The organism is Microtetraspora fusca (assembly GCF_001570365.1).
Lineage (GTDB): Bacteria > Actinomycetota > Actinomycetes > Streptosporangiales > Streptosporangiaceae > Microtetraspora > Microtetraspora fusca.
Genome location: NZ_BBYK01000040.1, coordinates 227,915 through 283,633, shown reverse-complemented (window position 1 = coordinate 283,633; position 55,719 = coordinate 227,915). Strand labels below are relative to the sequence as shown.

General features: G+C 70.8%; 54 protein-coding genes. 26 read left to right on the top strand and 28 right to left on the bottom strand.

All coding sequences use genetic code 11. The features are described from left to right. Positions 1-534: 534 nt before the first annotated feature. On the bottom strand, positions 535-1,203 hold the full coding sequence (locus AWQ68_RS06700; protein ID WP_066936685.1) for a hypothetical protein: 669 nt from the start codon (positions 1,201-1,203) through the stop codon (positions 535-537). 318 nt (positions 1,204-1,521) lie between these two features. On the opposite strand from AWQ68_RS06700, the gene istA reads away from it, so the two are divergent. Together istA and istB are read left to right on the top strand one after the other, a co-directional pair. Next, positions 1,522-2,751: an IS21 family transposase gene (istA, locus tag AWQ68_RS06695; RefSeq protein ID WP_066936278.1), complete on the top strand. Its 1,230-nt coding sequence runs from the start codon at positions 1,522-1,524 to the stop codon at positions 2,749-2,751. Further along, positions 2,751-3,563: an IS21-like element helper ATPase IstB gene (gene istB / locus AWQ68_RS06690; protein WP_066936276.1), complete on the top strand. Its 813-nt coding sequence runs from the start codon at positions 2,751-2,753 to the stop codon at positions 3,561-3,563. Before istA ends, istB begins: the two co-directional genes overlap by 1 nt. A gap of 88 nt (positions 3,564-3,651) precedes the next feature. On the opposite strand, the gene AWQ68_RS06685 is transcribed toward istB, so the two are convergent. Beyond that, positions 3,652-3,999 carry a hypothetical protein gene (locus tag AWQ68_RS06685; RefSeq protein WP_066936274.1) on the bottom strand — a complete coding sequence of 116 codons (348 nt, stop codon included), beginning with the start codon at positions 3,997-3,999 and terminating at the stop codon, positions 3,652-3,654. Between the two features lie 908 nt (positions 4,000-4,907). Here AWQ68_RS06685 and AWQ68_RS42125 point away from each other — a divergent pair. Together AWQ68_RS42125 and AWQ68_RS06680 are read left to right on the top strand one after the other, a co-directional pair. After that, positions 4,908-5,927, top strand: coding sequence for a hypothetical protein (locus tag AWQ68_RS42125; protein ID WP_157544977.1), 1,020 nt, complete (start codon positions 4,908-4,910; stop codon positions 5,925-5,927). A 522-nt stretch (positions 5,928-6,449) separates the two neighbouring features. After that, a complete protein-coding gene (locus AWQ68_RS06680) occupies positions 6,450-6,749 on the top strand; it encodes a tyrosine-type recombinase/integrase (RefSeq protein WP_373281502.1) in 300 nt (99 codons plus the stop codon). A 27-nt stretch (positions 6,750-6,776) separates the two neighbouring features. Here the strand turns inward: AWQ68_RS06680 and glnA are convergent, their stop codons facing one another. Beyond that, positions 6,777-8,201, bottom strand: a complete 1,425-nt coding sequence (glnA, locus tag AWQ68_RS06675) for a type I glutamate--ammonia ligase (protein WP_066936268.1) — start codon at positions 8,199-8,201, stop codon at positions 6,777-6,779. A 431-nt stretch (positions 8,202-8,632) separates the two neighbouring features. Beyond that, positions 8,633-8,998 (bottom strand): hypothetical protein, encoded by a 366-nt coding sequence (locus tag AWQ68_RS06670; protein WP_066936266.1) that lies wholly within the window; start codon positions 8,996-8,998, stop codon positions 8,633-8,635. Between the two features lie 103 nt (positions 8,999-9,101). On the opposite strand from AWQ68_RS06670, the gene AWQ68_RS06665 reads away from it, so the two are divergent. From AWQ68_RS06665 to AWQ68_RS06655, 3 genes are all read left to right on the top strand, one after another. Next, positions 9,102-9,563, top strand: coding sequence for an RDD family protein (locus AWQ68_RS06665; protein ID WP_066936263.1), 462 nt, complete (start codon positions 9,102-9,104; stop codon positions 9,561-9,563). A gap of 72 nt (positions 9,564-9,635) precedes the next feature. Then, positions 9,636-10,361: a TetR family transcriptional regulator gene (locus tag AWQ68_RS06660; protein ID WP_066936260.1), complete on the top strand. Its 726-nt coding sequence runs from the start codon at positions 9,636-9,638 to the stop codon at positions 10,359-10,361. Next, positions 10,358-11,302 carry a glycoside hydrolase family 113 protein gene (locus AWQ68_RS06655; RefSeq protein WP_066936258.1) on the top strand — a complete coding sequence of 315 codons (945 nt, stop codon included), beginning with the start codon at positions 10,358-10,360 and terminating at the stop codon, positions 11,300-11,302. Before AWQ68_RS06660 ends, AWQ68_RS06655 begins: the two co-directional genes overlap by 4 nt. Here AWQ68_RS06655 and AWQ68_RS06650 read toward each other — a convergent pair. The 9 genes from AWQ68_RS06650 to AWQ68_RS06610 form a co-directional block, all read right to left on the bottom strand. Continuing rightward, positions 11,283-12,071, bottom strand: coding sequence for a class I SAM-dependent methyltransferase (locus tag AWQ68_RS06650; RefSeq protein ID WP_066936255.1), 789 nt, complete (start codon positions 12,069-12,071; stop codon positions 11,283-11,285). The two genes, AWQ68_RS06655 and AWQ68_RS06650, sit on opposite strands and share 20 nt — an antisense overlap. A gap of 16 nt (positions 12,072-12,087) precedes the next feature. After that, positions 12,088-12,759, bottom strand: coding sequence for a DUF4191 domain-containing protein (locus tag AWQ68_RS06645; RefSeq protein ID WP_066936252.1), 672 nt, complete (start codon positions 12,757-12,759; stop codon positions 12,088-12,090). Positions 12,760-12,855: 96 nt separating this feature from the next. Continuing rightward, positions 12,856-13,785 (bottom strand): lipoyl synthase, encoded by a 930-nt coding sequence (lipA, locus tag AWQ68_RS06640; protein ID WP_066936249.1) that lies wholly within the window; start codon positions 13,783-13,785, stop codon positions 12,856-12,858. A 35-nt stretch (positions 13,786-13,820) separates the two neighbouring features. Next, on the bottom strand, positions 13,821-14,474 hold the full coding sequence (gene lipB / locus AWQ68_RS06635; protein WP_066936245.1) for a lipoyl(octanoyl) transferase LipB: 654 nt from the start codon (positions 14,472-14,474) through the stop codon (positions 13,821-13,823). Positions 14,475-14,526: 52 nt separating this feature from the next. Continuing rightward, positions 14,527-15,276, bottom strand: a complete 750-nt coding sequence (locus AWQ68_RS06630; RefSeq protein ID WP_066936242.1) for a Type 1 glutamine amidotransferase-like domain-containing protein — start codon at positions 15,274-15,276, stop codon at positions 14,527-14,529. A gap of 29 nt (positions 15,277-15,305) precedes the next feature. Beyond that, positions 15,306-16,202, bottom strand: a complete 897-nt coding sequence (locus tag AWQ68_RS06625) for a TIGR01777 family oxidoreductase (RefSeq protein WP_066936239.1) — start codon at positions 16,200-16,202, stop codon at positions 15,306-15,308. A gap of 81 nt (positions 16,203-16,283) precedes the next feature. Beyond that, positions 16,284-17,717, bottom strand: coding sequence for a 2-oxoglutarate dehydrogenase, E2 component, dihydrolipoamide succinyltransferase (gene sucB / locus AWQ68_RS06620; protein ID WP_066936236.1), 1,434 nt, complete (start codon positions 17,715-17,717; stop codon positions 16,284-16,286). Between the two features lie 32 nt (positions 17,718-17,749). Then, complete coding sequence (lpdA, locus tag AWQ68_RS06615; protein ID WP_066936234.1) at positions 17,750-19,129, bottom strand: dihydrolipoyl dehydrogenase; 1,380 nt, start codon at positions 19,127-19,129, stop codon at positions 17,750-17,752. Positions 19,130-19,219: 90 nt separating this feature from the next. Continuing rightward, entirely contained in the window at positions 19,220-20,749 is a 1,530-nt protein-coding gene (locus AWQ68_RS06610; RefSeq protein ID WP_066936231.1) for a leucyl aminopeptidase, read from the bottom strand. 92 nt (positions 20,750-20,841) lie between these two features. Here AWQ68_RS06610 and AWQ68_RS06605 point away from each other — a divergent pair, with 92 nt between their 5' ends. Genes AWQ68_RS06605 through AWQ68_RS06595 form a run of 3 tightly spaced genes read left to right on the top strand, consistent with a single transcriptional unit; the run spans position 20,842 to position 23,147 of the window. Continuing rightward, a complete protein-coding gene (locus tag AWQ68_RS06605; protein ID WP_066936229.1) occupies positions 20,842-21,189 on the top strand; it encodes a GntR family transcriptional regulator in 348 nt (115 codons plus the stop codon). Next, positions 21,186-22,181, top strand: coding sequence for a DUF1648 domain-containing protein (locus AWQ68_RS06600; protein ID WP_084463702.1), 996 nt, complete (start codon positions 21,186-21,188; stop codon positions 22,179-22,181). The genes AWQ68_RS06605 and AWQ68_RS06600 overlap by 4 nt, the downstream gene beginning before the upstream one ends. Before the next feature lie 12 nt (positions 22,182-22,193). Further along, positions 22,194-23,147, top strand: coding sequence for a CPBP family intramembrane glutamic endopeptidase (locus AWQ68_RS06595; RefSeq protein WP_066936226.1), 954 nt, complete (start codon positions 22,194-22,196; stop codon positions 23,145-23,147). Between the two features lie 41 nt (positions 23,148-23,188). Here AWQ68_RS06595 and AWQ68_RS06590 read toward each other — a convergent pair whose 3' ends face one another. Together AWQ68_RS06590 and AWQ68_RS06585 are read right to left on the bottom strand one after the other, a co-directional pair. Then, positions 23,189-24,151: an adenosylcobinamide-GDP ribazoletransferase gene (locus AWQ68_RS06590; RefSeq protein WP_066936223.1), complete on the bottom strand. Its 963-nt coding sequence runs from the start codon at positions 24,149-24,151 to the stop codon at positions 23,189-23,191. A gap of 140 nt (positions 24,152-24,291) precedes the next feature. After that, a complete protein-coding gene (locus AWQ68_RS06585; RefSeq protein ID WP_084463701.1) occupies positions 24,292-25,572 on the bottom strand; it encodes a bifunctional adenosylcobinamide kinase/adenosylcobinamide-phosphate guanylyltransferase in 1,281 nt (426 codons plus the stop codon). A 280-nt stretch (positions 25,573-25,852) separates the two neighbouring features. Between AWQ68_RS06585 and AWQ68_RS06580 the strand changes: the two genes are divergently transcribed. From AWQ68_RS06580 to AWQ68_RS06575, 3 genes are all read left to right on the top strand, one after another. After that, positions 25,853-26,059 carry a hypothetical protein gene (locus AWQ68_RS06580; protein WP_066936221.1) on the top strand — a complete coding sequence of 69 codons (207 nt, stop codon included), beginning with the start codon at positions 25,853-25,855 and terminating at the stop codon, positions 26,057-26,059. A 414-nt stretch (positions 26,060-26,473) separates the two neighbouring features. Further along, on the top strand, positions 26,474-26,602 hold the full coding sequence (locus tag AWQ68_RS45630) for a hypothetical protein (RefSeq protein WP_281217595.1): 129 nt from the start codon (positions 26,474-26,476) through the stop codon (positions 26,600-26,602). Positions 26,603-26,758: 156 nt separating this feature from the next. Then, complete coding sequence (locus tag AWQ68_RS06575) at positions 26,759-27,835, top strand: TauD/TfdA family dioxygenase (protein WP_066936218.1); 1,077 nt, start codon at positions 26,759-26,761, stop codon at positions 27,833-27,835. Between the two features lie 120 nt (positions 27,836-27,955). Here AWQ68_RS06575 and AWQ68_RS06570 read toward each other — a convergent pair whose 3' ends face one another. The 9 genes from AWQ68_RS06570 to AWQ68_RS06530 all read right to left on the bottom strand — a co-directional run bounded on the left by AWQ68_RS06570 (position 27,956) and on the right by AWQ68_RS06530 (position 37,981). Further along, positions 27,956-28,375 carry a nuclear transport factor 2 family protein gene (locus AWQ68_RS06570; RefSeq protein WP_245655774.1) on the bottom strand — a complete coding sequence of 140 codons (420 nt, stop codon included), beginning with the start codon at positions 28,373-28,375 and terminating at the stop codon, positions 27,956-27,958. Further along, complete coding sequence (locus AWQ68_RS06565; protein ID WP_066936216.1) at positions 28,357-28,809, bottom strand: VOC family protein; 453 nt, start codon at positions 28,807-28,809, stop codon at positions 28,357-28,359. Before AWQ68_RS06565 ends, AWQ68_RS06570 begins: the two co-directional genes overlap by 19 nt. Positions 28,810-28,861: 52 nt before the next feature. Then, on the bottom strand, positions 28,862-29,776 hold the full coding sequence (locus AWQ68_RS06560) for an ABC transporter permease (RefSeq protein ID WP_066936213.1): 915 nt from the start codon (positions 29,774-29,776) through the stop codon (positions 28,862-28,864). Continuing rightward, positions 29,773-30,951, bottom strand: a complete 1,179-nt coding sequence (locus tag AWQ68_RS06555) for an ABC transporter permease (RefSeq protein WP_218006780.1) — start codon at positions 30,949-30,951, stop codon at positions 29,773-29,775. The genes AWQ68_RS06560 and AWQ68_RS06555 overlap by 4 nt, the downstream gene beginning before the upstream one ends. Further along, entirely contained in the window at positions 30,948-32,615 is a 1,668-nt protein-coding gene (locus tag AWQ68_RS06550; RefSeq protein WP_066936210.1) for an ABC transporter ATP-binding protein, read from the bottom strand. The genes AWQ68_RS06555 and AWQ68_RS06550 overlap by 4 nt, the downstream gene beginning before the upstream one ends. Position 32,616: 1 nt before the next feature. Beyond that, a complete protein-coding gene (locus tag AWQ68_RS06545) occupies positions 32,617-33,714 on the bottom strand; it encodes a BMP family ABC transporter substrate-binding protein (protein ID WP_066936206.1) in 1,098 nt (365 codons plus the stop codon). A gap of 115 nt (positions 33,715-33,829) precedes the next feature. Further along, a complete protein-coding gene (locus tag AWQ68_RS06540; RefSeq protein ID WP_066936203.1) occupies positions 33,830-35,254 on the bottom strand; it encodes an amidohydrolase family protein in 1,425 nt (474 codons plus the stop codon). Then, the gene (locus AWQ68_RS06535) at positions 35,251-36,279 is read right to left on the bottom strand and encodes a zinc-binding dehydrogenase (RefSeq protein WP_066936200.1); all 1,029 of its coding nucleotides are present in this window, start codon (positions 36,277-36,279) and stop codon (positions 35,251-35,253) included. The genes AWQ68_RS06540 and AWQ68_RS06535 overlap by 4 nt, the downstream gene beginning before the upstream one ends. A 220-nt stretch (positions 36,280-36,499) precedes the next feature. Continuing rightward, positions 36,500-37,981 (bottom strand): aldehyde dehydrogenase family protein, encoded by a 1,482-nt coding sequence (locus tag AWQ68_RS06530; protein ID WP_066936198.1) that lies wholly within the window; start codon positions 37,979-37,981, stop codon positions 36,500-36,502. A gap of 77 nt (positions 37,982-38,058) precedes the next feature. Between AWQ68_RS06530 and AWQ68_RS06525 the strand changes: the two genes are divergently transcribed. Continuing rightward, positions 38,059-39,141, top strand: coding sequence for an NAD(P)-dependent alcohol dehydrogenase (locus tag AWQ68_RS06525; RefSeq protein ID WP_066936195.1), 1,083 nt, complete (start codon positions 38,059-38,061; stop codon positions 39,139-39,141). Between the two features lie 168 nt (positions 39,142-39,309). Continuing rightward, positions 39,310-41,523 (top strand): cytochrome P450/oxidoreductase, encoded by a 2,214-nt coding sequence (locus tag AWQ68_RS06520; RefSeq protein ID WP_157544973.1) that lies wholly within the window; start codon positions 39,310-39,312, stop codon positions 41,521-41,523. Positions 41,524-41,715: 192 nt separating this feature from the next. Here the strand turns inward: AWQ68_RS06520 and AWQ68_RS06515 are convergent, their stop codons facing one another. Beyond that, the gene (locus AWQ68_RS06515) at positions 41,716-42,513 is read right to left on the bottom strand and encodes an IclR family transcriptional regulator (protein ID WP_066936189.1); all 798 of its coding nucleotides are present in this window, start codon (positions 42,511-42,513) and stop codon (positions 41,716-41,718) included. Between the two features lie 122 nt (positions 42,514-42,635). Then, a complete protein-coding gene (locus tag AWQ68_RS06510; protein ID WP_066936186.1) occupies positions 42,636-44,024 on the bottom strand; it encodes a M20/M25/M40 family metallo-hydrolase in 1,389 nt (462 codons plus the stop codon). A 220-nt stretch (positions 44,025-44,244) separates the two neighbouring features. On the opposite strand from AWQ68_RS06510, the gene fdxA reads away from it, so the two are divergent. From fdxA to AWQ68_RS06455, 11 genes are all read left to right on the top strand, one after another. Beyond that, positions 44,245-44,556 (top strand): ferredoxin, encoded by a 312-nt coding sequence (gene fdxA, locus AWQ68_RS06505; protein WP_066936183.1) that lies wholly within the window; start codon positions 44,245-44,247, stop codon positions 44,554-44,556. Then, positions 44,553-45,584, top strand: a complete 1,032-nt coding sequence (locus tag AWQ68_RS06500) for an NAD(P)/FAD-dependent oxidoreductase (RefSeq protein WP_218006779.1) — start codon at positions 44,553-44,555, stop codon at positions 45,582-45,584. The genes fdxA and AWQ68_RS06500 overlap by 4 nt, the downstream gene beginning before the upstream one ends. Positions 45,585-45,687: 103 nt before the next feature. Further along, on the top strand, positions 45,688-46,491 hold the full coding sequence (locus tag AWQ68_RS06495) for an IclR family transcriptional regulator (protein ID WP_066936180.1): 804 nt from the start codon (positions 45,688-45,690) through the stop codon (positions 46,489-46,491). A 490-nt stretch (positions 46,492-46,981) separates the two neighbouring features. Beyond that, entirely contained in the window at positions 46,982-47,827 is an 846-nt protein-coding gene (locus AWQ68_RS06490) for a fumarylacetoacetate hydrolase family protein (RefSeq protein WP_066936178.1), read from the top strand. 120 nt (positions 47,828-47,947) lie between these two features. Further along, the gene (locus AWQ68_RS06485) at positions 47,948-49,135 is read left to right on the top strand and encodes an amidohydrolase family protein (protein ID WP_066936175.1); all 1,188 of its coding nucleotides are present in this window, start codon (positions 47,948-47,950) and stop codon (positions 49,133-49,135) included. Further along, complete coding sequence (locus AWQ68_RS06480) at positions 49,132-49,950, top strand: aldolase/citrate lyase family protein (protein WP_169808867.1); 819 nt, start codon at positions 49,132-49,134, stop codon at positions 49,948-49,950. The genes AWQ68_RS06485 and AWQ68_RS06480 overlap by 4 nt, the downstream gene beginning before the upstream one ends. A gap of 23 nt (positions 49,951-49,973) precedes the next feature. Further along, on the top strand, positions 49,974-50,348 hold the full coding sequence (locus AWQ68_RS06475) for an AraC family ligand binding domain-containing protein (protein WP_066936170.1): 375 nt from the start codon (positions 49,974-49,976) through the stop codon (positions 50,346-50,348). Between the two features lie 375 nt (positions 50,349-50,723). Beyond that, positions 50,724-52,046, top strand: a complete 1,323-nt coding sequence (locus tag AWQ68_RS06470; RefSeq protein ID WP_066936167.1) for an aromatic ring-hydroxylating oxygenase subunit alpha — start codon at positions 50,724-50,726, stop codon at positions 52,044-52,046. A gap of 22 nt (positions 52,047-52,068) precedes the next feature. Continuing rightward, positions 52,069-52,581: an aromatic-ring-hydroxylating dioxygenase subunit beta gene (locus AWQ68_RS06465; protein ID WP_066936164.1), complete on the top strand. Its 513-nt coding sequence runs from the start codon at positions 52,069-52,071 to the stop codon at positions 52,579-52,581. A gap of 10 nt (positions 52,582-52,591) precedes the next feature. Beyond that, entirely contained in the window at positions 52,592-52,885 is a 294-nt protein-coding gene (locus AWQ68_RS06460) for a Dabb family protein (RefSeq protein ID WP_066936161.1), read from the top strand. Positions 52,886-52,924: 39 nt separating this feature from the next. Further along, positions 52,925-53,815 carry a VOC family protein gene (locus AWQ68_RS06455; protein WP_066936159.1) on the top strand — a complete coding sequence of 297 codons (891 nt, stop codon included), beginning with the start codon at positions 52,925-52,927 and terminating at the stop codon, positions 53,813-53,815. A 110-nt stretch (positions 53,816-53,925) separates the two neighbouring features. Here AWQ68_RS06455 and AWQ68_RS06450 read toward each other — a convergent pair whose 3' ends face one another. Together AWQ68_RS06450 and AWQ68_RS06445 are read right to left on the bottom strand one after the other, a co-directional pair. Continuing rightward, the gene (locus tag AWQ68_RS06450) at positions 53,926-54,924 is read right to left on the bottom strand and encodes an aldo/keto reductase family protein (protein WP_066936156.1); all 999 of its coding nucleotides are present in this window, start codon (positions 54,922-54,924) and stop codon (positions 53,926-53,928) included. A 27-nt stretch (positions 54,925-54,951) separates the two neighbouring features. Next, positions 54,952-55,719: multicopper oxidase domain-containing protein (locus tag AWQ68_RS06445; RefSeq protein WP_169808866.1), on the bottom strand; the 768-nt coding region annotated here is incomplete at its 5' end.

Here is a 55,719-nt window from a genome sequence, read left to right as displayed (position 1 = left end):
ACCGGTCGGGAACATTCATGGCGTTATGAAGAGAGACAGAGCCTTTGGTTCGGCAGATCCCATTGCGAAAGCCCGTGGCAAGGTACAGGACCTTCCCCGAGCTTCCGATTTCACGACTTGGGGTGCTACCTCGCGTTTCTGCTGATCGCCTCCGACGTCAAGGTCGTCCAGGCTCGCCTCCGTCATGCAAGCGCCGCCCTCGACACGAGCGGCCACCTGTGGCCGGACTGCGACGAGTCGACGCAGGCCCCGATGGATGTGGCTGTCGTCGCCCGGACGGAATTGCGGCAGAGTCAGACGGAAACCGCGCGGTGACCACCCAGATCACCGCGCGGCCAGCGGTCAGCAGTCGTAGATCTGACCGCTGCCGCGGGCTGACCTGGGCAGGTGGATTGGCCCCCGCTCTCGACCAGCGGCTTCGCCTTCCGCTGGTTGTCGCTGTCTTGCAGCCGTTCGCGTCCTCGTGTGCCCTGGGTGTGCCCTGATCTCTCCATCACGAGCGATGCAGGAGAGGCCCGCCAGCCCATCTGCATCTCACTCTCCGGAAGACGGGTACCGACACGCCGCAAGGTCTTGGGCAAGGTCCTGCAAGGTGAGGTCGGGATTCAGCGCATAGACCACCGCCTGCGTCAGCGGACGAAGGGCATAGACATGCCGTACCGCATCGATGTCCAGGGGGACTCCGTAGTAGTCCTCGGCAAACCGCGTGAACGCCTCCGACGAGGAATCGACGAGCAGCCCGAAAAGGTGCGCGGAACCGTCCGGGTCGCTCTCGTCGTCCGGGTACTCGATCTCTCCTACCCGCCAGCGGCCGTCGCCGGACTCACGCCACAGGCAGGCAGTTACGACCGGCGTGCCGTCCTCGTCGCAGAACGCGGGCTCCTCCACACAGTGGCGGAAGGCGTCAGGGACCGAATCGAGCACCCCCGGCCACGGCCCGTCGTTCTCGTACGGGCTCATCACCGCCTCGTGATCGAAGCCGCGAATATACGCGCCTCCAGCCGAGAAGACGATGGAATATTCGTCCCCCGAGCCGTTCCGCATAGAGGCCATCTCTTCTCCCGGCCCCCAGCTCGTGTCGAAGGAGTGGTAGCGGCTCTCCCAATCCGGGCTCAGCACCGCTTCCAGTACCGCCAGAGAGCGGCACAGGTCGCGAAGCACCGGGACATCCGGCAATAGCCGGGCCACATCATGAGCAGTCATGAGTCCCATCCAATCGGACGCCAGTGACATCCTCCGGTTCGTCCTCTCGCAGGAACCCGGTGTGACAGTCACGGCAGCGGGACTGCCTGCTTGCAAACGGGAGCCAGTCACAGGGGAGAGGGCCCCTCGCCCCTGCTCAAGTGGTAGGTGCGGTGCGGTGCGGTGTGGTCGTGTGCGGCGACGTTGCTGTATCCGGCTGCTGTACAGAAGTCGCGTCCTCAAGCCTCGGCGTTCTGGGCAGCCATCTGTCGACGACACGTGAAAACTGACCCCCAGGCGACGACTGAAATCTGACCCCTTCTGCTGTCACCGTGGAGGGTGATCAAGGTGGAGGACTGGGCGGAGATCCGCCGCTTGCGCCGGGCCGAAGGGATGCCGATCAAGGCGATCGCTCGGCGGATGGGCATCTCGAAGAACACCGTGAAGCGTGCGTTGGCGGCCGAGGAACCGCCGAAGTACCGGCGGGCGAGCAAGGGATCGATCGTGGACGTGGTGGAGCCGCAGATCCGGCAACTGCTGCAGGACTTCCCCGACATGCCCGCGACCGTGATCGCCGAACGGATCGGCTGGACGAACTCGATCACGGTGCTCAAGGACCGGATCCGGACCCTGCGCCCGCAGTACAAGCCCACCGATCCGGCATCACGAACGACGTATCAGCCGGGCGAACTGGCCCAGTGCGATCTGTGGTTCCCGCCGGTCAAGGTGCCGGTGGGCGCCGGACAGGCGGCCAGCCTGCCGGTGCTGGTGATGGTCTGCGGGTACTCGCGGTGGCTGATGGCACGGATGCTGCCCTCACGAGCGGCCGGTGATCTGTTCGCCGGAATGTGGGCGCTGCTGCGCATGCTGGGCGCCGTGCCCAAGACACTGGTCTGGGACAACGAGAGCGCGATCGGGCAGTGGAGGGGCGGACGGCCGCAGCTGACCGGTGAGGCGAACGCGTTCCGCGGAACCCTGGGAGTGCGCATCCTGCAGTGCAAACCAGGCGACCCGGAGGCCAAAGGGCTGGTCGAGCGGGCCAACGGCTACCTGGAGACCTCGTTCCTGCCGGGCCGCTCGTTCACCGACCCGCATGACTTCAACGCGCAGCTGGATGGCTGGCTGGCGCATCGGGCCAACACCCGCCATCACCGGCGGATCGAGTGCAGGCCCGCGGACCGGATCGTCACCGACCTTGCCGCGATGGTGCCGCTGCCGCCGGTTGCGCCGGTGGTCGGCTGGCGCACCGCGACCCGGTTGGCCCGCGACCACTACGTGCGGGTCGCGTCCAATGACTACTCGGTGCACCCGTCGGTGGTCGGCCGGCTGGTCGAGGTGATGGCCGACCCGCAGCAGGTGACTGTCACCTGCGCGGGACAGGTAGTGGCCCGCCACGAGCGGTGCTGGGCCACCCACCAGACCGTCACCGACCCCGACCACGCCCAGGCCGCGGCCGCGATGCGACACTCACGCCTCCCGCTCGCCGTCTGCGCTCCGGCTGATGTCCAGGTCGAGCAGCGCCAGCTCGGCGATTACGACGCTGCGCTGGGTATCGAGGGGGTGGCGTGATGGCCACCCCCACCACCACGACCGCGGGTGCCGGCAGGAACGTTGCGGCCGAACTGGCCTACCTCACCCGGGTGCTGAAGGCCCCGTCGCTGCACGCGGCCGTCGAACGGCTCGGTGAGCGGGCCAGGGCCGAGTCCTGGACGCATGAGGAGTTCCTGGCCGCCTGCCTGCAGCGGGAGGTCGCCGCCCGCGAGTCTCACGGCGGTGAGGCCCGCATCCGCTCAGCCCGCTTCCCCGCGCGAAAGGCGCTGGAGGACTTCGACTTCGACCATCAGCGGTCCCTGAAACGGGAGGTCATCGCCCATCTGGGCACTCTCGACTTCGTCACCGCCAAAGAGAACGTCGTCTTCCTCGGCCCGCCCGGTACTGGCAAGACCCACCTGTCGATCGGCCTGGGCATCCGGGCCTGCCAGGCCGGGCACCGGGTCGCCTTCGCCACCGCCGCCGCGTGGGTCGCCCGCCTTGCCGACGCCCATGCCACTGGGCGGCTCCACGACGAGCTCACCAAGCTCGCCCGCACTCCCGTCCTCATCGTCGACGAGGTCGGCTACATCCCCTTCGAGCCCGAGGCCGCGAACTTGTTCTTTCAGCTGGTCTCCAGCCGATACGAACGCACCTCGCTGATCGTCACCTCCAACAAGCCGTTCGGCCGTTGGGGTGAGGTCTTCGGTGACGATGTCGTCGCTGCTGCGATGATCGACCGCCTCGTCCATCATGCCGAGGTCATCAGCTTGAAGGGAGACAGCTACCGGCTGAAGAACCGAGACCTCGGTCGTGTTCCCGCTGCCGAGACCAGAAACGACCATCAGTAACAAGCCGTGCAAACATCAACGTCAGGGGGTCAACTTTCAGACGTCGATAGGGGGTCCGTTTTCGAGCGTCGTTGACACCATCAAAGCTTCAAAAAAGGTGCCACCCATCGATTTCCCTGGTGCCGGACCCCACGGGCAGCTCTCCGCGCGCCGCTGCAATCTGAAGAAGGCGCCGCACCGTCTTAGGCTCGTAGAGGTTCAACCAGTCCCGTTCGGGGAGCACTACCACGGTGCCGGCCTCGAAGTAGGTGTTGGAAATGACCCTGTCCGGGCCGGGCCGGAAGACGATCGACAGGCGGGAACGTGAGCCCTCCCGCCAGAGCGACAGGGTTATACGGCAATTCTCATACCGGTCCCGGTCGAGCTTCTGGCGCACCGACCAGAGCCATATGGTGTCGCCATCGACGAGGCGACGCAGCCTGTGATCGTTCTTCATACATTCGTTCTACAGTAATGGTGCCGGCCCTTCGATCGGTGCTGCCTGTCTTGGAGGCGCTCACCGTCATCGCCGAACATGACCGTCGCGACGTGACGCGCGCCATGCGAGCCGAGCGCCGCGGAAGTGGAACCATCTGGTGAGCAGCGCATGCGGAAGGCCATCAATCGTGCCCTCGGTGGAGTGCCGGCCGATGGCCTTCCGCTGAACGCGAGTGCCCTGGATGTGCCCTGAGCTGGTGGCATGTGCCCATCTGCTCAGGTCAACGTCTTACGGGCTCACACGTCGTAGTAGAGCTCGAACTCTCGCCTGCCATCTTTCGACCTGCACCTATGGCGTCGATTAGTGCTCTGAACAGGCAATACGGCTCTCAACGTCTCCCACCGACTTCCGGCGTTTTGCGGTCTCGGACGGAACCAGAACGGAACTGAGGGCGTCAGCTACCCACAACGGGGCCCCTCGGGCAGGTGTAACCATGCCGGGTCGGTTGTCCGGGTCATTTCGTCCGCTCACCTCCGCTGGAAGTAAGTGGCCGCCGTTCTGGCCTGCGGTAGTCCTGAGGACCACCCTGATGGCCTGCAATGGCTGTCTCGGTGGTTCTCAGTGTTTCACGGATGATCTTGATGTCATGTGCCCTCGTTGTGCCCTCCCAGGTCGGGGGGACGAGCACGGCACGTCTCAGCCTGTAGGCCGGGTTCTTCTCGCGAGGGCGAGTTTGTGTTTCAGCAGCCGCAACGGCTTCGGACATTTTTCGCGTTGCGGTTGAACAGAGACGAAACAGGTCGTGTTTGCGGCCTGTGAGGTGTGAGAGGCTGACTCGTGATAGTAGATCCATAGTGGAGGGCCATGTCGAGCATTAAGATCCAACTGACATATGATTGGCATGGAAGTGCAGTAGGGATAGCCTCATGCTGAATGAACTATTGCCCGGCGTCCGAGAGGTGAGGACGCCGTTGGCTACGGGATATATTTGGATTTTCTTCATTTGGCTGATCTGGGGAAGAAGTCTGCCCGATGCTGTTACGGCTACAGGCTTACTCAAGGACCTTTACGGAGCAGTTCATGCGCTCAATCCTGTTGCTATCGGTATAGCGGCAAGTTTTATGGCTTACCTAGTCGGATGTTTATCAACCACCTTAAGTGATATTTCAGTCGATCGGCTGAATTCCTATACATCCCTTGAAGCTCGACTAAAAAGAGCCATGCGAAGGCGTCGCAACTCACAAGATCCGGATAGGCTCAATGGCAAAATAAGAGCCCTGTATCAAAAACGCGAAAAAAGCCCTGTCCAAAATCGACTTCGCGAAGCTTTGCATATTCGATTAGAGCCCCACCGTGAAGCTATCGCTAAACACGTCTATGAAAATACGAGTAGTTATCGAATTAGCAAGCTGCGTAGCAGATTTCGACACCCAAGCCGATCTCACTACTTGCGGAACTTGTCGGGTGATTTTGACGCAGACTTCGTCGAAGCCATAGAGCAATTGATCGTTGACGATTATGTCGAGGATCTTAATCGTGATTTGACTCTTGTTCCGGCTCGCCTTCTCGGCAACGATCCTGAATTGTATAGCGCCTATGATCGCCTACAGGCGGAAGCGCAATTTAGGATAGCCATATCCCTGCCAATTTCTTTCGTAATCACCGCTCTCGCAATCATCAATCACCCAATATGGCTCGCCCTATTAGTCTTACCAGTGGCCCTTTTTCTCACTGGCATGCAGCGCCGAAGTGAAAGTGCGGGGATCCTGGCAGAGGCTATTCTCGTTGGAAGGGTTGAATCGCCTGTCTTCGCTCGCTTTGAGAAGCTGACGCAAGAGAGTTTGCTGGACTTGGCGACAAACGATGACGGTAGTAATAGCGATGATGCTTACGTGCCATTTAAGGATTCACTGGGTTTTATGGTGGACTCTAGAGATTCTGATTGAATCAGTGTTGATAAGCGTGGCCGCTTGGAAATGGCTTCTAGGATCAGCTAACACGCCAGCTTGCAGCACCCTATGACCGTCCATCCCGTCTGCCGTCGACCCCACCGCGGAGCGGCAGCGGGCCGACGACGGAGGTGCAAGCCCGGCTTGACGTGTCCCTTCGCGTGGGCACCTTCCACGGCCATCGGATGCCAACGGTCACAGCCGGGCTTGCGGCGGCGGAGGCGGGCTGCTGGGCTTGCCTGGGGTCGATGGCTGGCGGGATGGCTCCCACATCAGCCACCCCACAACCCGCACATGCGTTCGAGGTCATCCCGGAGCCGGAGCGCCCCCCGCCGGAGGCACCACCCCGCGCCGCGCTGCACTGGCGGCTGTTCCAGCCCGGCCCTGCCGCCCTGTGAACAGACCGGTACTGTCGCCCGGCGGCCCGCTCCACTCGTCCGCGCCAGCCGTCCGGCGTTGCTCTTTCGCCGGCCGCCGGGAGCGCCAGCGGGAGGCGGCGGCGTGCCGTGACGGCGGCGCGTGCGGCCCGGTCAGGGCCGCCTTGAGCGTGCAATGCGGAAAGCCCGCAGCAAGGTGCAGGACCTTCCCGCGGGCTTTCGATTCCATGACTTGCGGCACTACCTCGCGTCGCTCCTGATCGCCTCGGGTGCGGACGTCAAGATCGTCCAGGCCCGACTACGGCGCGCGAGCGCCAAGACGACCCTCGATACCTACAGCCACTTGTGGCCCCACTCCGACGAGTCGACGCGGGCCGCCATCGATGCGGTTCTCGTTGCCCGAACGGAACTGCGGCAGAACCAGGCGGGAGCCGCGCGATGAACATGCAGGTCACCGCGCGGTAGCCCGTCAGCAGTCGTAGTAGAGCTCGAACTCGTGCGGGTGCGGGCGGAGGCGGATCGGGTCGATCTCGTTCTCCCGCTTGTACGAGATCCAGGTCTGGATCAGGTCGGGCGTGAAGACGCCGCCTTCGAGCAGGTAGTCGTGGTCGTCCTCAAGGGCGTCGAGCACCTCTTCCAGCGAGCCCGGCACCTGCGGGACCTGGCGGGCCTCCTCCGGAGGAAGCTCGTAGAGGTCCTTGTCGATCGGCTCCGGCGGCTCGATCTTGTTGCGGATGCCGTCGATGCCCGCCATCAACTGCGCCGCGAAGGCGAAGTACGGGTTGCAGGACGGGTCCGGTACGCGGAACTCCAGGCGCTTGGCCTTGGGGTTCGAGCCAGTGATCGGGATGCGCACGCAGGCCGACCGGTTGCGCTGCGAGTACACCAGGTTGACCGGGGCCTCGTAGCCCGGGACCAGGCGGTGGTAGGAGTTCACCGTCGGATTGGTGAACGCGAGCAGCGACGGGGCGTGCCTGAGGAGGCCGCCGATGTAGTAACGCGCGATGTCGGACAGGCCCGCGTAGCCGACCTCGTCGTAGAAGAGCGGCGCGCCGTCCTTCCACAGCGACTGGTGGCAGTGCATGCCGGAGCCGTTGTCACCGAAGAGCGGCTTGGGCATGAACGTGACGGTGTGCCCGTGCTGGAGCGCCGTGCTCTTGATGATGTACTTGTACAGCATCAGGTTGTCGGCGCTCTTGAGCAGCGTGCCGAACTTGAAGTCGATCTCGGCCTGGCCCGCGGTGCCCACCTCGTGGTGCTGCATCTCGGTCTCGATGCCCGCCTCGATGAGGTTGCGGACCATCTGCGAGCGCAGGTCGGTGAAGTGGTCCATCGGCGGGACGGGGAAGTAGCCGCCCTTGTAACGGGGCTTGTAGCCCAGATTCCCGCCCTCGGCGGCCTTGCCGGTGTTCCAGGCGCCCTCGACGGAGTCGATGAAGTAGTACCCGGCGTTCGCCTTGGTCTCGAACCGGACGTCGTCGAAGATGTAGAACTCTGCCTCCGGGCCGAAGTAGGCCGTATCGGCGATGCCCGTGCCCTTGAGGTACTCCTCGGCCTTGCGGGCGACGTTGCGCGGGTCGCGGCTGTAGGCCTCACCCGTCAGCGGGTCGTGCACGAAGAAGTTCATGTTCAGCGTCTTGTGGACGCGGAACGGGTCGAGCACGGCGGTGGACGGGTCGGGCAGCAGCAGCATGTCCGACTCGTGAATGGCCTGGAAACCGCGGATCGACGAGCCGTCGAACATGAGGCCGTCGCTGAATACATTTGGGCCGAAGTTCTCAACGGGAAAGGTGAAGTGGTGCGTCGTCCCCGGCAGGTCCGTGAACCTGACGTCGACGAACTGCACACCCTCGTCCCGGATGAACTTCAGGACGTCATCGGCAGAGTTGAACACTCTTGAACCTCCCAGGGGAATGGGCCAGCACCCCGAAAATATGTCCCGGCCGTTTCCACCCCATGTCTCGTTTGTTTCGCCCGTGTTAATGGGAACGTGCTCGGGCGGTAACCGCGAACCGGCGGCCGATCATGCGTACGCGCAGGTCAAAGCGGTGAACCTGTCTCGGTCGTCAACGCGTGGCGGGATCCGCTCGTGGCGCCGCCAGGTCGTGGCAGAGAGCGCCGCCGCGCGATGGGCGTCTCGTTCCCGACCGCTCGTACGCGCCGGACCGATTTCCATCATGGGGCCGGCGAGGTGCCGGGACGGCATTTCCTGTAAAGAAATTGCCCGTTCACCGAATATCTTTGCGATGCGCCCGGCATATCAAAACGGTCATGATGTGCCTGTGAAAATACGAGACCGCTGGGAGCTCAGGTGCGAAGGTGGTTTCAGGGGCGTGAGGATGGCACGACATCCGGCGCGGGCGAGGCGCCCCGGGTAGCGGCGTCGGTCGGCGGATCGGTGACCGGCGGGTCGGTCGCCTCCCTCGCCGGGCGCAGGATGGCGGGCGTGGGCGGGCGCGGTGTCGGTACCGGATCGGTGTCCCCGGCCAGCAGGTCCGGCCGGAGGCTGATGATCGCACCCGCAAGGGCGACCACTCCCAGGATGGCCAGCATCACCACCGGCGTACGGCGCCGCCCCGAGCGGGGGAGGCGCGCCGCCGCCGCCTCCATCCGCCTGATCTCGTCCTCGTCGAACTGCGCGACCAGCGCCTCGAAACGCGCGTCGATGTCGTCAGGGTCCGCCGAGCGCACAGTTCACTCCAATACTGAAATTTGCGGAAACGGTGGGATTAATCATGGTCGTCTTGACCTCCAAGCGGAAGACCGGTGACAGGCGCGGATACGCTGTGGAGTCATGAGCAAGCAGCAGCCCCGGTGGACCCAGACCTGGATGGGGGGAGTCCGGTCGGCCGGCTACGACCTTGGCTATCCGGGCGAGCGTCTCGGCCTTCCTGCCGAAGGCAGCGGTTCCGTCACCGGCTGGGGGCGCCGCCTCGGCGCCATCCTCGTCGACTGGCTGCTGTGCACCTGGGCCATCGCCGGAGGTATCTTCCGCGCCCAGGGCCAGGACGTCGGCTGGGTCGGCCTCGCCGTGTTCGCGGTGGTGAACGTCCTCCTCGTCGGCACCCTCGGCATGACGCTCGGCATGCGGCTGTTCGGCCTGCGCGTCGCCACGCTCGACGGCGGTCGGCCTCCCTTCGTGGCCGTGTTGATCCGGACCTTCCTGCTCTGCCTCGCCGTACCCGCGCTGATCTGGGACCGGGACCGCCGCGGCCTGCACGACCGGGCCTCCAACACGGTCGTCGTCCGCCTCTGAGTGGGTCCGCGGACGTCGGATTAAAAGATGAACCGGGTTTGCATCTGAACCCGGTTCATTTATTGTGCCGGTATGGCCGGTCTCAGAGAGGACAAGAAGCGGCGGACGCGGCAGGCGATCGCCGACGTGGCGATGCGGTTGTTCGCCGAGCGCGGGTTCGAGGCGGTCACGGTCAACGAGATCGCCGAGGCGGCGGGCGTCGTGAAGGTGACGCTGTTCAAGTACTTCCCGTCCAAGGAGTCCCTCGTCCTGCACGCGGTCGAGGAGAACCTCGCCGGAGTGGTGACCGCCCGTCCGCCTGGCCGATCTCCGCTGCGCGCCCTGCGTGAGCACCTGCTGGCCTTCGCCGCCGCGCCAGGTGTCGTCGGCGACGCGGACGAGCTGATCACCCGGATGAAGGTGATCGTGGACAGCCCCACGCTCACCGCAGCCGTCAACCGCCTGCAGTACGGCAGCCGACGTGCCCTGGCCCGCGCCCTGCTGCCCGGCGGGGGACCGCCCACGCCGTGCGAGGCCCGCGGCGGGACATCCCCGCGGAGCGACGCGGGCCAGGGGACGCCGGGACCTCGCCCGCGGCCCGCAGGCGTCCCCGGCGGCGACGCGGACGCGCTGGCGGCAGAACTGGCGGCCGCGCAGATCAGCGCCGCCGTCCTGACACTCCAGGAGACCTTCTTCCAGCGCGTCGCGGCCGGAATGCCGCCCGCCGAGGCCGGGCGGCTGCTGCGCGGCGACGTCGATCTCGCCTTCGACCTGCTGGAGAACGGGCTGGCCTGGCTCGGAGAGAGAGGAACGACATGAGAGCCGTGGGCGTCAACTACGACACCGGCTTCCTGCCCGGAGTCGCCTCCCGGCGGCACTTCGATCCCGAGGTCGTCCGCCGCGAGATGCGGGTCATCGCGGACGAGCTGCACTGCACCGCCGTACGCGTGTCCGGAGGGGATCCGGAGCGGCTCAGCGTGGCCGCCGAGCACGCCGCCGACGCGGGCCTGGAGGTCTGGTTCGCGCCGTTCCCCTGCGAGCTCACCACCGACGAGATGCGGCCCTTCTTCGCCGACTGCGCCGCCCGCGCCGAGCGGCTGCGTACGGCGGGCGCCGAGGTCGTCTACGTCATGGGATGCGAGATCAGCGGCTTCGCGCCCGGCTTCCTGCCGGGGGAGACGCTGTACGACCGACTGGCCGCCCTCGGGGCCTTCACCGAGGAGGACTGGATGTCGATCGGGCCGATGCTCGCCCGGCTGAACGCCTTCCTGGCCGAGGCAGCGGAGGGCGCCCGCGCGCGGTTCGGTGGCCGCGTGACCTACGCGTCGGCGCCCTGGGAGTTCATCGACTGGACGCCGTTCGACGTCGTCGCCGTCGACGCGTACCGGGCCGCCTACAACGCGGCGGGCTTCCCCGAGGAGATCCGCGGACATCTCCGGCACGGCAAGCCGGTCGCGGTCACCGAGTTCGGCACCTGCCCCTACAAGGGGGCCGGTGACCGAGGCGGCATGGCGTGGGCGATCGAGCAGGTGGACGACCTGGAGCCGGACGAGTCCGAGCAGGTGCGGTACTTCACCGAGCTGCTCGACGTCTTCGAGGCGGAGGGCGTGGACAGCGCGTTCTGGTTCACCTTCGCCGGTTATGAGCGGCGCGGCGACGCCGACCTCGGCTCGTACGGCGTGGTCAGCATGATCGACGAGGCGCGGTGGAGGCCGAGGGAGGTCTTCCACGCCATGGCGGCTAGATATTCAGACAGGTGAAGATCGCGGTGCCGGGGAAGTGGCGGCCGCGCAGCGGGCTCCAGCCGCCCCACACGCCCTCGTGGCCGTCCGGCCACTCCGGTTCCACCAATCCGGCCAGGACGAACCCCGACCCGGCGATGAGGCCCACCCAGTCGCCCAGCGTCCGGTGGTGCTCGACATAGGACGGCACATCGTCGTCGTCCAGCTCCACGTACGGCGAGCGGTCGAAGTAGGACCGGTCCGCCGTCAGCCCACGCGGGCCGGGATCGTCGGGGAACGCCCATCGGATCGGGTGGCTGACCGAGAACACGAACCGCCCGCCGGGACGGAGCACCCGGCGTACCTCGGCGAGCACGGCGCTCGCGTCCGCGACGAACGGCAGTGCCCCGAACGCCGAGCACGCCAGATCGAAGGAACCGTCCCGGAACGGCAGGACCTCCGCGTCCGCCTGAGCGACCGGCAGCGAGAGGCCGGTCGCCTCGTCGATGCGGCGGGAGTGCTGTAGCTGCTGATGCGACAGGTCCACGGCCGCGACGGTGGCGCCCTGCGTGAGCAGCCACCGGCCGCACTGCCCGGCGCCGCAGCCCACCTCAAGGACCCGGCGGCCGGACACGTCGCCGAGCAACCGGGCGTCCGCCTCGTCCAGGCCCTCCGGGCACCAGATGAACCCGTCGTCCCGCAGGAAGCCGCCGTGCTCGGCCTGGTACTCGTCCGCCGCGCCGTCCCACCAGCCCCGGTTGGCCCGGGAGGTCTCCGCCCGGGTGACCGGGCGCTTCACGACGCTCACCTCGAATCCCGGCGGCTCAGCGGGCCTTGGGGCCGCGCGGCATCCGGACGTTCTTCGGCATGGGCCCCTTGGGCATCGGCATCGCCGGGGTCAGCGCGCGCATCCGGTTGTTCACCTCGGAGACGACCGGCTTCCTGAGGTTGCGCGGCAGCTTCATCAGGTGGCGCTGCAGCTTGGCCAGCGGCACCTGTCCCTCGCCGTCGCCGCACTGGACGTCGTACACCGGGACGTCGATCGCGACCCGCTGCACCCGCTTCTTCTCTGCGACCAGCATCCGCTGCACGCGGCTGCCCGGCCCCTCTGAGACGAGAATCACACCCGGGTGGCCGACCACGCGGAACACGAGGTCCTGCTCGCGGTTGACCGCCACCGGCTTCTCCTCGACGTACCAGTTGCCGCGCATGCCCTGGAGGATCGCGTACGTCGCGCCGGGCTGGCCGTGGAGCATGCTGTACTGCGCGCTCTGCGCCAGCCGGCTGAACACGATCAGGCCCACCAGGATGGCGGCCAGCACGCCGAAGACGTACCAGGTCCAGCCGAAGAAGACACCGAGGACGACGAAGACGGCGAGGGTGCCCAGCGCCGACCCGTAGACGATCGGCATGCCCTTGGGGTTGGCCTGTTTAACGAACTGGGCGACCATCCGGATCTGCTTGAGCCGTCCCGGAGTCGCAGGGTCTTTCGCCATGCTCTGCAGGATACAAATCCCAGGGTGAATTAATGAAAACGAGACCCGCCCGCACGGCTCGTGGCGGAGCCGTAGGGGCGGGTCGTGACGGTGCGTCTAGAGCGTCTGCCGGGCCGCGATCGCCTGCTGGTAGAGGCGACCGGCACGGTAGGAGGAGCGGACGAGCGGCCCGGACATGACGCCGGCGAAGCCGATCTCCTCGGCTTCCTTCTGCAGCTCGACGAACTCCTCGGGCTTGACCCAGCGCTCCACGGGGTGGTGGCGAGGGCTCGGGCGGAGGTACTGGGTGATCGTCACCAGGTCGCAGCCCGCCTCGTGGAGGTCGCGCAGCGCCTGGGTGATCTCCTCGCGTTCCTCGCCCATGCCGAGGATGAGGTTGGACTTGGTGACCATCCCGGCCTCACGGGCCGTCGTGATCACTCCGAGGGAGCGCTCATAACGGAACGCGGGGCGGATCCGCTTGAAGATCCGCGGGACGGTCTCGATGTTGTGCGCGAACACCTCGGGCTTGGCGGAGAAGACCTCCTCGAGCTGCTCCTGGTTCCCGTTGAAGTCGGGCACCAGCAGCTCGACACCGCAGCCGGGGAGCAGCGCGTGGATCTGGCGGGCGGTCTCGGCGTACAGCCAGGCGCCGCCGTCGGGCAGGTCGTCACGGGCGACACCGGTGACGGTGGCGTAGCGCAGGCCCATCTGCTGGACCGACTCGGCCACACGGCGTGGCTCGTCCCGGTCGTACTCGGCGGGCTTGCCGGTGTCGATCTGGCAGAAATCGCAGCGCCGGGTGCACTGGTCGCCACCGATGAGGAACGTGGCCTCCCGGTCCTCCCAGCACTCATAGATGTTGGGACAGCCGGCCTCTTCACAGACCGTGTGCAGTCCCTCGCGCCGCACCAGCGATTTGAGCTCGGTGTACTCCGGCCCGGTCTTCAACCGGGTCCTGATCCACGGCGGCTTCTTCTCGATCGGGGTCTGGCTGTTGCGCACCTCCAGGCGGAGGAGCTTACGGCCATCAGGGGCAACGGACACGCTGTCCAGCTTATTACCAGACGTCGCATGTGCCGTCAGGCGAGGTCCTCCTCGTACATGTCGTACGGCTCGGTGCCGAGCGCCTCGGCGAGGCGCTTCTCGGCGAACGGCATGACCTCGTCCACCGTGATGCGGCGGCCGGTCTCGGCGGACAGGGAGGTGACGCCCGCGTCGCCTTCGACGATGCGGTTGTACCAGCTCAGGTCGTTGACGCAGTTGAGCGAGAACCCGTGCATGCTGACGCCGCTCGCGACCCTGATGCCGATCGCGGCGATCCTGCGGTCGGGCAGGCCGCTCGCGGCGTCTCCGGGGACCCACACCCCGCCCTGGCCCGCGATCCGCCGCGCGGCCACCCCGAAGTCCGCGCAGATCTGGATCAGCACGTCTTCGAGCAGCCGGACGTACCCGGCGACGTCGGCGATCCGCAGGATGGGGTAGCACACGAGCTGCCCGGGACCGTGCCAGGCGAGCTTCCCGCCACGGTCCACGTCGATGACGGGGGTGCCGTCGGCGGGCCGCTCGCGCGGAAGGGTGCGGCTGCCCGCCGTGTAGACCGGGGCGTGCTCCAGCATCAGGCACAGGTCGGAGAGCTCGTTCGCCGCCCGGCGCCGGTGTGCCCGGCGCTGGAGGCCCCACACCTGCTCGTACGGAACGTCGACGCCCAGCCGGACGACCGCGAGCCCGGTCATGCGGCGCTCCCGGCTTCCCGTCCGGCCGACCTCGGGATCATGCTCGCCTCGTTCACTCGTCCAGGGTAGAGGTGAGCAGTCGCGGCTCGATACGGAACTCCTTGACACCGCCTGCACCGTCCCTTTCGATCCGGTACGCGTAGCCGCCGGGGTCGACCGTCACGGCCTGGATGAACTCGGTGCCCACATAGTGCAGCCCGACGCCCTCGTCGGCGGCGTACCCGTCGGGCAGCTCGCCCGACGCCACCGACGCATGCAGCAGCTCTCTGCGCTGCGGGTCGGAGTTGTAGTGGACGCCGCACGAGTACGGCAGGAAGCCCAGCCCCTCGGCCCACGGCCGGAGTTTCGGCCCGAACGAATCGGTGTTGCCGCCGACGTGCCAGCACAGCGCTCCCGCGCTCTGGCCGGACAGGACGATCCCGGACCGCCACGCCTCGGCGAACGCCTCGTCCAGGCCGTGCAGGCGCCACAGCGCGGCAAGATTGGCCACGCTGCCGCCGCTCACGTAGATCGCGTCCTGTTCCAGGATCCACTCGCCAGGCTCGGCGACGTTCGGCATGGGGAACACCGTCAGGTGGCTGACCTCGACGTCCCACTCGCGGAACGCCCCGTACATCTTCAGCAGCCAGTCGGCGTCGTCCCCGGTCGCGGTGGCCAGGAGCCCCAGCTTGGGCCGGTCCTGGCCGGTCAGGTCCAGGACGTAACGCAGCAGCCCGGTCGGCTCGATGAAGCCGTACCGCTCGGTCTGCCGGAAAGATCCGCCACCGATGGCGACGATGTGCGACTGTCCCATACGGTTCATCGGACACTCCCAAAAACGGAAACAGGGAGTCACCAGAGTACGGCGGCCAGCGCCTCTTTGAGGGTGGGATGCGAGAACCGGTGGCCGGCGCCCAGCAGGCGGCGGGGGACGGCACGCTGCCCCTTCAGTAGACCCTCGTCCGCGAACTCGCCCAGCGCCAGGCGCAGCGCGAACGCGGGCGTGCCGAGCGGCATGACCGGCCGGCGCAGGGCACGCGCGATCGCCTTCGTGTACTCGGCGTTGGTGACCGGTTCTGGAGCGGTGAGGTTGACCGAACCGGAGACCTCGGGATGGGTAAGGAGGAACCGCACCGCGTCCAGCCAGTCGGGCAGCGAGATCCACGGGACGTACTGCCGGCCGCCGCCCAGGGCGGCGCCCGCGCCCACCTTGAAGAGCGGCAGGACCTTGGCCAGCGCGCCGCCGTGGCGGCTCAGCACCACGCCCGTGCGGAGCCGTACGAGCCGGATGCCCTCCTGCTCGGCCGGGGCCGCCGCCTCCTCCCAATCCCGCACCATGTCGGCGAGGAAGCCGTCTCCCGGCGGGGCGGACTCGTCCACCTCGTGTGACCCGGTGTCGCCGTAGTAGCCGACCGCCGAGCCGGACAGCAGCACCCGCGGCCTGTTCTTGAGCACGCCGAGCGCCTCGACGAGCGTGTGCGTGCCGACCACACGGCTGTCGACCAGCTCCCGCTTGTACGGCTCCGTCCACCTGCGGTCGGCGATGCCCGCTCCGGCGAGGTGGACGACCGCCTCCGCGCCCTCGAGGACGGAGGGGTCGAGCAGGTCGCGCTCCGGGTCCCAGAACGCCTCGTCCGCCGCCGTGGGGTCCCGCCGTACGAGCCGCAGGACCCGGGCGCCGTCCGCGCGCAGGGCCCGGACGAGGGCCGAGCCGAGGAAACCCGACGAGCCGGTCACAACGATCGTCATGACCTCCACGGTAGGCGGAGGCCCCGGAAACGGCGAAGGCCGCCCCGCGCGCACGCGGGACGGCCTCCTGCGCGGGTCGCGTCAGGCGAGCCCGAGCTGGTTCTCGAAGCGGCCCTCCTCCAGACGGCGCTTGACCGTCGTGAGGAAGCGGGCGGCGTCGGCGCCGTCGACCAGGCGGTGGTCGTAGGTCAGCGCGAGGTAGACCATCGAGCGGACCGCGATGACCTCGCCCTCGGGCGTGTCGAGCACGACCGGACGCTTGACGACCGCGCCGGTGCCCAGCATGCCGACCTGCGGCTGGTTGAGGATCGGCGTGTCGAACAGCGCGCCGCGGCTGCCGGTGTTGGTCAGCGTGAACGTGGCCCCGGTGATCTCGTCCGGCGTGACCTTGTTGGCGCGGGTGCGCTCGGCGAGGTCGGCCGTCTTACGGGCGAGGCCGGCCAGGTTGAGGTCACCGGCGTTCTTGATCGTCGCCGCGATCAGGCCGCGCTCGGTGTCGACCGCGATGCCCAGGTGCTCGACGTCGAAGTACGTGACCTCCATGGTCTCGTTGTTGATCGTCGCGTTGAGCTTGGGGTGCTGCTTGAGGGCCTCGATCGCCGCCATCTCGAAGAACGGCATGAACGACAGCTTGACGCCCTCGCGGCGGAAGAACTCGTCCTTGGCCCGCGCGCGCAGCCGCGCGATCTTGGTGACGTCGACCTCGACCACCGTGGTGAGCTGGGCCGCGGTCTGCAGCGACTCGACCAGGCGCTTGGACATCGTCTGCCGCAGGCGGGACATCTTCTCGGTGGTGCCACGCAGCGTGGTGTCCACCTGGACCTGCTCGGGCGCGGCGGCCGGGGCGGCGGGAGCCACCGCGGCGGGGGCCGCCGGAGCGGCCGGAGCGGCGGCCTGGGCCGCGGCCTGCTCGCGCTGGACGCGGGCGGCCTCGATGACGTCCTGCTTGCGGATGCGGCCGCCGACGCCGGTGCCGGTCAGCGCGTCGAGGTCCACGCCGTGCTCGGCGGCGAGCTTGCGGACCAGCGGCGTGACGTACGGGGTCTCGCCGGCCGGGGCGACCTCGGCCGCGGGGGCCACCGGAGCCACCGGAGCGGGCGCCGGAGCCGGAGCGGGCGCCGGAGCCGGAGCGGGCGCCGGGGCCGGGGCGGGCTGCGGGATCGAGGAGATCGGCGGAGCCGGAGCCGGAGCCGGGGCCGGAGCGGGCTCAGGCTCGGGCTCGGGAGCCGGTGCCGGGGCGGGCGCCTCGGCGGCGGGCGCCGGAGCCGCGGCGGCGGCGCTCTCGTCGATGACGGCGAGCTCGGCGCCGACCTCGACCGTCTCGTCCTCGGCGACGAGGATCTTGGTCAGGTAACCCGCGGACGGCGACGGGATCTCGGTGTCGACCTTGTCGGTCGACACCTCGAGCAGCGGCTCGTCGGCCTCGACGCGCTCGCCTTCCTTCTTCAGCCAACGGGTGACGGTGCCCTCGGTAACGCTCTCTCCGAGCTGGGGCATGGTTACGGAGACCGGCATGGTTCTCTTCTCTCGCGTTTCCTGTGAGGGCCTTAGTTGTGTACGTGAAGCGGCTTGCCCGCCAGGGCCAGCATCGCCTCACCGAGGGCCTCGGACTGGGTCGGGTGCGGGTGGATCAGCTGGGCGACGTCACCCGGCGTGGCCTCCCAGTTGTAGATCAGCTGGGCCTCGGCGACGAGCTCGCCGACGCGGCTGCCCACCATGTGCACGCCCAGGACCCGGCCGTCGCGCTCGGCGACGACCTTGACCTCGCCCTGGGTCTGCAGGATCTTGCTCTTGCCGTTTCCGGCGAGGTTGTAGCTCAGCTCCACCACGTCGTGGCCGCGCTCGCGCGCCACCGCGGTGCTGATGCCCACCGACGCCACCTCGGGCTCGGAGTAGGTGATGCGCGGCACGCCGTCGTAGTCGATCGCGACCGGGTTCAGCCCGGCGATGTGCTCCGCGACGAGGATGCCCTCGGCGAAACCGACGTGCGCGAGCTGGAGGGTCGGGATCAGGTCGCCCACCGCGTACACGCCGGGGACGCCGGTCTGGCAGTACTCGTCGACCTTGACGTAGCCGCGGTCGACGGTGACGCCCGCCTCCTCGAAGCCGAGCCCGGCGGAGACCGGGCCGCGCCCCACGGCGACGAGCATCAGCTCGGCGTCGAGGGTCTTGCCGTTCTCCAGGGTGACGACGACACCGGTGTCGGTGGTCTTGACGCTCTCGAACCGGACGCCCAGCTCGTACTTGATGCCGCGGCGGCGGAAGGCGCGCTCAAGGAGCTTGGAGTTCGACTCGTCCTCGAGGGGCAGGAGGTGGGGGAGCGCCTCGACGATGGTGACCTCGGCGCCGAACGACCGCCACACGCTGGCGAACTCGACGCCGATCACGCCGCCGCCCAGGATGACCACGGAGCTGGGGACGCGGTCGAGGACCAGGGCGTGGTCGCTGGAGATGACCTTGTCGCCGTCGATCTCCAGGCCGGGCAGCGACTTGGGCACGGAACCGGTGGCCAGGACGACGTTGCGGCCCTCGATGACCTGGTCGCCCACCACGACGCGGCCGGGACCGGCCAGCCGGCCCTCGCCCTCGACAACGGTGATCTTCTTGCTCTTGATGAGGCCGGCGAGCCCCTTGTAGAGCCCGCTGATCACCTTGTCCTTGTACGCGTGCACCCCAGGGACGTCGATGCCGTCGAGCCGCGCGCGGACGCCGAACGCCTCGCTCTCACGGGTCTGGTCCGCCAGCTCGGCCGCGTGCAGAAGGGCCTTGGTGGGGATGCAGCCGCGGTGCAGGCAGGTGCCGCCGACCTTGTCCTTCTCGATGAGGACGACGTTCATGCCGAGCTCGGCCGCCCGCAGGGCGCAGGCGTATCCGCCGCTGCCGCCGCCTAGGACGACGATGTCATAGGGGCCGCTGCCATCTGCCACAGGAATGCTCCTCGTTGGATTGCCACAGTTGATTGCCACGCCGCCGGGTGGACCGACAGCATCTTTTCACTTGTCCGTGTAGTTCGTGGGTCAGTCGGCGGCGCGCAGGGCGTAGCGCTCGGCCAGGGCGACCAGCGTGCGGGTGATCGCGCCGGTCCCGCCCTTCGGCGTGTAGCCGTACGGCTCCGCCTTGTTGAAGGCGGGGCCGGCCATGTCGATGTGCGCCCAGCGGACGCCGTCCGGGACGAACTCGCGCAGGAAGATGCCCGCCGCGAGCATTCCGCCCCACCGGTCGGGGTTGAGGTTGGCGATGTCGGCGACGGGCGAGTCGAGGCCCTTGCGCAGCTCGGCGGGGAGCGGCATGCCCCACGCGGCCTCGCCCTGACCGACGGCGACCTCGACGACCTCGTCGCGGAGCGCGTCGTCGTTCGTCATCACGCCGCTGGTGCGCCATCCGAGCGCGACGATCTGCGCGCCGGTGAGGGTGGCGACGTCGACGATCAGCTCGGGGTTGTCCTGTCCGGCGCGGGCGATGCCGTCGACCAGCACCAGCCGGCCCTCGGCGTCGGTGTTGAGCACCTCGACGGTCTTGCCGCTGAAGGTGTGCAGCACGTCGGAGGGGCGCATCGCGGTGCCGGACGGCATGTTCTCGGCGAGGCACAGGTAGCCGACGGCGTTGATCGGGAGGCCGAGCCTGGCGATGGTGATCAGCGCGCCCAGGACGGCGCCCGCGCCGCCCATGTCGGACTTCATCCAGTCCATCGAGTTGGCGGGCTTGAGCGACAGGCCACCGGAGTCGAAGGTGATGCCCTTGCCCACGAAGGCGACGGTGCGCGAGGCGTCCGGGTGCGTGTGGGCGAGACGGACCAGCCGGGGCGGGTTGACCGAGCCCTGGCCGACGCCGGTGATGCCGCCGTATCCGCCCTCCTTGAGCGCGGTCTCGTCGAGCACCTCGACGGTCAGGCCCGCCTTGGTGGCGACGTCCTCGGCGATGTCGGCGAACTTGGCCGGCCACAGGTCCGACGGCGGCATGTTGACGAGGTCGCGCACCAGGGCGACCGCGTCGGCGACGGTGGACGCCCGCTCGACGGCGGCGTCCGCGCCCTCGGCGCGGGACAGCACGGAGACGTCGGCCACCGGGTCCTTGCGCTCGCCCGTGCGATAGCGGCTGAAGTCGTAGGCGCCGAGCAGCGCGCCGAGCGCGACGGCTTCCGCCTGCTCGGCGGTTGAGGCGGGGAGGGCGAAGACGGCGGAGGCCGTGCCGGCGAGGGCGCGGGCGGCGGCGCCGGCCGCGCGCCGGAGCGACTCCAGGTCGTATCCGTCTTCGGGGCGGTCGCCGAGGCCGACGGCGAGGACGAGCGGCGCGGGAACGGCGCCGAGGCTGGGGATCTTGGCGATCTCCTCGGGTTTTCCGGTGAATCCGACCGCGCCGAGCGCCGTGGCGAGGGTCGCTCCCAGGGTCGTGTCGAAGTCGTCGGCGCCTGCGGCGACCTGTGGGCCGTCGGGCGAGGCATGGAAGCCGACTACGAGAGCACCGGTCTCGATGGAGACCGTGTCAGATGCGAGAACGCGCACTGTGGTCACGTGAGCCGATGCTAGCTCTGCTTTGAGCGTACGCATAAACGAGGGTTCGTCCTACCAATCATGTGACTGAATGGTGCTGATGACGACAGCACCATTCGCTGCGAAGTGGTGCTAATGTCGCTATCACCATGTTGCTGAAGCTCGATCTCAACGATCCGCGGCCGCTCCACGAGCAGGTCGCCGACGCCATCCGGCGGGCGATCGTCCAGGGCGACGTCGCGCCGGGGGACCGGCTGCCCCCGGCGCGCGATCTCGCCGACGCCCTGGGCGTCAACGCCAACACGGTTCTGCGGTCGCTGCGCGACCTGAGGGACGAGGGACTGCTGGAGTTCCGCCGCGGCCGGGGCGTCTCGGTCCTGCGCCGGCCCGACCCCCGCGAGGCGCTCAGGTCCCTGGCGCGCGACCTGCTCGACGAGGCCGGCCGGTACGGCTACGGCCCCCACGACGTCATCGAACTGATCAAGGAAGTGTCATGAACGACTCGTCCGCACGGGACGCGGTCTTCCGCAGCCGATTCCTCCTGGCGACCGGTGCGTGGGCCGTTCTCGTCGCCGCCGTGTTGGTCGCCGTGCCGCTCGGGTTCGAGAGCCGCCTGCCCGACCCGCTGGCCGCGCACTGGGGGCCGTCCGGAGAGCCCGACGGTTCGATGCCGTTCGCCGTGTTCGTCCTCACCGCCCTGCTGTGGGTCCTCGTCGCGGGCGCGGGCCTGGGCGCGACGGCGGCCGGACGCGTCGCGATGAGGCGGGCGGCGCGCCGGGGGCTCACCGCCGCACTCGGCTGGAGCGGCGTACTCCTGATCGGCCTGCAGGCCACCACCGTCGCAGCCAACCTGGACCGGCGGCGCTGGGAGGACGCGGCGTCGCTCGGCTGGCAGGCGGTCGTCGTGATCTTCGCGGCGTTCGCGGCCGGCGGGCTCGGCTGGCTCGCGGGCCGTCCAGGTCCCGACGAGCGGCCGGTCGCCGCCGGACCCGCTCCGGAGAGCCTCGTGCTCAACCAGGGGGAGCGGCCCGTGTGGGTCTCCGCCGCGGCCTCCCCGGTGGGCACGGGCGTGGCCCTCGCGCTGCTCGCCGCCGCCGTGTCGCTCGCCGTCTGCGCGCTCGTCGGCCTCCCGCCCCAGCTGTGGATCGGGGCGGCGCTGCTCGCGCTCGTCGGGCTGAGCGGTCTCTGGCTCACCTCGATCAGGGTGAAGGTGAGCCCCGAAGCCTTCACCGTGTCGTACGGCCCGCTGCGCTGGCCGACCAGGTCGGTGCCGATCGGCGGGCTCGACCGCGCCTGGACGGAGGAGCGCCACCCGGCCGACGTGGGCGGCTGGGGATACCGGGGGCTGCCCGGCCGGACCACGATCATGATCCGCGGTGGGGAGTGCCTCGTCGTCCGCTACACCTCCGGCGGAGAGCTCGGGATCAGCGTCGACGACGCCGCCCGGGGCGCCGCACTGATCAACGCCCTCGTCGCCGGGAAGAACTGAGGAGTCCGTCCGATGCGCCGTGTCAACGATCTCGCCGTGTTTCTCGCCGTCGCCTTCGGAGGCGCGTGGCTGGTGGCGCTGCCGCTGTGGCTGGGCGGATCCGGCCTCGCCACGCCGAGCTTGATGCCCGTCGCGGCCGCGATGATGTTCACCCCCTCCCTCGGCGTGCTCGCCGTGTGGCTGATCTGCCGTCGCGGGACGCCGTTCCGCGAGTGGGCCGGCCGTACCGGCCTGGGCTTGGGGCCGGCCCGCGGCCGGACCTTCGGGGTCCTCGCCGCGACCTGGGTCGGGACGCCGCTGGTCGTGCTGGTCACACTGGCCGTGAGCGCCCTGGTCGGCGCGGTCCGCCTCGACCTCGACGGGCTCAGCCTCTTCCGGGCCCAGTTGGAGGCGGCCGGTGGGGCGGCGCCGCTTCCCCCGGAGACGCTGGCCGTGGCCCAGCTCGTCTCCGCGGTCGTCGTCGCGCCGCTGCTGAACGCGATCCCGTCGCTCGGCGAGGAGTGGGGGTGGCGCGGGTACCTCCTGCCGCGGCTCCTCGGCGGAGCCGCCCTCGACGCCGCGCCGCGGCCGACCCGGATCGTGTGGCGCGCGATGCTCGTCTCCGGCGTGATCTGGGGGCTCTGGCACGCGCCGCTGACGCTGCTCGGGTACAACTACCCGAATCTCGGGCCCTGGGCCGCGCTGATGTTCGTGGGCGCCTGCGTCCTGCTCGGCGCGATCTTCGGCTGGCTGCGCCTGCGCACCGGCAGCGTGTGGCCCGCGGTGGTGGGACACGGCGCCTTCAACGCCTCGGCCGGACTGATCCTGCTCGTCGGCGACGTCGCCTACCCGCCCAACCTCGCGCTCGCGGGCGCCACCGGTGTCGTCGGCTGGGTTGTCCTCGCCGTCGTCGTGGCCGTCCTGGGTTCGCCGTACCGGTCGCGTGGGCGTGCCTCGGCGGACGCCGCGTCGCCGGTCTCCGGCTGACCCGGCGCGTACGGCGGCTCGCGTGCGGCTGTCGTGGGGCCTCAAAGGAGGAGGGCGCAGAGCAGGAGCGTCGTGGTGGTCGCGCACTCGACCAGCGCGCCGAGCACGTCCCCGGTGATCCCGCCGAGCCTGCGCACCGCCCGCCGCCGCAGCAGCGCCGCGGCGCCGAGCCCGGCCAGCACGGCCAGCGGGAACGTCACCGCCGCCCACGAGATCGACGACCGGAACGGCGTCTCCACCACTCGTACCCCTACCAGGGGAGTGACCACGTGATAGGGGGCGACGTCGCCCCCGGAGGAGTACGAGGGCGGCATCCCGGCCGGTGCGTGCACCTGGCCGGCGACCGATCTCGGCGCGTCGGTGAGGTGAGGCAGGAGCGCCGAGCCGAGGGCGGGCAGGAGGACGGCCGCGCAGACGAGCACGGCGGCCGTCACGGCGAGGGCGGGACCGCGCCGCACGGTGCCCGCGACGAAGGCGCCCAGGCCTCCGGGGCGCGCCGCCGGGACCCCGTCCCGGCACGACCAGGTGATCGCGAGCCGCCCCGCCGCGCAGGCCGCGATCAGCGCGGGCGGTCCGAGGCCCTCCAGCCGGGTCAGCGCGGCCACCTGGGCGAGCAGCGTGAACACGAGCGTGACCACGCCGAACGGCCCGATGTCGGAACGCTTCATGATGTCCAGCGCCTGATCGGCGGGCTTGCCGCTGCCCAGGCCGTCGGCCAGGTCCGCGAGGCCGTCGAGATGCAGGCACCGGGTGAGCCAGGCGAGCGTTCCGACCGCCAGCACCGAGGCGAGCAGCGCCGAGCCGCTCAGCCAGGTCGCCGCGCCCGACACCGCGGCGGCGGTCGCCCCGAGGAGCAGCCCGGCGAACGGCGCGAGGACCATCCCGCGCCCGGCGATCCGGCGGTTCACCTCGATGGCGCGTACGGGGAAGACGGTCAGCGTTCCCAGCGCGAACAGCCACGCCTCCGCGGTCGAGGCGGTCTCTCGCTCTGGCGTTCCCGGCACAAACCGTGATCGTAGCCGCAGGCCGGAGCCCGAAATATCCCGCCCGGCCCCTCGGCGTGGGTCGCGAGGCTTTGGCCGTTCGAGCGTGTTCGGGAAGCCGAGCCGTTCGGCCGCCCGGTCTTCAGGACTCCGGGCGCGGCTCAGATCGGGAGGGAGAGCACGCGGCCGGCCACGACCAGGGCGACGTCCTCGGACTCGCGGGCGAGGCGCTGGTTCAGGCTGCCGAGCGTGTCCCGGAAGAGGCGGCCGCTCGCGGTGGCCGGGATCACGCCGAGCCCCACTTCGTCGCTCACGGCCACCACCCGGGCCGCCGTCGTCCGCCACGCCTCGACCAGTTCGTCGCACCGCAGGGCCACCCGGTCGAGCGGCGACGGCTCCGCCCCGGCCCGGCCCGTCTTCTGCTCGGCCTCATCCGGTACGGCACTCTGTGCGTGCGTGTCGTCCTGCCCGTACCCCGGCCAGGCGCCGCATTCGTCGAAGACGGCGGCGATCCAGGTGCCGAGACCGTCGATGAGCAGGGTCCCCGAGGACGTACGGAGCAACTCGGCGAGGTCGGTCGTCTCCACCGTGCCCCAGTGCGCCGGTCGGCGGTCGCGATGCGCCTTCACGCGCGCGAGCCAGGAGGGATCGTCGCCGCCGGAGGGACCTGTCGCGACATACGTGACGTGAGGCTCCGCGGCGAGGCGCAGCTCGGCCTCCTCGGACTTGCCGGAACGGGCGCCGCCGAGCAGCAGCGTGCGCCGCGGCGCCGTACGGGCGGGGAGCGGCCGGTCCCGCGTGTCCACCACGGTGCCGTCGGACACGGCCTCCGCTCCCCAGAACGCGAGCCTGCGGGCCAGCTCTCCCTCCGAGGGGACCCGATGGTCGAGACCGACGGCGACGACGCGGGTCCGAGGCGTCACCAGACCACGCCGGCGCAGGTCGCCGAGACGCTCGGGACGGTCGAGCGGGTCGATGAGCACGACGTCGTACGGCCTCGACGGCTCCTCCCGTCGCTCCGGGCCGCTCCGCTGATCTCTGTCCGGCCGTTCGTCTCCTTGCCGGTCCCCACGGGTCTCCGGCGGCAGGGAGGCGGTCGCGGTCAGGTGAAACCCGGCGTAGAGCAGCCGCCCCCCGTCGGGGCCGGTCACCGCGAGGCCGTCCGGGGTGTGCGCCACCAGGTAGCCCTCCGGCCACGACCGCGGGCCTCCGGTGGAGTGGTCGGCCCGGACGCCGTCTCCGGCGCGTTCGGGTCGCTCGGGTATCCGGTGGTGCCGCGCGTCATCCGGGTGCCCGGGGCCATCGGGCGCGAGCCGTATCCGGCCGTCGATGACGATCGACAGCCGCCGGCGTACGGTGGTCACCCGCCCGCAGGAGGCGCAACGGCAGCCGGGGGAGGGCCACCCCTCGGGTCCGGCTGTGCCCTCCAGAATGATCCGCATCCCGTCCCTCCTGCTGCCTGATCCCGTCCGGCCTGCCTGATCCCGTCCGGCGCCGGGCGGTTCCGTATGCGGCCCGGGTTGTCGGGACGCCATCTTTTCGTGGCGTGTGTTTCCGTCCGATGCCGGGCCTTCCGAGCGCGGAATTCGATCGCGGGCTCGGGGCGTACTGGAAAGATCGACGCTTTTGGCGGTTGTATGGTCGGCGGGACCTGCTCGGAGTCGCGGACCGTCGGATCGCGGCCGGGCGGGGGTCGGCCGCACCGGAAAGGGAGCGTGAGTCATGACGTGGCGATGGCGGTACGAGGACGCGAACGGCGGCGAAGTGACCGGTCGGGAGCTGCCGACGGAGATCTTCACCAGCCAGGCCGACGCCGAGTCCTGGATCGGGGAGAACTGGCGCGAGCTGCTGGACTCGGGTGTCGAGCAGGTGTCCCTGCTCGATGACGACCGTGTCGAGTACAGCGCGATGTCGCTGCGCGCGGATTGACGCGCCGGGCACATCCAACGTGCCGTCCACATCCACGCGCCGTGCACATCCACGCGCCGGGCACGTCGACGTGCGGGCGACCGGGACGGGCGGATCGACGGGGCCTGTGTCGAACGCCGACCGCGCCGCCCGCCCATCGCGGCGGTGATCGATCGACGACCTCGTCCGCCCGTCGCTGAGGTGATCGGTCGGGGCGGCCCTCGGTGACGTCCACCGGTGGGCCGACCGGCTGAGCGCCGCACGGTGGCGGCTTGCGCGGCGATCCACGGGCTGGGACCGGCGCCGGGGTCCACCCATGTCGGGACGACGGGGATGGCCGGAGATCTGTAACGGATGGCGAGACGATGTCTCTATTGACGGAACCATCTGTGCCGGTCTAGCGTGGCGGAAAGTCGACCACCGCAGGAGAGCGCCATGATCCACGTAGCCGTACCCGGCTTCGCGGCGACCCTGTCCGGCTGGGAGGACCCGATGCGAGTGAGCCCGCCGCGGAAGGGCATGCGCCCCGGCACCGCCGCGGGAGATCCGCAGACTCCTTTCTGAGCTCTCCATCGAAGGCGAGCGGCGCCGCATCGAGCGGTCCCGCGGCGTCGTTTGCCGTCCTCGCCTGTTCGGACCTTCGCATCCCGGCTGTAACGGCCCTTCCGAGCTGTCACCGCCTTCTGAGACGCGACCCCCAAGTACTCGGAGTGCATCATCATGACCACAGAAGTCTCCCTGTCCCCGATCACCGGTCCTTCCGCATGGCGCGGTGACGAGCTGGCCGGCTCCACCGAATGGATCTACGTTCTCAGCGACGCCGAGCGCGAGGAGCTGGAGGTGGTCGGCCGCAAGTTCGTCGCCGCCGACCCCGACCTGCGGACCGTGGTCGCCGCGGACTACCCGCTGGACGCGGCGCGCGGTCTGATCGACGAGTGCGCGCGGCAGATGGACGCCGGGCGCGGCTTCGTGCTGGTGCGCGGCCTGCGCACGGAGGAGTACGGCGACGCCGTCGCCGGCGCGATCTTCTTCGTGATGGGCCTGCACCTCGGCACGCCGATGGAGCAGAACCAGCTCGGCGACGTGCTCGACCACGTCATCGCCACGTCCAACAAGACGCTGGACGACCCCGGCGCCCTGCCGTCCCGGGTCCGCGACCGGCTGCCGTTCCACTCCGACAGCTCGGACGTCGTGGCGCTCATGTGCCTGCGCGCCGCGAAGGAGGGCGGCGCCAGCAGCCTGGTGAGCGGCACGGCGATCTACAACGAGATCCTGCGCCGGCGGCCCGACCTCGCCCCGCTGCTGTTCGAGCCCTGGCACTGGGACTGGCGGGGCCAGGACCCGGACGCGCCCGCCGACACCTACGTGTCCCCGATCTGCAGCTACGTGAACGGCATCTTCAGCACGTACGCGGGCAGCTCGATGATCTTCTCGGCGCAGAAGTACGACGGCGTGCCGCCGCTGACCGACGCCCAGATCGAGCTGCTGCACCTCTACGACGAGATCAGCCAGGAGCAGGGGCTCGCGCTCGACATGGACTTCCAGCCGGGTGACGTGCAGTGGCTGCTGAACTACGCCGCCCTGCACTCGCGCACCGAGTACGTCGACTGGCCGGAGCCCGAGCGCCGCCGCCACCTGCTCCGCCTGTGGCTCAAGCGCGACGTGGGCCGTCCGCTGGTGGAGGGCTTCGGCAAGAACGTCGTCAAGGCGCGCGACGCCGAGGAGAAGAAGCCGGTGGAGGGCGGCGCCTTCCGCATCGCCAAGGCGGTCGTCCCGAACCAGGAGTGGGGCAACTGACCTCGGCACGGCACACGGCCTGACATCTGAACACGACGATGCCCTGGGGACTCGGTCCCCAGGGCATCGTCCGTTCGTGACACCGTCACGGCATGGGCAGGGAAACGCGTGGTTTCGCGGTCACGGCGCCGGGTCGGCGAGCTGGCGCCGCACCTCGCCGCTGTCCCAGTAGTCCGTACGGTGCGTGATCAGGCCGTGCGCGCCGACCTGCAAGCGGAACACACCGCGCACCGCGACCGGCTTGCCCCCCGCGGAGAGCAGCCGGAACGACATGCGGTAGGCGAGCGCCGCGCGGCAGTCCTCCACGATCAGGTCCTCGACCGCGTAGTGCAGGTCGGCGAAGTCGGCCAGGAAACCGGTGAGGTTGGCCCGGTAGCCGTCCCGCCCGGTGACGCTCCGGCCGAGCGGGGAGGTGTGCTCGTTGACGAAGTCCGGGCTCACGCAGGCCGCGATCGCGTCGGCGTCGTGCGCGTTGAGCGCGTCGACGTACCGCGCGACCGCGGCCCGGGTGAGCTCGGCGCTCAGGAGGGGTTCGCCCACAGCTTGCGCACCGTGTCGAACACCTGCTGGTTGTGCGAGATCTCGATGACGTTGCCGTCCGGGTCCTTCAGGGCGCAGATGTAGCCGACCGGGTCGGGCATGTCCCGGGGCTCCCAGTGCAGGGAGCCCAGCTCGCGCGCCCGCTCGGCGATGGCGTCCACGTCACCGCGCTCGGGCACCTCGATGCCGATGTGCGCGAACGGCGTGAGCAGGCCGAGCTGCCCGCCCTTGTCCTTGTTGAACGAGACCAGCACCAGCACCATCGGCGTCTCGACCTGCCGGTCGTTGGACAGCCAGGCGCTCTCGCCGTCGGCGTCCCGGAAGCGCTCCACGACGACCAGCGGCGTCAGCGAGGTGTAGAAGTCGATGGCCTTGTCGAGGTCGCCGGTCGGCAGCGCGACGTGCGTCCAGCGTGCCTGGGTCAGACCGCTCATGGTTCTCCTCCGATTTCGAGTGATCAATCAAGGGGTGGACATGTGGATCGGGTCAGGTCGAGCCCCGTACGAAGGGCTGCCCGAGGGACTTCGGCTCGCGGTTCCTGGTCGTGAAGACCAGCATCGCGACCAGCGCCAGCAGGTACGGCGCGACCACCAGGAGCTGCGAGTTCATGGTCAGACCCAGCGCCGGCAGCGCCAGGCGCATGGCGTCGGCGAGCCCGAACAGCACGCAGCCGAGCAGCGTGCGGCCCAGCCGCCACGCGCCGAAGATCACCGCCGCGATGACGATGTACCCCCGTCCGGCCGTCATGTTCTGGTTGAACGAGCCGACCTCGCCCACCGCCAGGTAGGCGCCGCCGAGCCCGGCCAGCGCGCCGCACCACAGCAGCGCCTGGCGGCGGCGCAGGTTGACGCGGATGCCGGTGACGTCGGCCGCCTGCGGCTGCTCGCCGACGGCCCGCAGTTCGAGGCCCCACCTGCTGCGCTCCACCAGCCACCAGGTCAGCGGGACGATGAGGAGCAGCAGGTAGACCGGCCAGCGTTCGACGAACAGCGGGTGGCCGATCAGGGGGATGTCCCGCAGCCAGGGGACGCTCACCTGCGTCACCTGGTGGGAGTCGAAGGAGCTGATCGTGATCAGGTAGCTGGTCAGGCCGAGCACGAGGGCGTTGAGCACCAGGCCGACCACGAACGTGTTGACCTCCAGGCGGTGGGCCAGGTTGCCGTGCACGAACCCGATCAGCAGGCCGATCAGCACGCCCGCCACCAGGCCCGTGGTCGCGCTGCCGGTCGCCGAGGCGGTGGCCACCGAGCCGAAGGCCGCGCCGAGCATCATCGCCTCAAGGGAGATGTTCATCGTCCCGGCCCGCTCGGCCAGGTACTCGCCGCACGCGGCGAACGCCAGCGGCACGGTGAGCCTGATCCCGCTGGACAGGATCGTCGAGATGTCGTCCGCTGCGCTCACGCGATGGCCTCCTCTGCGGCGGGCGCGGCCTCCCGGCGGGCTCCCGCCGGACGGCCTCCGGAACGGCGCCGCCTGGCCAGGGCGACGACCACGGGCGGCGCGACGAAGGCGAGCACCAGCAGCGCCTTGACCACGTCGACCAGGAACGACGGCACCCCGGTCGCGGCGAGGAAGCCGCCTCCGGAGCGCAGTACGCCGAACAGCAGCGCGACCGGCATGGCCGCCAGCGGCCGGTTCCGCGCGACCAGGGCGACCAGCAGACCGTCCCAGCCGATGTTCATGGCCATGCCCGGCTGGAGCCGGTTGACGCCGACGGGGCTGGCCAGCAGCACCGCCCCGGCCAGGCCGGCCAGCGCGCCGGAGATCGCCAGAGCCAGGCCGCCCAGCGCGTTGACGCGTACGCCCGCGTGCTTGGCGGCGAGGGGGTTGCGGCCGAGCATCGTCAGCCTGAAGCCCCAGGGGGTGCGTGTGATGGCCACCGCGGCGAGCACGGCGGCGGCCACGGCGAGGATCAGGCCGCCGTTGATCTGCAGGCCGGGATACTCGCCGAACGAGCCCAGCAGGCCGGAGGGCGGCAGCGGGTTCGACTGCGGGGAGACCGGCGCGTTGCCGACCCGCGACTCCTGCAGCAGCCACGGCATGTTCACCGCGTACGCGACGACCTGCTGGGCGACGAACGTCATCAGCATGGTGCTGACGACGACGTTGACCCCGCGCAGCCGGTGCATCAGCGAGCTGAGACCGGCCCACGCGCCCGCCGCCAGCGCGGCGGCCAGCAGCATGATCACGAGCAGCGCGGGTCCGTTGATCGCGAGGCGCAGGCCGACCCAGGCGGCGGCGAGCGCGCCGATGAGCACCTGCCCCTCCTGGCCGATGTTGAACGACCCGGAGCGGGCGCTGACGCACGCGCCGACCGCGACGAGCAGCAGCGGCGCGGTGTAGAGCAGCGTCGAGGTCCACGCCGTCCAGTCGGCCATGCTGCCCTCGAAGAGGGCCTGGACGGACGCCGACGGCGAGCCGCCGGTGAGCGTGATGAGGGCCGAGGAGAGGGCCAGCGCGGCCACCACGGCGACCGCGGTGGCCGCCGGGGTCTGCCAGCCGGACGGGCGCGGGGTCAGCAGACCGAGCAGGCGGCGGCCGGTCCCCGACGGGGCGCCGGGCGAGGAGGCGGTCACGCGGCCACCCCTCCCACCAGCATGCCGAGCCGTTCGGCGGTGGCCTCGGCGGCGGGCAGGACGCCGGTGATCCGGCCCGAGCAGATGACCGCGATGCGGGACGCCAGAGCCATGACCTCCTCCAGTTCGGTGGATATCAGCAGCACCGCCACGCCTTCTGACGCCGCGTCCCGGAGCCGCTGGTACATGTCCTCGATCGCGCCGACGTCGAGCCCGTGGGTGGGCTGTGCGGCGACGAGCACGGAGGGCCCGGCCGACAGCTCGCGGGCGAGGACGACGCGCTGCTGGTTGCCCCCGGAGAGGCTCCGTACCGGGGCGTCCAGGGACGGGGCGACGATGTTGAACTCGGCCGCCAGGCGGCGGGCGACGGCGTGCATCTTCCTGCGGCTGACGAAGCCGCGCCCGCTGACGTCGCCGATGGACTTCATCACCAGGTTCTCGGCGACGCTCATGTCCAGGACGACGCCGGAGCTGTGCCGGTCCTCGGGGATGATGCCGAGCCCGGCCCGGTGCAGCGCCCCCGGGCGCTCCAGCTCCACCGGCCGCCCGGTCAGCTCGACCGTGCCGGAGGAGGGGAGGACGAGGCCGGAGAGCAGGTCGCCGAGCGTGGACTGGCCGTTGCCCTCGACGCCGTACAGGCCGACGATCTCGCCGGGGGCGACGTCCAGGCTCAGCTCGGACAGGACGGTCACGCCGTCGATCACGACCGTCAGGTCGCGCAGCCGCAGGGCCGGCGCGATCCCGGATCCGGCGCCGGCCGCGGGTTCCGCCGTGGTTTCCGCCGGAGTCACGGCTTCCGCTTCGGCTCCTGACGGGGATTCCGCCGTGGTTTGCGCCGGGGGGTCCCCGGACGGCGCGGCGCCGTCCACCGGGAGCATCCCGAGCGCCGCCCCCTCCGCGCGCAGCGACACGTCCCGGCCGACCATCCAGCGGGCCAGCTCCGGCGGCGTGGTGTCGCCGGTCGGGCTGTGGAAGACCACCTTCCCCTTGCGCAGCACCGTCACGCGGTCGGTGGCCGCGGTGATCTCCGCCAGCTTGTGGCTGATCAGGATCACCGCGCGGTTCTCGGCGCGTACGACGTGGCGCAGGACGGTGAACAGCTCCGCCGACTCCGCCTGGGTCAGCACCGAGGTGGGCTCGTCGAGGATGAGCACGGACGGGTCCCGGCGCAGGCACTTGATCAGCTCGACCCGCTGCCGCTCACCGGCGGAGAGCCGCTCGACGCGGGCCGTCGGGTCGATCGGCAGGCCGTACCTGCGGGACACCTCCTCCACCTGGCGGCACGCCGCGGCGCGGTCGATCCGCCCGGTGTCGCCGAGGATGACGTTCTCCCAGACGGTCAGCGCGTCGATCAGGCTGAAGTGCTGGTGCACCATGCCGATGCCCAGCGCCACGGCGTCCTGCGGATCGCGTACGGCCACGGGCGTGTCGCCGCGCATGATCGTCCCGGAGTCCCGCTGAACCAGCCCGAGGAGGATCTTCATCAGCGTCGACTTGCCCGCGCCGTTCTCTCCGAGCAGCCCGTGGATCTCGCCGTGGTTGACGTCGAGATCCACGTTGTCGGAGGCGACGACCGGGCCGTAGCGCTTGCTGACGCCCCGCAGCCGCAGAGCGGGTGTCGATGGCGGGGTCAGCTCCCTCGCCCGCTCGTCAACTGTCGTCATGTCAGGATCCGAGCCTCTTGACCTCGGCCGCCGGGTCGAACTTCTTGGCGCCGACGTCCGCCATGAACGCGTCGAGCTTCTTCTTGATCTCCGGCTTGTCGCCGCACAGCTTCACCGTCGGGTACGGGTCGACGCCGAGCTGCCAGACCTTCTTGACGCCCATCTGCAGCTTGCCCTCGGCGAAGCTCTCCAGCGCGGAGGCGAAGTAGTCGCCGGGGCTGAACATCACCGAGACGTCGAACTTCGGCTTGGTGGAGGCGCACTGGTCGGTGCCCGGCGTCAGGGTGTACACCCCGGCCGAGTTGGCCAGCTCGGTGGCGGCGTTCGTGGCGCCCCCGAGGTAGGGGTACACCACCTTGACGCCCTGGCTGATCTGCGCCTGCATCGCCTCCTTGGCCTTCGCCGAGTCGTTGAGGTCGCCGGTGAAGGTGGTCACCACGGTCGCGTCGGGCACCACCAGGCGGATGCCCGCGCGGTACGCCCGGACAGCGGACTGGGTGAAGTCCACCTCGGGGCCGGTGATGAACCCGGCCTTCTTGTCGCCGCGCTCCTCGAGCAGCAGCCCGGCGGCGTACCCGGCGGCCAGCAGGCTCTGGTTCGCGTCGTCCACCGAGAGCATGATCTTGGGGGTCTGCGGGATGTTGTCGGAGGACGGCACGTACCACGCGGTGTTGCCGCAGACCGGCTCCTCGGAGGCGGGGATCGCGTCCCGCAGCTCCGAGGCGCCCAGCGCGATCATGTCCACCTTCTGCTGGCAGAGCGCACGCGCGGCGTTGAGCGCGTCGCTGGTGTTGACGCTGCCACGCTTGATCAGCGTCCAGCCCTGGGACGTGGCGAACTTCTCCGCCGTGTCCACGAAGCTCTGGTAGTAGCCGCCGTCGTTGATGTCGCCGGGGCTGAGCACCCCGATGACGACCTTGCCGTCGCCGTTGACGTCCGGCTGGCCGGTCTGGGAGCCGCCGCCGGCCGTGCTGTCGCCGGCCGCGGCCGGAGCCTTGACCGCGGTCGCGTCGTTGCTCGCGCATCCGGTCAGGGCGATCGCGCCGAAACAGGCGATCATCGCACCGGCGGCAGTGCCCGCGCGGTAGTTTCCGGCCATAACGATCCTCTCGATCTTCTGGGGGCTCGATCTTCTGGAGTTCGCGGTGGGTTGTCGGGTGGTGGGTCCCGGCCGAAGCGGGGGACAGTGGGGATCCGCGGGCCGGGACGGGGGGTCAGGAGGGTCTTCGGGCGTACGAGTCGGCCGGGACCACCGGCCAGCGGTGCGGAACGTCGAGGCCGGCCCGGCGCAGCAGCGCGGCCGAGCGATCGGTGGCCTCCCGGCGCAGCGCGTCCGCGTCGAGCATGGTGAGCCGGCGGTCGCGTACGACGACCCTGCCGTCCACCAGCACGTCGCGGACCGTGTGGGTGGGTGCGCCCCACACCAGGTGCGTGGCCAGGTCGCCCCGGGGCGTCCAGGACAGGTCCCGGGTGTCCATGATCACCAGGTCGGCGGCCTTGCCCACCTCGACGGAGCCGACGAGCCCGCCGAGGCCGGCCGCCCGCGCGCCGTCGATGGTCGCCAGGGCGAAGACCTGGTCGGCGCGCAGGACGGGCGTCTCGTCCCGGTCGCGTTCGAGCGCCGCGAGCAGCCGCGCCGTGGCCAGCACGTCGGGCACGTCGCCCGCGTTGTGCGAGTCGCCGCCGAGGGCGACCCTGCCGCCCCGGCGGACCAGCTCGGCGTGCCGCCCGGCCCGGCCGTACCCCTGCCCGAGCCGCAGGTACGCCCCGGGACACGAGGCCACCGCCGTGCCCGACTCGACGACGGCGTCGATCTCCGCGTCGTCCAGCCAGACGGCGTGGCCGAGCAGCAGCCGGGGGCCGAGCACGCCGAGCCGCCGGAAGTGCAGCACGGGCGAGGTGCCCGCCCGCTCCGCGTACGCGCGGGTGTCGGCGGCGCTGGGGGAGATGTGCCAGGTCAGGCCCACGTCGAGCCGCTCGGCCAGCTCGGCGGCGCCGGTGAACAGCTCGTCACTGGCGAGGTCGTGCCCGACGAGGGTGACCCAGCCGGTGACGGTGCCGCCCTGGGACAGCGCGCGTACGGTCTCCTCCTGGAGGGCCAGGGTCTCGGCCGCGGGCAGGGAGTGGGCGACGCCCGGAACGTCCCAGCCCCACCGGCCGACCCGGGCGCGGATCCCGGCCGAGGCGAGACCGGCCGCCACCCGCAGCGGGTGGGCGACGGTGCCCGGATCGAGGAGCGTGGTGACGCCGCGCAGCAGCGACTCGGCCGCCGTCAGCGCCGCCGCCAGCTCGTCGTCGTCGCCGCTGACCTGGTCGTGCAGCGGAACGATCCAGTCGAAGATCGCCTCCTGGGAGGAGATGTCGTCCGGGATCATGCTCCGCACGAGGGGGTCGGCGGTGGTGTGCTGGTGCGCGTTGACCATGCCGGGGATCACCACGCACTCGCGGGCGTCCAGCTCCGGGCTGCCGGGGAAGCGGGCCCGCAGCTCGCCGGGAGCGCCGATCGCGGCGATCCGCCCGCCCGCGACGGCGATCGCGGCACCGGTGACCACCTCGCGTCCGGGCGCCATCGTGACCACGTCGCCGCCCACGACCAGCAGGTCCGCGGGCGCCGCGGGCGCGTCGGCCGGCGTCGTCATGGCCGCACCAGGACCCGGCCGACCAGCGCCCGGGAGTTGTCGAGGCCGAAGCTGGCGTGCAGGTCCTCCAGCCCGCACTCGGCGGCGGTGACGGTGCGCAGGCCGCCGGAGAAGTACGCCTGGAGCATGAGGCCGAAGTCGTTCGCGGTGTAGGCGCCCGAGCCGAGCAGCCGCAGGCCGCGGTGGTAGACGCTCGCCAGCGAGAGCGACACCTCGTCCCCGGTGGTGTTGCCGAACATCACCATCCGCCCGCCGACCCGCAGGCAGTCGAGCGAGCGCTGCCAGGTGGCGGCGCCCACGTGGTCGAGGACCACGTCCGCGCCGTGCCCGCCGGTGAAGTCGCGTACCGGCTCGGCGATCGGGGCGTCGCCGCGCAGCAGCAGGTCCGCTCCGAGCCCGGCGGCCACGGCGAGTTTCTCGTCGGTGCTGGCCACCGCGACGACGCGGGCTCCGGCCCGCTTGGCGAGCTGGATGGCGGCGATGCTGACCGAGCTGGCCGCCGCCTGGACGACCACGCAGTCGCCCGCGCCGACCTCGCCCACGCGGTACGTCGCCTGCCAGGCGGTGCTCCACGGGGTGGGCAGCGCGGCGGCCTCGTCGAGGGTGACGTGCTCGGGCACCGGGTGGGCCAGGTCGGCCGGGACGGCCACGAACTCGGCGTACCCTCCCGGCGTGTTGCCGCCGATGACCCGCAGCGCGGCGCAGTGTCCCCGATCCCCGGCGGCGCAGTAGGAGCAGGAGCCGCAGCCGACGGTGGGGTCGATCACCACCCGGTCGCCGACGGAGCGGGACGTGACGGCCGCGCCGGTCGCCACCACCCGCCCGGCGATGTCCATGCCGGCGATGTGCGGCAGGCTGAAGCCCGGGAGCATCCCCGGACCGCGCCGCTGCAGCAGGTCCAGGCGGTTGAGCGCGCAGGCGGCCACCTCGACCACCACGTCGCGCGGGCCGGGCTCGGGGTCCGGGACCCGCTGGACGGCCACCGCCTCGGGGCCTCCGAAGGCCGTCTGGACCAGTGCTCGCACGCTTACCCTCCGAGGTTCGCGAATGTTGATGCCATCTCGCATTGTGATTCGGTGGCTCGCAATGCGACGTACTCTGCTACCGCTCCGGTAGCGTGTCAATGCCTCCGCGGCATCTCGGGCCGCGCGTCATGCGCTTGTTATCCGGCGCCTCCCGGCCCGGATACACGCATGTCGGAGCGGGTCCGCGCGGATTACACAGTGACGCGGTCCCGGCCCCTCGTCAGCGGTCGAGCAGGCGGATCGCGACCCCCTTCTCCTGCGTGTACTCCCGCATGGCGCCGTGGCCGCCGCCCCGGCTGAAGCCGCTGTCCTTCTGCATGTTGAAGGGGAAGCCGATGACCCCGGCGTCGGCGAACTGGTTCACCGACACCTGGCCCGAGCGCACCTCGCCCGCCAGCCGCAGCGCGCGCGACACGTCGTTCGTCCAGACGCACGCCAGCAGGCCGAAGTCGGTGTCGTTCATCATCTCGACGGCCTGCGCGGTGCCCGAGAACGCCTGGACGGCGAGCACGGGGCCGAAGACCTCCTCCCGGTACAGCCGGGAGCCCGGATCGACGTCGTCGAAGACGGTGGGCTCGACGAACCAGCCGTCCGGCCGCCCTCCGGCCCGCTCTCCGGCCCACTCTCTGGCAGGGCCGCCGCCGGTCACCAGGCGGGCCCCCTCACGCGGCGCCTCCTCCAGGAACCCGAGCACACGGCGGTACTGCGCCTCGCTGATCAGCGGGCCCATGTCCAGTTCCGCGTCCCAGGGGCCGAGCCGTACGGCCCGCATGGCGGCGGCGATCCGCTCGACGACCTCGTCCTTGACGGACGCCTCGACCAGCAGCCGGGACCCGGCGTAGCAGTTCTGCCCGGCGTTCTCGGTGATGGAGCCGACGATCGCGGGGATCGCCACGTCCATGTCCGCGTCCGCGAAGAGCACGTTGGGCGACTTGCCGCCCAGCTCCAGCTTGACCGGCACCAGGTTCTCCGCGGCGGCGCGCATGATGGCGCGGCCGGTGGCGGTCGAGCCGACGAAGCTGATGTGGTTCACGCCGGGGTGCGAGGTGAGCGCGGCCCCGGCCTCGGCCCCCTCGCCGGTCAGGACGTTCAGCACGCCCGGGGGGAACCCGGCTCGCCGGGCCAGCTCGGCCAGGGCGAGCGGCGCGAGCGGCGCCACCTCGGACGGCTTGAGCACCACGGTGTTGCCCGCCGCCAGCGCCGGCGCCACGTTGGCCGCCGTGAGCACGGAGGGAACGTTCCACGGGATCACCACGGCGCACACGCCGTACGGCTCCTGCACGGTGTAACCGAGGTAGCCGGGGGAGCGGGTGGGCAGGGTGACCCCGGTGAGCTTGTCGGCCGCGCCGGCGAAGTAGTCGACGATGCCCTGCGCGATGTAGACGTTCATCCGGCCGCCGGACAGCGGCTTGCCGACGTCGCGGGCCTCGTGGGCGGCCAGTTCCTCGACGTGCCGCCCGATGAGCTCGGCCCAGCGGCGCAGCAGCGCGCCGCGCTCGGACGGCGAGGTGGCGGCCCAGCCGGGGAACGCCCGGCGGGCGGCGGCCACGGCGTCGTCGACGTCCGCGCGTCCGGCGCGGGCCACCGCCTGGATCGTCTGTCCGGTCGCGGGATCCGTGACGGGAAGCTCGCCCTTGTCGCGGGCGGGTGCCCACTCGCCGTCGATCAGCTGCTGGGCGGGAGGGATCAGGAGTTCGGCCATGCAGGGAATCCTTGACCCCCAATATTCTGCATGTCAAGATGCCATCTCGTTTTATGAAAACGCTCAGAGGAGGCTCCGTGCGCATCACCGCAGCGGTTCTGGAGACGGCGGGGGGCCCGTTCACCCTTCGTGACGTGGATCTCGGCGAGCCCCGCCCCGACGAGGTGCTCGTACGGCTCAGCGGCACCGGCGTCTGCGGCACCGACCTGGAATTCGCCACCTTCTTCCCCACCCCGGCCGTACTCGGCCACGAGGGGGCGGGCGTGGTCGAGCGGGTGGGCGCGCAGGTCACCTCCGTGGCCCCGGGAGACCACGTGGCGATGAGCTTCACCTCCTGCGGGCGCTGCCCGACCTGCCGGACCGGCTCGCCCGCGTACTGTCACGCCTTCGACGCGGTCAACTTCAGCGGCCGGCGCCCCGACGGCTCCTCCGCGCTGTCCCTCGACGGCGCCGAGATCAACGGGCACTTCCTCGGCCAGTCGTCCTTCGCGACGCACGCCGTGGTGCCGGAGCGCGCGGTCGTCCCCGTCGGCGACGCGGTCGACCTGACCGTCGCCGGCCCGTTCGGCTGCGGCTTCCAGACGGGGGCGGGCGGCGTGTTCAACGTGCTGCGCCCCGAGGCGGGCTCGTCCATCGCGGTCTTCGGCGCGGGCGCGGTCGGCGTCGCCGCGATCATCGCGGCCGCCGTGAGCGGCTGCGGCGTCGTCGCCGCGGTCGACGTGAACGCGGCCAAGCTGGAGGCGGCCCGCTCCTACGGCGCGACGCACGCCGTGAACTCGGCCGCGACGAATGCCGCCGCCGCGCTCCGCGAGATCGCGCCGCACGGCTTCGACCACGTCATCGACACCACCGGACGGCAGGACGTCCTGCGCACGGCGGTCGAGGCGCTCGGGCCGCTCGGCCGGTGCGGCGTGATCGGCGTCGGACCGAGCCCCGAGATGAGCTTCGACTGGCGCAGCGTGCTCAACGGCCGGACCATCACCGGGATCATCGCCGGGAGCAGCGTCCCGCAGGTCTTCCTGCCGAAGCTGCTCGACCTGCACGCCGCGGGCCGCTTCCCGGTGGACCGGATGATGACGGCGTTCCCCTTCGAGAAGATCAACGAGGCCGTCGCCGCCGTACGGGCGGGCGAGGTCGCCAAGGCCGTCCTGACGTTCTGACGTCCCGGCCGCCCCTCCCGGAGTCCGGACGGCACTCACGAGCCGTTGTCGCGTCAATCGAGACATTGTCTCGCGTTGTGAGCGCCGTTAGACTCTCGGGACCGCAGACACCCAGTGGCGCGGCTGGGAAACACCGCGCGTCGTCCATGTATGTGGGGCCTGTGCATCATGACCCGACAGGTTGACTTCGACCACCACTCCGCCCTCTGCACGGAGGATCCGGTCGCCTACTACGCGTCCTTCCGTGAAGCGTGCCCGGTCGGCCGTACGGCGGCCCACGGCGGCTACGTCTTCACGACCCGCTACGCCGACGTGGTCCGCGTGGCCCGCGACGACGGGGCCTTCTCCTCCTCGCGGGCCGCCGCCGGCCCGGACCGCGTCGCGATCGTGATCCCGAGCGGGCCCGGCCTCGAGCAGTACCCGATCGAGCTGGACCCGCCGGATTCCACGCGGTACCGCGACCTCATCAACCCGCTGCTCACCCCCGACGCCGTCGAGCGGCTCCGGCCGATGATCGCCCGGCACGCGACCCGGATCGTGGACGAGTTCGTCGAGCTGGGCTCGGCCGACTTCGTCCGCGACCTGACCAACCCGCTGCCCGCCGCGGTCACCCTCGACTGGCTCGGCTTCCCCGAGGAGGACTGGGCCCCGCTGGCCGGTCCCATCCACGACATCTTCGCCGCGCCCGCCGACAGCGAGCGGGCCCGCCGCGGCGCCGAGGGCCTCGCCCACATGGAGCGCCGCATCCGCGAGCTGGTACGGCTCCGCCGCGAGGAGCCGGCCGACGACGGAGTGAGCCGCCTCGTCACGCAACGCCGCCCGGACGGAGAGCCGTTCGGCGAGGACGAGCTCGTCTCCGTGATCGGCCTCCTCATCGCCGGAGGCGTGGACACCACCACGTCGCTGACCGGTTCCGTCCTCGTGCACCTGAGCCGGAACCCCGACCAGCGCCGCCGGCTCATCGAGTCGCCCGACCTGCTGGAGACGGCCACCGAGGAGTTCCTCCGCGCGTTCGCGCCCTCCCAGTCGATGGCGCGTACGGCCCTGGCCGACACCGAGATCGGCGGCTGCCCGGTGCGCGCGGGCGAGCGGGTGCTGATCCCGTGGGTGGCGGCCAACCACGACCCGGCCGTCTTTTCCGACCCGGAGGAGATCCGGCTGGACCGGGACGCCACCCGCCACCTCAGCTTCGGCATCGGCACGCACCGCTGCGCCGGCGCGCACCTGGCCCGCGCCATGTTCCGGGAGATGATCACCCAGGTCCTCACCCGGTTGCCCGACTTCACGGTCCTGGAGGAGGGCCTGGTCGCCTATCCCACCCGGGGCAACCAGTCCGGCTGGGACGCCATCCCCGCCGTCTTCACGCCCGGCGCCCGCCTGGGCACGCCGGCCTCCGGGGTCGCTCCGGCGGCCTTCCAGCAGGCGACGCCGTTCGACGTCGTCGTCACGGCGGCGGAGACCGTCGCCGACGGAGTGCTGTCGCTGACGCTGGCCGCGCCGGACGGCGCGGAGCTGCCCGCGTGGGCGCCCGGCGCGCACCTGGAGTTCCGCCTTCCCTCGGGCCGCATCCGGCAGTACTCCCTCTGCGGCGACCCGGACGACCGCGCCACCTACCGCGTGGCCGTCCTCCGGGAGGACGCCGGGCGCGGCGGCTCGGCCGAGCTGCACGACCTGGCCGGGGAGGGCGTGACCCTCACGGTGAAGGGGCCGCGCAACCACTTCCCGCTCGTGCCCGCCGAGGACTACCTGTTCCTCGCCGGGGGCATCGGCGTCACCCCGATCCTCGCCATGGTCCGGGCCATCGCCCGCGACGGGGCCGCCCTGCGCGCCGTCTACGGCGGCAGGTCCCGCTCGTCCATGGCGTTCCGGGACGAGCTGGTGGAGCACGCGGGAGAGCGGGTCACGCTGCTGCCGCAGGACGAGTGCGGGCTGCCCGACCTCGACGCGATCCTCTCCTCGGCCGGGCCGGGCACCGCGATCTACTGCTGCGGTCCCGCCGGGATGATCGAGGCGGTCGAGCGCGACTGCGCCCGCCGCGGCCTCGCCGACCGGCTGCACATCGAGCGGTTCGCAGCCGGCGACGACCTGGAGGCGGCGTTCGATCCGGCCGACAACATCGCGTTCGACGTCCATCTCGCGCGCTCCGGCCACACGGTGCGGGTCAGGGAGGACCAGCGCCTCATTGAGGCGGTGCGCGAGGCCGTTCCCGGCCTCTCCTACGACTGCGAGAAGGGGTACTGCGGGGCCTGCGAGACGCGGGTCCTCGCCGGGACCCCGGAGCACCGGGACTCGCTGCTCACGCCCGAGGAGCGGGAGTCCGGCCGGACCATGATGATCTGCGTCGGCCGCGCGACGTCGCCGAAGCTCGTGCTGGATCTGTGACGACCGGAGATCAGACGATCTCTCCGGGCCGGCGGCCCGCCGTCGTGTAGCCGCAGAGCTTCTCCCCGCCGAAGTACGGGGAGAAGCTCGGCTCGATCCGGTTTGTCACCGTCGGTGTCGGAGACGCCGACGGTGACACCGTTCAGGTAGCCGAGGCTCAGGTAACTGAGGCTCAGGTGGCCGAGCCGACGCTCATGCCGTGCCGTCCGGGAGGTGGCTCTCCCTCCCGAGTTCCGCGGTGATCTCGGCGGTGACGCGCTTGAGCGCCTCGGCGGCGGGGGAGCCGCTGCCCGGCGGCACCGAGTCCGTGGTCGCCACGACGGCCATCGTGGCGATCGGGATCCGGTCCCGGAAGACCGGGGCGGCGATGGTGCGCACGCCGTTCACCGACGGTGTGTTGGCCGAGATCTTCTCCTCGCGGATCCGCTCCAGCTCCCGCCGCAGCTCCGTGGACGCCGCCAGCTCCTTCGCCAGCCCCGGCACCTCGCCCTCCGGCAGGAACGCGCAGAAGACCCGGCCCTGCGCCGACTCCGTGCGCGACAGCCGGGTCCCGGTGCGCACGCTGACCCGGATGACGCGGTCGGTGTTGTCGTCCACCCGCACCACCACCGCGCTGTCGCCGTCCCAGACGCTCAGCACCACGGTCTCGTCGATCTCGCGTACCAGCCGCTGCATGTACGGCCCGGCGATGCCGATGACCGGCATCCCGGCCCGCGCGGCGGCCGACAGCGTCAGGATCTGCGGGCCCAGCGAGTACAGCGCCTCGCGCTCGTCGTAGCGCAGCAGGTTGCTCTCGCGCAGCGCCTTCGTGTACCGGTGCGCGGTCGCCTTGCTGGTGCCCAGGCTGGCGGTCAGCTCGTTGAGACTGAGCTGCGGACGGCTGACCGTGAACGCGCTGAGGATCATGGCCGCGCGCTGGACGGTCTGGATCGCCGGAGCCGCCCGCTCGGCCCCTGCGCCGGGAGCGGCAGGCGTGGTCTCGTCACCCATGTGGCTTCCTTTGTGTCGGGGTGGTGGCCCGGGGACACGCTCGTTCCATTTTCCGAGACATCGTCTTGGTTTGGAGATGCTTCCACGGGATGGAACGGAGCTGTCCGGCGACGACGATCTTCTCAGGAGTGAGACGTTTCGATGACTGATTCGCCGTAAACGACATGCCGCACGACGATGTCGCTATAAATCCGGGCGAATCGCAGCAAAGTGTCCAACTCGATGACATCTCTCCGAGGGTCTGCCGGATCGGCGCGTACGGCGGGGCCGACCCGCACGGTGGGGACGCCGTGGCCGCGCAGCACCACGCCGTCGGTCGAGCCCTTCCAGCCCGAGATGGGCGGGGGCGCGGCCCCGTGCTCGCGGGCCCACGCGGCGGCGGCGTGCCGTACGACGGACGCGTCCTGCGGCGTCGCGCCCGAGGGGTGGGCCGTCCGGGCCGCCACGGACAGCGCGCAGCCCTCCAGCGGGCCGCCGCGCAGGCCGGTCTCCAGCGCGGCCCGGATGTCGTCGGCGATCCGCGCGACGTCGTCCCCGGGCACGGTGACCAGGTAGAGGTGCAGCTCGACGACGCCGGGCAGCAGATCCGGCTTGGCCGCCAGGCCGCCGCGTACCGCGCCGATCCCGGCCTCGGCCGCGATCTGGCCGCCGACCCCGGCGCGGGCGGCGACGTGCCGTTCCCGCCACCGCTCCAGGACGCCGATCACCTCGCCGAGGTGCGCGATCAGCCCGCCGGCCGGCGGCGCGGCGTCCCTGGCCAGCACGGGACGGTACGCGGTGCCCAGCCGCACCCGGACGAAGGCCGCCCCCGGCTCCTCGTACAGGATTCCGGGCGGGCCGCACTTGGCCACGACGGCGGCGTCCGGGCGCGGGCCGGAGCGGAGGTACTCCTCGACGCCGACCGGCGCGGCCGACTCCGGGGTCGCCGCGAACGGGGAGGCGTGCGTGCCGCCGCCGGCCAGCAGCAGCGTGAGCCGGTGGGGGACGCCCGCGTCCCGCAGTGCCGCCACGGCGGCCGCGTACCCGGCGAGCGCGGCCGCGGCGGGGGCCCGCGCCACGCCGAGGCCGAACCCCGTGAGCGTGCCCGACTCGTGGTCCACGCTCAGCGGGGCCGGGGGAGCGTCGACCCCCGTCGTCCACCGGTCCCGCTCCGGGTCGCCGGGCAGGGACGTGTCCAGGTGGGAGTAGACGAGCAGTTCCCGGCCGCCTGGGGGGTGGCCGGCATCTCCCTGGGCGGATGTGGCCACGAGATTGGCGCCCGCGGCCCCGATCGCGTCGCGACGCCACGAGATTCGGGGCCACCGCGTCCGCGCCCACTCCATGAGCCGGTCGGCGGCGGCGCGCTCGCCTCCACGCGGGCTCGGGCCGGCGGCGAGCAGCCGCACCGCCTCGACGATCCGCTCGCCGTCGATCGCGCCGTGCGCGGCGCTCCGCAGGCCTTCCAAGGGGTCGGTCGTCACGGGCTCTCCAGAGTTCCGCTCGGGCTCCGCGATGGGGCGGGCGGCCCGCATCGCACTGATGGTAACTCAATCCAAGATGGCATCTCGCATCTTGACAACGTTCTCGGCCGGAACCTACTGTTCCCTCACGTCGGTGGAGAGGCCGATTCCGCAGGCCAACCGGATTCCCACGGCTCCCGCCGCTCCCGGCCCGCCCTTCTGCCGGCGGGCCTTCGGCCAACGGCTCGCGCGTCCCCCCGTTCCCGCGCGGGCGCCCATCCCAGGAGGACTGATGGCCTACGTCGTGACCGACGCGTGCGTGGACGTGCAGGACCAATCGTGCGTCGAGGAGTGCCCGGTCGACTGCATCTACGAGGGAGACCGGATGATGTACATCCATCCGGACGAGTGCGTGGACTGCGGCCGATGCGAACCGGTCTGCCCGGTGACGTCGATCTACCACCACGAGGACCTGCCGCCGAACCTGGCCGGATTCGCCCAGATCAACACCGAGTTCTTCGCCGACCTCGGCTCCCCCGGGGGTGCGCGCAAAGTCGGCCGGACGGGGGCCGATCACCCCGCCGTCTCCGGGGACCCGTCGTGACCGCCTCCGACGCGTACGGCATCGGCGAGCCGGGAGAGAGCGGCGGGCCACGCCCGGTTCACGAGGTGGACCTGGTCATCGTCGGCGCCGGCCCCGCCGGGCTGTACGGCGCCTACTACGCCGGGTTTCGCGGCATGTCCGTCGCCGTGATCGACTCCCTGCCGGAGCCCGGCGGCCAGGTGGCCGCGCTGTACCCCGAGAAGGACATCTTCGACATCGCCGGATATCCGGCCGTGAAGGGACAGGCGCTGGTCGACGCCCTGGTCGCCCAGGCGAGCCAGGCGGAGCCGCTCTACCTGCTGGGGGAGAGCGCCCTGGAACTGCGGCACGACGCCGACGCGGTCGAGGTCGTCACCGACGCGGGCACCCGGGTGCGGGCCAAGGCGCTGCTGCTCACCGGCGGCATCGGCACCTTCACCCCCAGGGAACTGCCCGTGGGCAGCGAGTACCTCGGGCGCGGCCTGCGCTACTTCGTCCGGAAGCTGGACGAGCTGGCCGGCCAGGACGTGGTGGTGGTCGGCGGCGGCGACTCGGCCGTGGACTGGGCGCTCGCCCTGGAGCCGATCGCCCGGTCGCTCACGCTGGTCCACCGCCGGGACGCCTTCCGCGCCCACGAGCACAGCGTCACCCGGCTGCGCGCGTCGTCCGTACGGGTGCTCACGCCGTTCGAGGTGGCCGACATCACCGGCGGCGACGGGATCGGCGAGGTGACCGTCGAGCGGGTCCGGGGCGGCGAGCGGATCACCCTGCCCGCGCAGACCGTCGTGGCCGCGCTCGGCTTCATCGCCGACCTCGGCCCGGTCCAGAAGTGGGGCCTCGACCTGCGCAAGCGGCACGTCCTGGTCGACCGGTCCATGCGGACCAACCTGGAGCGGGTCTTCGCCGCCGGCGACATCAGCGACTACGACGGGAAGGTCCGGCTGATCTCCGTCGGGTTCGGAGAGGCCGCCGCGGCGGTCAATAACCTGGCGCCGCTCATCAACCCGGCGTTCAGCACGGTTCCGGGGCATTCGTCGGATGCGGTGTGAATGTCGCGTTGATTCCGAGGTTGAACGTCAAGTCGCATGCGTTCCGGCGCGTCCCTGGATAGAGTCCCATCCGACGTAAGGGGTACTCGACGGAGGAGACGGGATGCCGGGGCCAGGGCGGCGCGACGACGCGAACCAGTCCGGTGCGTCGCCCGAAGCGAACGACGAGGCCCCCGCGATCCAGACCGTACGGCGCGCGGCGCTGATCCTGAGCGCGTTCACCGTCGAACGCCCCCGGCTCAGCCTGAGCGAGATCACCGCCCGCCTCGGCACCAGCAAGCCCACCGCGCACCGCTACACGCGGGCGCTGCGGGCGGCCAACCTGCTCCGGTACGACGCCCAGCAGGCGACCTACACGCTGGGGCCCGAGATCCTCGCCCTGGAGGCGGCCGCCCGCGCCGGGCTGCCCATCGCCGCCGCGGCCGGGCCGTACCTCGACCTGCTGGTCCGAGAGACCAACCAGACCGCCGTGCTCAGCGTCTGGAACGGCGAGAGCCCGGTCGTCGTGCGCTGCGTGGACAACACCGACGGCGACATCCGGCTCAGCGTGCGCACCGGCTCCACCCTCGACCTGCTCCGCTCGGCACAGGGCCGCGTCTTCTGCGCGTACCTGCCGGTGGGGGAGGTTCCCGGGCTGGCGCGCAAACTCCGTACCACGCCCGAGCTGCGCGATCTGATCGACGAGGTGCGGCGCACCGGCGTCGCGGTCAACTCGCCCGCCGACCACGGCGTGCGGGTGATCGCCGCGCCGATCTTCGAGGGCGACCAGATCGTCGCCTCGATGGCGGTGGTGAGCACGGTGGCCGCCCTGGCCGGAGAGACCGAGCACCAGGTGACGGAGGCGCTGCGCGCCCTCTCGCACCGCCTGTCCGCCGAACTGGGCGGCACCGCCTCCACGCCTGCCTGACCCCGGGCCTGCACCGCCTTCACGCTCTCCTGGTCCACCTGCCTGCACCGGCTCCACACCCGCTTGGCCTGCCGGTCGGCACCGCCTCCACCGCCGCTGGTTACGGCGCTGCGCTGCGGCGGGTGGCTGTTCCGGCGCGCCGTCGCTGTCACGCCCTCTGTCCTGCCCATGGCGATCGCCGTCGGCGTGCTTCCCGTCCACCCCGTGCGTGGTTCCGCCGCTCCGCTTCTGCTGTGTGACGTAATGCGAGATATTGTTTCGCATATTGACATGGGTGGAATCTTCCTCTTACGTTCGTGCGTATCCCTCCAACCCCCCTCCCGGTCGCCCACGCCCGTACCGCCGAACGGCTCCGCTTTCCGACGGCGGTGGGCGTGGGCGGCGACGGGAACCAAGGAGCCTGCATGCGAACCGGACGCGTGGGCGCCCTCGTGGCCCTGATCACCGTCCCCCTCACCCCGGCGTACGGCCGGTCCACGGCGGCGGCCCGATGACCGCGCTCAACCTGGTGGCCACCCCCGGCGGGCTGGCCCGCGTCGAGGACCAGGAGGTCGTCCTCCTCGACCTGCCGTACGGCGACGTCGCCGAACTCCTCGCCCTGGGCGAGGGCTTCGCGCCCGCCCGGCGGGCGCGGGAGCTGCGCCGCCTTCCGCTGGCCGACCTCGAAGGAGAGCTCCTGGCGCCGCTGGCCCGCACGCGGGCGATCTGGGGCGTCGGACTGAACTACCACTCCAAGGCCGAGCTGACCGGGCGGCCGGTGCCGGATGAGCCGATCCTCTTCCTGCGCGCCCTGTCCGCCGTGTCGGCGCCGGGCGCGGAGGTCGAGCTGCCGCAGGACCGGTCCAGCCAGATCGACTACGAGGCCGAGGTCGCCTTCGTCGTCGGCCGCCGCATGTCCCGCGTACGGCCCGAGCAGGTGTGGGAGCACCTCGCCGCCGTCACCGCCGCGAACGACATGACCGCCCGCGACGTCATGGTGGCCACCGGCACGCCGTCCCTGGCCAAGAGCTTCCCCGGCTTCGGCGCGCTCGGCGCCTCGGTGCTCGACCTGTCCGCGGTGCCCGACCCCGAGGACATCGCCGTCCGCGGGACCGTCAACGGTGTCGTCCACCAGGACTCCAGCACGGCCGAGCTGATCTTCCCGGTGCCTGACCTGGTCTCGCGGATCTCGCACTTCGCCGTGCTGGAGCCCGGAGACGTGGTGCTGACCGGCACCCCGGCGGGCACGGGTCAGGACCGCCGGGTCTTCCTCGGCGCGGGCGACGAGGTGGAGATCACCGTGCCGGGGGTGCTGCCCCTGCGCACCCGATACCGGGCGCTTCCCGGCCACTCCTGACCTCGCCCGCTTCCCGACGCCCCGTCGGGGTCACTCGCCTTTTCCGCATCCGCCGCGCGGCACCGTGCCGCGCCGGCTCCCCCGTCCACAGGCCGGGGTCTCCACGCTCAAGGAGATTCGATGACCGAGACAGATGTTTCCTACGATCTCGTCCTGACGAACGGCACCGTCTTCGACACCGAGGCGGGGACGTCCGCGGTGGCCGACGTGGCGATCTCGGGCGACCGGGTCGCGCGGATCGCGCCGTCCCTCGACCAGGACGCCAAGGACCGGGCGCGGGAGGTCGTGGACTGCTCCGGCCGCTGGGTGCTCCCCGGCCTGGTGGAGGGCCACACCCACATCTTCGAGAACGTGTCGAAGGTGGGGGCGCCGCCGGACGAGGCCCACCTGCGCAGGGGAGTGGTCGCCGCCGCCGACGCGGGCACGGTCGGCGCGTCCACGTTCGCCGCCTTCGACGCGTACGTGGTCGGCCGGGCCGAGATGCGGCTGGTGAACTTCCTCAACGTGTCGGTGCTCGGCCTGATCGACTTCCGGTTCGGAGAGCTGCTGAACCCCGCGACGCTGGTCCCGGAGGACGCGCTGGCCGTGGCCAGGGAGAACCCGGGTGTGGTGCGCGGCTTCAAGATCCGGCTGTCGGAGGACGTCGTCGGCCCGGCCTGGCGGTCCCTGCTGAAGACGTCGCTCGAACTCGCCGACGAGGCGGGCCTGCCCCTCATGGTCCACATCGGTGAGACCGAGGAGCCGCTGCCCGACGTGCTGCCGATGCTCCGCGCCGGTGACATCGTCGCCCACTGCTACACCGGCAAGCCGCACGGCATCCTCGACGACGGCAAGGTCATCCCCGCCGTGCAGGAGGCCAGGGCGCGCGGCGTGCTGTTCGACAGCGCGCACGGCAAGAGCAACCTCAGCTTCGAGGTCGCCCGGCGGGCCATCGCCGAAGGCTTCCTCCCGGACCTGCTCACCTCCGACACCAGCGGACGCAACTGGCGCGGACCGGTGTTCGACCTGGTCACCAGCGCGGCCAAGCTGCTCGCGCTCGGCATGCCGATGGACGAGATCGCGCCGCGCATGACGATCGCCCCCGCCCGCGTCCTCGGCCTCGACACCGAGGGGTACGGAACCCTCGTCGAAGGGGGCCCCGCCCACGTCACGGTGCTCGCTGAGACCGACGAGACGGTGCTGCCCGACGCGGCGGGCAACTCGATCGTCGCGCCCCGGCTCGAGCCCGCCCTCATCCTGCACAAGGGCCGCAAGGTCGAGCCGACCCCGTGGCGCGGCCTGGCGGCGGAGCCGGCCGGATCCCGGTGACCTGGGCCACCCCGGTGACGGACGCCCGGCGGCGGCTGCGGGCCGCGCTCGCCGCCGGGCGCCGGATCACCGGCACCTTCGTCAAGCTGCCGACGATCGACTGCGTGGACCTGGCCCGCCAGGCCGGGTTCGACTTCGTCGTGGTGGACGGCGAGCACTCCGCCCTCACCGACGAGACCGTCCTCGCGTTGGTACGGCACGCCGCGGCCACGGGGCTGCCCGCCCTGGTCCGGGTGCCCTCGGTGGACCCGGCGTGGATCAATCGCGTGCTGGAGAGCGGCGCGGCCGGAGTCCAGCTCTCGATGCTGACCCGCGCCGCCGAGACGTCCGCCCTGGTCGCGGCCACGCGGTACGCGCCGTACGGCGAGCGCAGCGTCAGCCTGGCGCATCCGGCGGCGGGCTTCGGCGCGGCCGACCTGGCCGCGTACCTGGCCGCCGAGGAGCGTGACCGGCCGCTGCTCGTCGGGCAGATCGAGACCGCGACGACCCGCGACCCGCTCGTGGAGCTCGTCCGCGGCCTCGACGTCGCCTTCGTCGGCACCACCGACCTCGCGGTCGGCCTCGGCCTCGCCGGGGCCGCCGACCAGACGGCGCTCGCGGCGCGGGTCGCCGAGATCGCCGCGGCCGCCCGCGCGGCGGGCACGGCCTTCGGCGGCTGGGTGGCCCGCCCGGAGGCCGCGCTGATCGGCGCGGCCGGGCTCGACTCCGCCGCGTACATCATCGCCGGGTCCGACCTGCAGTTCCTCGGATCCGCGCTGCGCGCCACCGCGGCCGTCGCGCGCGACCTGCCCGGCCCGGAACCGGCAGCCCCGTGAAGGACGCCGAGAAAGGAACGACCATGTTCAACCAGCACCTGTACGGCGTCGCGGTGAACTGGGACGACATTCCCGCGACCGAGATCCGCCCGGGCGTGCGGCGCAAGGTGTACTCCACCGACGAGGTCATGCTCGCCTGGCACGAGCTGGCCGTCGGGATGACCCTCAACCCGCACCGCCACGACGACTTCGACCAGCTCGTGCTCATCCACCAGGGGCGCTGCACGTACTACGTGGACGGCGTGGGCCACGACCTCGGGCCGGGCTCGATGCTGCTGGTGCCCAAGGGGGCCGAGCACTACATCGAGCCCGTCGAGGGGCCGTGCGTCAACGTGGACGTCTTCGCGCCGCCGCGCGCGGACTTCCGCGACGCCGTCTGGCTCCCGGAAGGCCCCTGACCGGCACCCCCGGTAAGTGACCGGCCGCCCACGCCGACCGCATGTGACCGGCCGGCGGGGGCGGCCCGCCCGTGGCGCCGTCCCGGCGGCTGTGGCGTGCTTCTTGACGCCACGTACGCTCGTCCTCGGCCGCTGGGATGAACGCGCCAGGGCGCGGTGGGCGCGAGCGTGCCCGTGCGTCGCGTCCGTTCCCCGGGTCCTGCGCTCTCGCGCCGTGGCGGACGTGTCCGGGCTGCGGCCTTTGCGGGGTGGATTTCCCCTGGACCGGGATGAGCCGGACCCTCTTGACATTCCACGAGGCTCCGGGCCAGCATCACATTGCGAGACGGTATCTCGAATTCTCGCTCAAATCGCAAGAAGGGCCAGACCGCGGCGATGACGCAGTTGACACATACGGACCCCGGTGGAACGCCCAACCGCTCCCTCGTCCACGAGGACTGGGACGCGTTGACGTTCAAGGTGCACAGGTCGGCCTACCGGTCGCCCGCCCTGTTCCAGAAGGAGATGTCCCGCATCTGGGGACACACCTGGCTGTATCTGGGGCACGAGACCGAGATCCCGAACCCGGGCGACTTCAAGTCCCGGACGCTCGGCGGCCGACCGCTCATCTTCTGCCGCGACTCCTCCGGCAAGATCCAGGTGTTCTTCAACGCCTGCACGCACCGCGGCACCGTCCTGTGCCGGCACAGCGAGGGCAACACCAAGTTCTTCCAGTGCTTCTACCACGCCTGGGCGTTCAGCAACTCCGGAGAGCTGGCCGCGCTGCCCGGCGACGAGGCGTACGCCGACGTTCCCGGCTTCAAGGAGCGGCACCGGCTGCGCTCCGTCCCGCGCGTGGACAGCCACGAGGGCTTCGTCTTCATCGCGTTCGACCCCGACGTGCCGGACCTGCTGACCCACCTCGGCGAGGCCGCGCACTACATGTCGCTCACCGCCAAGATCGGCCCGCAGGGCATGCAGACCGTGCCCGGCGTCCAGCTCTACTCGGTCAAGGGCAACTGGAAGCTCGCCGTCGAGAACGCCATGGACGGCTACCACTTCGCCCCCACCCACAACACCTTCGTGGGCTATCTGCGCGAGACCGGGTTCGCGGTCACCGACGACGACCAGTACGCCTACGACCTCGGCGACGGCCACGGGCTGCTCATCCTGACCGGGCACAACGGCCGCATCGGCATGGTGTGGGAGCCGCGCTTCGGCGAGGGGGAGAAGGAGCGCACGGCCGCCAAGCGGCAGGAGATGGAGGAGCGCCTCGGCAAGGAGCTCGCCGCCGAGGTCGCCGACGCCAGCCGGATCCTGTTCGTGTTCCCCAACCTGCTGCTGTTCGACCTGGAGGCGCTGACCATCCGGCAGATCGAGCCGGTCGAGGCGGGCCGTACGGACGTGCGGGCCTGGCAGTTCGTCGAGACCGGCGAGCCGGACGAGGTCCGGGCGCTGCGCATCAAGACGATGGTCAGCTTCGTCGGCCCCGGAGGGCTCGCGACCCCGGACGACATCGAGGCGTACGAGGCGGTGCAGCGCGGCATCGAGGCCACCGCGGACTCGGCCGACCCCGCCTACGACTGGAGCGACATGTCGCGCGGCATGGCGAACGAGAAGCAGGGCAACCAGGGTCGCTCCATCGACGAGGGCGCGATGCGCAGCTTCTGGCGGCAGTGGTCGCGTCGCGTCGAGGGCGACGGAACCCCGGGTGCCTGAGCGGCCGGGACGGGTGGAGAGCATGGATCAGCGTAAGGAGAGCACCATGGGCCGCCGCACGGTGACCAGGGCGGAAGCCGAGGACTTCCTCTACCGGGAGGCGATGCTGCTCGACGAGTGGCGCCTGGACGAGTGGCTGGCCCTCTTCGAAGAGGACGGCCGGATGGAGGTCACCACCACCGACTGGAACGGGTGGGACAGTTCCTCGGCCGGCGCCTTCATGTGCGACGACTACGGCCTGCTCAAGGCCAGGGTGAAGCGGCTGAAGAGCCGCAAGGCGCACGCCGAGAACCCGCACTCCCGCACCCACCGGATGATCTCCAACGTGATCATCCTGGAGCAGGGGGACGAGACGGTCTGGGTCGCCGCCAACTTCATCATCCACCGCTATCGCGACAACCAGGAGTTCTCGTACGTCGGCCGGTACGAGCACGTCCTGCTGGTCGACGACGACGGGCTCAGGTTCCGGCTCCGCAGGTCGATCCCGACCGCGGAGACGATGGCCCCGGGCGCCCGGCTGAGCTTCATCCTCTGAGGCGGCGTCCATGATCAGGCACACGCTGGTGTTCCGGTTCCGCGACGACGTCCCGGAGGAGACCGTCGCCGCCGTCCTCGCGGAGCTGGACACCTTCCCGGGGAAATACCCCACGATGCGCAACTGGGCCAGCGGTCGCAACATCAGCACCCGCGACACCACGATGACGCACGGGTTCGTCGTCGAGTTCGACACCGAGCAGGATCTCCTGGACTACCTCGGCAGCGACTCCCACGAGGAGTTCGTCCGCGAGCGCTGGCGCCCGGTGATCGACCGGCAGGCGATCGTCACCTTCGCGTACTGACGTGCGCGCCCCCACGACCACGACCGATGAGGAACTGACATGACGACCGACGGCGCCCGCCGCAGGGGGCCCCACAGCATGGAGTACGCGCGGATCCTGGTCCCGGACATGGCCGAGACCATCGAGTTCCTGCGCTACCACGTCGGCCTCCAGCTGGAGCGGCACACGGACGAGTACGCCTACCTGCGCGCCGACATCGAGCACCACTGCATCGAGCTGATCAGCGACCCGAGCCTTGCGGCGTCGCACACCGTCGCGGTCGGCTTCAGCGTCGAGTCCGCCGAGGTGCTCGCCGACCTGCGCGACCGCGTCACCGCCGCCGGCCTGGATGTGCTGGCGCTCCAGGACCGGATGAAGGGCCTGTGCCAGGACGGCTTCGCCGTACGCGACCCGAACGGCCTGGTCATCGAGCTGTTCACCGAGTTCCAGGAGTACGCCGAGCCGCCCACGGTCGAGCTGCGCCCGCTCAAGCTGGTGCACCCCTTCCTCGCCACGGACAAGTACGACGAGTGCCTGGAGTTCTACACCAAGGTCCTCGGCTTCCAGGTCTCGGACTACGTCGGCGACATCTCGGCGTTCCTCCGCTCGGAGGACCGGTTCCACCACAGCCTCGCGCTGCAGCGGAACAAGGAGTACTTCGTCGCGCACCTGTGCTTCATGATGAAGAGCTTCGACCACGTCATGCGCGGGCGGGCGCGGGCGCTGTACAAGAAGGTGCCGATCGCCTCCGACCTGGTCAACCACTCCGCGTCCACGTCGATCGCGTTCTACATGTTCGAGCCCAAGCACGGGCCGCGGTACGAGCTGTGCGACGGCCACCGGGTCTTCACGCCCGAGGAGCACGAGACGCACCGGGCCCGCCGCATGGTCGCCGACCCGCGCAACATCGACGTGTGGCGCGCCGCCGACAACGACTGGGACCGCTTCTGACCCGGCGCCGGGCCGCCCGCCCGCCAGGCACGGCGCCGGGCTCTGACGGGGCGGCGCGGATCCCCCACCGGCAGGGATCCGCGCCGCGCCTCCGTCCGGCGCGCGGCTGACTACGGCCGGCTCGCCGGGCTCACCGTCTTGGCCGGGTCGCGCTCGACCACCGGGCCGAGGATCTCGTCGATCTTGCGCATGGTGTCGGCGTCGAGCTTGACCCCGGCCGCCTTCACGTTGTCGCGGACCTGCTCGGGACGGCTCGCCCCCACGATCGCCGACGACACGTTGGGGTTCTGCAGCACCCAGGCCACGGCGAGCTGGGCCATGGTGAGCCCGTGGTCGGCCGCGACCGGCTTCAGCTCCTGCACGCGGCGCAGCACCTCGTCGGCCATGAGGTCGTCGATGAACCGCGACCCGGTGGCGTCCGTGGCCCGCGAGCCGGCGGGCGGCGGCTGCCCGGGCAGGTACTTGCCGGTCAGCACGCCCTGCGCGATGGGCGACCACACGATCTGCCCGATCCCCTCGCGCTCGCTCAGCGGCACGACCTCGGCCTCGATTACCCGCCACAGCATGGAGTACTGCGGCTGGTTCGAGACGATGCGGTCGAAGCCCATCGATTCGGCGATCTTCAACGCCTGGGAGATCTGGTCGGCGCTCCACTCGCTGACGCCGACGTAGAGCACCTTGCCCTGCCGTACGAGGTCGTCGAAGGCCCGGAGGGTCTCCTCCAGCGGCGTCTCGACGTCGAACCGGTGCGCCTGGTAGAGGTCGACATAGTCCGTGCCGAGCCGCCGCAGCGAACCGTTGATCGACTCCATGATGTGCTTGCGGGACAGGCCGCGGTCGTTGTGGCCGGGCCCGGTCGGCCAGTAGACCTTCGTGAAGATCTCAAGTGACTCACGGCGCACGCCCTTCAGTGCCCGGCCGAGCACCTCCTCGGCCCTCGTGCCCGCGTAGACGTCCGCGGTGTCGAAGGTCGTGATGCCCTCGTCCAGGGCCGCGCGCACGCAGGCGTGCGCGGCGTCCTCCTCAACCTGGGAACCGTGCGTGATCCAGTTGCCGTAGCTGATCTCACTGACCATGAGACCGCTCCGGCCGAGATGGCGGAATTCCATGAACGGAACACTAGAACACCCGGTCGATCAGGAGGTGTGCTGGTGTGCCAGGCGCATCGTCGCGATCCCCGGCGGGAAGACGATGATCGGCCGCATCATCCCCATGTCCTGGTGTTCCAGCAGGTGGCAGTGGTAGGCGTACCGCCCGGTGCCGCCCACGAACCTGCCGGCGATCTCCACGACCTCCGCGTCGCCGAGCCGGACCACGTCCTTCCAGCCCTTCTCGCCCTCCTCGACCACGCCCGTCTCCTTGAACGCGAGGGGACGGGTGGTGCCGCAGAGCTTCATGTCGAACCCGCCGACGTCGTAGACGTCCCGCGACAGGATCTGGAAGCGCATCAGGTGGATGTGCATCGGGTGCAGCGCCGTGGCGACGTTGATGAACGTCCACTGCTCGCACTTGCCCAGCTCGCTGTAGAAGTTCACGGTGTCGTCGGGGTTGCGGGAGATCCGGTTGAAGGTCCGCAGCCTGCCGTCCGGCCCCCGCAACTGCACCACGCCGTCCGAGGGGACCTTCACCGACGCCGCGTCCACCTCCTCCATCTCCCACATCTCCGCGTGCCGTCCGCCGAGCACCTTCGTGGCGACGATCCGGTGGTAGCGGTCCGCGGGCAGCGCGCCGTACGTCAGGCGGGTGAACGAGGACGAGAGCACCGCGGGAGGGGTGAACCGGTCGGCTCCGCTCCCGGCCGCGACCCGGAACTGCATCATCTCCGGGTACGGCAGGCCGGCCGTGGGCACCCCCGGAGCCGACTCCCGCGAGATGGGCGGGGCGGGCGGGTTGTCGTCCAGCAC

Excerpts from the sequence above, each read along its gene's own strand:
- AWQ68_RS06700 (WP_066936685.1), bottom strand. The coding sequence starts at position 1,203 with ATGACTGCTCATGATGTGGCCCGGCTATTGCCGGATGTCCCGGTGCTT.
- istB (WP_066936276.1), top strand. The coding sequence starts at position 2,751 with ATGGCCACCCCCACCACCACGACCGCGGGTGCCGGCAGGAACGTTGCG.
- AWQ68_RS06685 (WP_066936274.1), bottom strand. The coding sequence starts at position 3,999 with ATGAAGAACGATCACAGGCTGCGTCGCCTCGTCGATGGCGACACCATA.
- AWQ68_RS42125 (WP_157544977.1), top strand. The coding sequence starts at position 4,908 with ATGCTGAATGAACTATTGCCCGGCGTCCGAGAGGTGAGGACGCCGTTG.
- AWQ68_RS06665 (WP_066936263.1), top strand. The coding sequence starts at position 9,102 with ATGAGCAAGCAGCAGCCCCGGTGGACCCAGACCTGGATGGGGGGAGTC.
- AWQ68_RS06660 (WP_066936260.1), top strand. The coding sequence starts at position 9,636 with ATGGCCGGTCTCAGAGAGGACAAGAAGCGGCGGACGCGGCAGGCGATC.
- AWQ68_RS06655 (WP_066936258.1), top strand. The coding sequence starts at position 10,358 with ATGAGAGCCGTGGGCGTCAACTACGACACCGGCTTCCTGCCCGGAGTC.
- AWQ68_RS06645 (WP_066936252.1), bottom strand. The coding sequence starts at position 12,759 with ATGGCGAAAGACCCTGCGACTCCGGGACGGCTCAAGCAGATCCGGATG.
- lipB (WP_066936245.1), bottom strand. The coding sequence starts at position 14,474 with ATGACCGGGCTCGCGGTCGTCCGGCTGGGCGTCGACGTTCCGTACGAG.
- AWQ68_RS06630 (WP_066936242.1), bottom strand. The coding sequence starts at position 15,276 with ATGAACCGTATGGGACAGTCGCACATCGTCGCCATCGGTGGCGGATCT.
- AWQ68_RS06625 (WP_066936239.1), bottom strand. The coding sequence starts at position 16,202 with ATGACGATCGTTGTGACCGGCTCGTCGGGTTTCCTCGGCTCGGCCCTC.
- sucB (WP_066936236.1), bottom strand. The coding sequence starts at position 17,717 with ATGCCGGTCTCCGTAACCATGCCCCAGCTCGGAGAGAGCGTTACCGAG.
- AWQ68_RS06610 (WP_066936231.1), bottom strand. The coding sequence starts at position 20,749 with ATGCGTACGCTCAAAGCAGAGCTAGCATCGGCTCACGTGACCACAGTG.
- AWQ68_RS06605 (WP_066936229.1), top strand. The coding sequence starts at position 20,842 with ATGTTGCTGAAGCTCGATCTCAACGATCCGCGGCCGCTCCACGAGCAG.
- AWQ68_RS06600 (WP_084463702.1), top strand. The coding sequence starts at position 21,186 with ATGAACGACTCGTCCGCACGGGACGCGGTCTTCCGCAGCCGATTCCTC.
- AWQ68_RS06595 (WP_066936226.1), top strand. The coding sequence starts at position 22,194 with ATGCGCCGTGTCAACGATCTCGCCGTGTTTCTCGCCGTCGCCTTCGGA.
- AWQ68_RS06585 (WP_084463701.1), bottom strand. The coding sequence starts at position 25,572 with ATGCGGATCATTCTGGAGGGCACAGCCGGACCCGAGGGGTGGCCCTCC.
- AWQ68_RS06580 (WP_066936221.1), top strand. The coding sequence starts at position 25,853 with ATGACGTGGCGATGGCGGTACGAGGACGCGAACGGCGGCGAAGTGACC.
- AWQ68_RS45630 (WP_281217595.1), top strand. The coding sequence starts at position 26,474 with ATGATCCACGTAGCCGTACCCGGCTTCGCGGCGACCCTGTCCGGCTGG.
- AWQ68_RS06575 (WP_066936218.1), top strand. The coding sequence starts at position 26,759 with ATGACCACAGAAGTCTCCCTGTCCCCGATCACCGGTCCTTCCGCATGG.
- AWQ68_RS06565 (WP_066936216.1), bottom strand. The coding sequence starts at position 28,809 with ATGAGCGGTCTGACCCAGGCACGCTGGACGCACGTCGCGCTGCCGACC.
- AWQ68_RS06550 (WP_066936210.1), bottom strand. The coding sequence starts at position 32,615 with ATGACGACAGTTGACGAGCGGGCGAGGGAGCTGACCCCGCCATCGACA.
- AWQ68_RS06545 (WP_066936206.1), bottom strand. The coding sequence starts at position 33,714 with ATGGCCGGAAACTACCGCGCGGGCACTGCCGCCGGTGCGATGATCGCC.
- AWQ68_RS06540 (WP_066936203.1), bottom strand. The coding sequence starts at position 35,254 with ATGACGACGCCGGCCGACGCGCCCGCGGCGCCCGCGGACCTGCTGGTC.
- AWQ68_RS06530 (WP_066936198.1), bottom strand. The coding sequence starts at position 37,981 with ATGGCCGAACTCCTGATCCCTCCCGCCCAGCAGCTGATCGACGGCGAG.
- AWQ68_RS06520 (WP_157544973.1), top strand. The coding sequence starts at position 39,310 with ATGACCCGACAGGTTGACTTCGACCACCACTCCGCCCTCTGCACGGAG.
- AWQ68_RS06515 (WP_066936189.1), bottom strand. The coding sequence starts at position 42,513 with ATGGGTGACGAGACCACGCCTGCCGCTCCCGGCGCAGGGGCCGAGCGG.
- AWQ68_RS06510 (WP_066936186.1), bottom strand. The coding sequence starts at position 44,024 with ATGCGGGCCGCCCGCCCCATCGCGGAGCCCGAGCGGAACTCTGGAGAG.
- fdxA (WP_066936183.1), top strand. The coding sequence starts at position 44,245 with ATGGCCTACGTCGTGACCGACGCGTGCGTGGACGTGCAGGACCAATCG.
- AWQ68_RS06495 (WP_066936180.1), top strand. The coding sequence starts at position 45,688 with ATGCCGGGGCCAGGGCGGCGCGACGACGCGAACCAGTCCGGTGCGTCG.
- AWQ68_RS06490 (WP_066936178.1), top strand. The coding sequence starts at position 46,982 with ATGACCGCGCTCAACCTGGTGGCCACCCCCGGCGGGCTGGCCCGCGTC.
- AWQ68_RS06485 (WP_066936175.1), top strand. The coding sequence starts at position 47,948 with ATGACCGAGACAGATGTTTCCTACGATCTCGTCCTGACGAACGGCACC.
- AWQ68_RS06475 (WP_066936170.1), top strand. The coding sequence starts at position 49,974 with ATGTTCAACCAGCACCTGTACGGCGTCGCGGTGAACTGGGACGACATT.
- AWQ68_RS06470 (WP_066936167.1), top strand. The coding sequence starts at position 50,724 with ATGACGCAGTTGACACATACGGACCCCGGTGGAACGCCCAACCGCTCC.
- AWQ68_RS06465 (WP_066936164.1), top strand. The coding sequence starts at position 52,069 with ATGGATCAGCGTAAGGAGAGCACCATGGGCCGCCGCACGGTGACCAGG.
- AWQ68_RS06460 (WP_066936161.1), top strand. The coding sequence starts at position 52,592 with ATGATCAGGCACACGCTGGTGTTCCGGTTCCGCGACGACGTCCCGGAG.
- AWQ68_RS06455 (WP_066936159.1), top strand. The coding sequence starts at position 52,925 with ATGACGACCGACGGCGCCCGCCGCAGGGGGCCCCACAGCATGGAGTAC.
- AWQ68_RS06450 (WP_066936156.1), bottom strand. The coding sequence starts at position 54,924 with ATGGAATTCCGCCATCTCGGCCGGAGCGGTCTCATGGTCAGTGAGATC.